Genomic DNA, 57,671 nt, shown 5'->3' on the forward strand with positions numbered 1-57,671 from the left:
AGGGATTTTCAGGCTCAGGAATCGGCGTTATCGTCTCAGCAACCAATACCAATTGGCGGCGGTCGTTGAGGGTTTCTGTGGTCATCCGACCTTCAACGCGAAACCACTGATCTTGGGGATAGGCTTGGCGCGATCGCCCCAATTTCACGGGCAGTCCCACAGGATAGGCATCCGCTGCACAACAGGTAATGACAAAACGGGTGAGCGTGAGATAAGTCTCTGGCAGTTGGGGACTATGAACCGCAAATCCCTCAATGCGAGCGGGCAACCCCCTATAGGCATCGGGTTCGGGATAGACATCAAGGGTGCGAATCCAGTCAATGAGCGTCCGCTCCTCAGGCCGTTGATTGAGGCGAAAGGCCACTGGACTATTGCGGGTCACTGTCAAGCCATCCTCGAGACCGCGATGAATGGCCGTGGCACTATTGAAAGGACGGGGCGTAATCACCAAACCCACGACTGCCGCGAAAATCAGAATACTGAGCGTCCAACGAGCCGGTAAGAGGGCAACATGCTGCACAGGTGTCACTCGCCCCCGCCATAACCGCCACCCTTGCCAACCACTCACAGCAACTAAAAGAAACCCAGCGGCGATCGCCAGCGCAAAATAGTTGGGGTGAATTAGTAACCCCAGTCGCCCCTGCCACCAATATCGAAGAAACAACATTCCCCAGAGGAGAAGTGCCCCAACCGTCCACCACTCTTGCTGTAGCCAGCGACGGCGCATCATCATGCGTTGGACACGCGGAGAATAGCGATTGGAGGAGCTAGAAAACATCGGGCGGTGGAAAATTCGCCATCCCTAAACATTCTAGGGGGAATCCTGCCACTGCGGGCTTAGCTCACGAAAGTTAAAGAGGGTGGCCTTGGGATGGCACTGGGCACAACCATCGAGGGTGACGGGCTGCGGCACCGCAACACGGGGATGGAGGATACGAAAGAAGGGCGATCGCCCGACGCGAAAGGGAATTTGGGCATCGTTGGGCAGGGGTCGCGAATAGGTGCGCAAATAGTTCCACAGGGGAACCAGCTCTGGGCGGGGAATGGGTTCGAGGGTTGCGCCGTAGTGATTGGTATCTTGAATCAGTACCTGCCATGCCGGAGTGGGCAATGTTTCCGGGGGGACTGCGAGGTGACAACTGCCACAGCGCCGCAGATAGATTTGCGCTCCCAACTGGGCATTCAAGGGCAAAACATCGACGGTACCGCTCCAGTCGGGGGTGGCGATCGCTGCTAAGGCTGTACCCACTAGGGCACAGAGCATCAAAAGAACTGCCCCTACCCCCCAGCGCCAGTGTTGTCTAATCTTGGATATACTCAAGCCCTTCATCCAAACAAAACTGTGCCCGCATCAGTTCTCGGCCGAGATAGGCCGCATGGTCAAACATCGTCACCAGTTGGCGATCCTTTTCAAAGAGTTCAATGCACAACTCCTTGGCTGTTCGACCGCTAAGTACTAGATCGGGTTCCCGCGTTACTTTCCCTTTGGTGGGAATGGGTTCTCCCGTATCGGGATCCACCGCTAAGCCCTTCTCATTGATGTCATTGGGATAGTGTTTCATCCAGATCAGTTCTTGCGCAGGGTCAATGTAGATAATGAAATACCCTGCCGGATCGAGATGAATAAATCGCTGCGATAGCTTGTTGTCAAGCGCCGTGCGTTCTGCTTTGCTCAACGCCTATCTTTCCTCTAATGGATCCACTCTATTATTGTACGGCGAACTCGACTGGAATCTGCGGGCCGAGCCTTGAGTTTTGGGACATTCGCGTTATAATGAGAATTGCGCAAAAATTTCGGCTCAGTAGCTCAGTGGTTAGAGCAGGGGACTCATAAGCCCAAGGTCGCAGGTTCAAATCCCGCCTGAGCCACTTCTTATGACGATTCAAACTATACGGTTGCTGCCTCTAGCTCGACTCCTTCTAGCAAGTCATTCACGGGGAAGCGATCGAGGAGGTAGCGTGCCTGCTGGGCGCTTTGGCGGAGTTGGGGACTGGTGTGGGGCGCATGGGGAATCTGGGAAAGAAAATCGAGGGTGCGCCGCAGCAACCGCACAATATCGCCGGCATCGAGATTGGTTTCAGTGCACAATTCATGCCACGGCGTGCCCAAGGCCCACTGCTCTACCAAGCCAATGAGATCCCACTCGTACCAGAGGGGAAAGATGATGTGATGGCGACGCTGCACCTGAAACAGTCGGCGGCGAATCGGACTAAGGGCGGCAAGGCGTTCTTCCACTTCACTGGGAATGGGGTAGTTGCACCAACTGTCGGAACGGGGCGTTTCAGTCACTAGAGCTGCGATCGCTGCCGCCAAGAGGTGGGGGGGCAAGTCATCGAGTTCACCAGAGGCCAAGGCCAGAGCCAACCACAGTTCATTTTCGCCGCGCAGAGCAGCGGCCATTTCCCCAAGGGGGGTGGGGGTTAGGTCGTTGAGGCCACCAAAGTCCTGCAGGGCAGCAATGAGGGCAAGAAATTGCTCCCAGTGGCGTTGGGACTGTTGCTGGAGCTTGTGCTGGCGATCGCGCAGTTCCGTTTGTAGCCGTTCTTCGCGACGAACTAAGCGTAGCAGCGAATGGACATTTTGCGGCAGACTGGCTTGGAGTTGCGTGAGTTTGGCCTCAAGGTCAGCGATTTTAGCGGCTTGGGCCGCCACTTCCGGCGCGGCTAAAACAGGTGGCAGATCCGGGAGGGTACCGAGGTAGTGATTCGCCTCATTGCAGGGATAACTTTCCCCTAGGCGCAGTTTCATTGCCTCTGGGGGCGGGGGGAGATTGCTACAGGGGGGGCGATCGGGATAGACAGCCAAAATGTCATCAATGCCAACGACCCGAAAGCGACCATCAGCCGCAAGGCACAGCCAGTGGGGCAACTGCCCGGAACCAGCAACGGGTTGACAGAGGACGGCGGCTAAGGGGGGATGGTCTCGCAGGGGGGATTTGATATGGAGCCATGTCCCCGGCGGCACCGCCATCATAAAGGGGAGGAGTTCTTGGGCACGTTCCTGCTCCGCCTGCTGTTCGAGGATTTTCAGGAGGCGTTGATCCTGTCGTAGCCGTTCCCGCAGCTTTTGATACTGCGCTAGTTGCTGCCGATCAATGCCTGTGAGGCGTTGTTGCACGGTTTGCAATTCCGTTTCCAGTTGGGCGATCGCCTGCCGTTGGGGCGTGAGTTGCAATGTGGCCAAGTATTGACCAAAACTGCGCTCCACCAATTCCCGCGCTTCTTCAAGGGTGTGGCGTTGGAGCAGGTTCAAGACCATGCCATAGCTGGGGGTAAATTGGCTAATGAGGGGATCCGGGGCGGCGGTGGCCAAAAATGCCGCTTCATGGGCGCCCTCAAAGGGGGTTTGCAGCGTCACCACATGACCCACGGTATCCATACCGCGGCGGCCGGCTCGCCCTGCCATTTGCAAAAATTCAGAGGCCGTCAGGAGGCGATGACCGCTGTCGGTGCGCTTCGAAAGGGTGGAAATGACGGTGGTGCGCGCGGGCATATTGATCCCTGCGGCCAGCGTTTCCGTGGCAAAGACGAGTTTGATCAGGCCTTCTTGAAAGAGGGTTTCCACAAGGGTTTTCACCACGGGTAGCACCCCGGCATGGTGAGCGGCAATCCCTTGGTAGAGGGGGGCAATCATTTGCGGGGCAACAATGTCCTGATGTTGTGCCAAAAAGGCCTCGACCCGCTCCGCTAGTGCTTGCTGTTCTGCCTTGGTGAGGAGATTCATGCCCAGGACCTCTTGAACCGCCTGGTCACAGCCGCGCCGACTAAAGATAAAGTAAATGGCCGGCAGCATCTCCCGCTGTTGCAGTTGGCTGACCACGTAGCGGATGCTCAAAAAGTCCCGCTTGCCGCCGCGTCGCCGCAGTTCGGGCTGGCCGTGGAGCTTCGGGTTGAGGCGTTTGCGTTGGCCGTCCAAGAGGGGGAAGAGTCCCTTGCCGTTGCAAAAGTAAAAGTGCAGCGGTATCGGTCGCCAGTCGGAGTAGATCAGTTCAGCATCCCCATGGACGGATTGAATCCAGTCGGTGAGTTGTTCGCCGTTGGCGATCGTGGCGGAGAGGGCGACTAGTTGAATTTCCTTGGGGCAGTAGATGATCGATTCTTCCCAAACGGTGCCCCGCTGGCGATCGTTCATGTAGTGGCATTCATCGAGCACCACCACTTCAACCCCCGCAAGGGAGGTACCCACTTCGCCAATGGGAGTGCCGTAGAGCATATTGCGGAAAATTTCCGTGGTCATCACCAGAATCGGGGCATCGCGGTTAATCGAGACATCCCCGGTCAAGAGGCCGACCTGCTCTGCACCAAACTGCTGCTGAAAGTCACGCCACTTCTGGTTTGAGAGTGCCTTGAGGGGGGTGGTGTAAAAAACCCGCTGCTGCCGCGTCAGGGCACGGTGAATCGCATACTCACCAATGAGGGTTTTACCTGACCCCGTAGGAGCACAGACCACCACAGAGCGACCGGCACCAAGGGCAGCGATCGCCGCTTCTTGAAAGGCATCCAGTTCAAAGGGGAGTTGGGCAAGGAAGTCTGCTAGGGCCGGCGATCGCTCACTCATGGGGTAGGTGTCGGCTCCTGCTGCACCAGAACTTCACCCCTGAGGAGCCGTGCCGCCGCATCCAGTAATTGCTCCTCGAGATAGGGCTTCGTAAAGTAGCCCCGTGCCCCCAGTTGTGCGGCCATCTTGCGGTGGCGATCGGCGCCCCGTGAGGTCAGCATGGCGATCGGCAGATGGTTGAGTTTGGGATCTTTTTGAATCCGCGAGAGCAACTCCAAGCCATCCATGCGTGGCATCTCAATGTCACAAAAGACTAAGTCACAGGGCAAGCCAGAGCGCAGTTTTTCCCACGCATCTTGACCATCCCGTGCCTGCTCAACGCGGTAGCCTGCCCGCGTAAAGGTCATTGAGAGCAACTCCCGCACTGTAATCGAGTCGTCGATAATCAGCACCAAGGGTTCGGAGGCTTCCTCGGGTTCCGCAACATCCATGGTGTGACCAAAGCCACGCCAGTCGCGATCCATGCGTCCTAGGGACAGGTCAATAATTTCCAGCACGTCGGCGATCGCCATCGCGCGACCATCCCCTTGAACTGTGACTCCCGCTACCCCCACAGGCTTCGGCACCGGTCCAGACAACTGCTTAATCACGATTTCCTGTTCGCCGATGACCTGATCCACCTCCATGGCCACGAGATCATCGCCGCTGCGCAGCACAACAATTGAGACCATGCCATCGTCTTGGCTGCTCCCGCCATAGACATTGCTGCGGCTAATATTGCGGCTGTACTTGAGCAAGTCCCCAAGTTTACGCACTGGCAGCAGGCGATCGTGCCACGAGAGGACACGTTGACCATCTTCTAGGGTTTGGATGCGCTCTTGGGGAATATCCAGCATATCCTCCACACCGTCAATGGGGAAAGCAATGCGGCAGTGGTTATCAATGCAGCAGAGGGCTTTGGTAATGCTCAGCGTCAGCGGCAAGCGGATCGTAAAGGTGGTGCCTTTGCCCACCGTAGAGTCAATGTTAATCGTGCCGCGAATGTCCTCCAGATTTTTGCGCACCACATCCATCCCCACACCGCGACCGGCAAGGGCATCGGCTTGATCTTTGGTGCTAAATCCCGACTGAAAGAGGAAGGCATAGACCTCTTGGCGCGACAGGTTGGGGGCATCCGCCTCCTTCAGGAGACCCTTCTCGATTGCCTTGCGTTTTACCCGTTCTGGGTCAATCCCCGCCCCATCGTCACTGACGGAGATAATCGCTTGACTGCCTTGATAGAAGGCTCGCACGCGAATCAGGCCTTTTTCAGGTTTGCCCAATCGCCGCCGCTCTTCGGGGGGTTCAATGCCGTGATAGACGGCGTTATTGATCAGGTGGGTCATCGGGTCAAAGAGCTTTTCGAGGATGCCCTTGTCAATGAGGGTATCTTCCCCTTCAATCTTCAGTTCCACCTGTTTGCCAATGGTACTGGCAACGCGGCGCACGGCACCCGGCAAGCGGACAGACATTTCACGGAAGGGCACCATTCGTGAGCGGCTCAACCCCTCTTGAACTTGGGTAGTGACTTGACGAAACTGCCGTGCCACCTGCTCCACTTCATCAATCACGTACTGGATGTCATCCGCTGCCTCCCGCACCCGCACGATCCGCTCAATCACCTCCTGAGAGAGGGTGTGGAAACCGGTAAAGCGATCCATTTCCAAGGCATCAAACTCGACCCCCGTGGCGTGGGTTCCCCGTTCCCCTTGGCCATTGGCTGCCCGTGCTGTCGTTACGCCCAACAGTGAACTCTCAAGGAGCGATCGCTCGTAGAGGTCTTGCATTTGTTGGCTGACATCCCCAAGTTGTTGGACTTGGTAGAGCAAGTTATCAAGAAACTGCCGCAGGCGTTCTTGGGTGTCTTCGAGGCTATTGCGGTTGACCACCAACTCCCCAACGAGGTTACTCAAGGTATCGAGGTGGCGTACGGGTACCCGCATGGTTTGCTCCACCAAGGCGCTACCTTTTGGCCCTGCCCCGGCTCGGCGAGGAGTGGCCGCCTTCGCACTACTCCCTGCGGGTTGGGGAATTAATTTCTCTAAATCGGCAAAACTATCATCCGCAGTCGAGGGGGCTGTTGTGGCCGGCGGTGGGGTGGGTGCCGTAGGGGTGGCTTGACCCAAGAGTTGCTCGAGATCCTCAAAGGCCGGTGGCGCCACCGTCTCTAAAAGCTGATCCAATTCGTTGAACGTGGCAGCCTCAGCTGGGGTTGTACTCGTTGCACTTTGCTCAATCAACCCCTCCAATTCCTCTAGGACGCTTTCGGGGGTGGCAGGCACAGTGGCATCATTCATCAGTGCCTCCAGTTCAGCCATGCTGGCAGCTTCAGGGGAGGGAATGGATTCCTCCACCACCGCTTCGGGTTCCGTCATGCCTGCAGCTTCAGGAGAGGTGAAGGAGGCTTCCATGAGGGATTCTCGCTCGGCAATGCTAGCAGTCTCAGGAGCGGGTACAATCTCCTCCACTAGGGGTTCGGGTTCAGCAATATTTGCCGCTGTCACTTCAGGCATACTTGGCTCAGCGATCGCCGGTGCCTCGGATAGCGTTTCTGCCCAAGGATCATCAGGGCTTGGCGGGGCAATAAATTCCGCGAGGGCTTCTTCCGCCGCATTATCCACAACCAAGTTTTCTAGGACATCGTTGAGACCCGGCACCTCTTCGAGGAACTCAGCCACATCCTCAGCAACATCACTGAGAGCAGGGATCTCAAAGTCCTCTTCTAAGGGAAGCAGATCGGGAGCCTCAGTGGTTTCCACCTCACCCAAAAAGTCTTCTAGGGAAGCAACTGCCTCATCAAGAGCGGCCATCTCTGAGGGGGCTTCCTCGGCGAATTGTTCAAGAAATGCATCCAGACCAAGTTCGGCGGGTTCTGCGGCTGCACTCTCCTCAAGAGGACGGTCAAGTGTCAAGGGCGCCTCAAGGGCCTCAGCCATACTTTCGGCGATCGCTGGCGGCGTGAGGTCATCGAGGGAGGCTTCCTCCACCTCCGCAGAGACCAGCTCACCCGAGAGTTCTTCAATTTCATCGAGAATGGCATCAAGGCGGGGTTCTGCCTCAGGCAACTCCTCAGCAGCGGTTATGTTCAAAAAGTCGGAAATCTCCTCATCAAAGGCCGCTTCATCCCCCAGCTCTAAACTGGCCAAATCCCCCTCAAGGGTGTCCTCCAGCCAGGCCGTCGGCAGCGCTGTGGCATCACTAAAAATGTCACTCAATTCTTGGAAATCAGTCCCACTCTCCTCACCAAAAACAGTGACACCATCGCCACCGCTGCTCATTGGCTCCATTGGCTCGGAAATCTCTTCTTCAGGCACCCTCACCTCTAGCGGAGCAACCTCAGAGGCCATTTCAAGGGGTTGCAGTGGTTCCTCAAGGGTGACGGGAGCTGATTCTAAGACCACAGGCTCTGGCGCTTCTGGAACAACAGCCGGCGCTTCCTCAATCACAGGGGGCTGAAGCGCCACTAAACTGTCACTGGGACGAATCGCACTGCCTTGACCATTGAGCACCAAGTCGCGAGCCGCCATAATCTCTTTGATCACCACGGGTGCCAAGGCCGTGAGGGGCTGAGCTGTGTTACTCACCGCCTGTTGGGCGATCGCCAGCAGTTCAACCCACTGGGGCAGCGCAAAGGTTTCCCCCAATTGACCCAAATTAGAACAGGCCTCCGCCAATTCTTGCCGCACTTGGGGCGAATCGGGTTGCTTAAAGAGTTGCAACATTGCCCGCAAGCGATCGGGCACCTCCGTTTGAAAGACTAAGCGGTAGCTGGAGTCAGCAACGGGTTGCACCGGCGGCTTAACGGGTTCGGCCACAGGGGGAGAAGGCGCAGCTACAGGGGGCGCCACCTCTGCTCCTTGGGTCAGGTGGCTCAAGTGGGCTTGCAGTTGATTGAAGACTGGCTCCACCCGATTCAGCGTTGCCGTTGCTGTCTCCTCCGTCAAACCAAAGGGGCCTTGCAATTCATCGAGGAGTTCCCGCAGCGCATCAAAGGCTTGCAAAAAGAGTTGCTCTAGGGTTTCATCCACCGTTACGGGGTGTTCCCGCAGAATTTTGAAGTAGTCCTCCAGCTTGTGGGCGGTGTGCTGAATGCTATGGAGTCCGAGCATAGCCGCTCCCCCTTTGACGGAGTGGGCTGCCCGAAACATTTCACTCATCGCCTCGGGGTCATTGACCACCTGCTGGAGATTCATCAAACTGTCTTCAATGGTGGTCAGGTGTTCCTGCGCCTCCTCAATGAAGTAGCCAAGAATGCGCTTTTGTTGATCGCTTTGCATAGCCCCCTCCCGGATTGCTTAGGCTTGATCTTCAGTATTTTCAACGCGGAACCGTTCCACCGATGCCTGCAAGTTGCGCGCCACACTCACTAGACCTTGCAACGAGTCAGACACCCGCTGTGCCTCCTGAGAGGTGGCCTGCGCTGTCAACTCAATGGATTGCATCACCTGCGCCATGGCTCGCGCCGATTCTGTTTGCTCGACCGTAGCGTTGGTAATCGAGCGCACAAGGGTATCAATTTGCGACGACACTTGGATGATGTCCTCAAGGGAGTGCTTGGCCTGTTCAGCCCGCTTCGTCCCCTCAATCACCTGCTGTGTCCCTTCTTCCATGGCGGTCATCACCGCACCGGTCTCGCTTTGAATTTGCAACACGATCTGCTCAATTTCTTTCGAGGCTTTGGCTGCGCGGTCTGCCAGTTGGCGTACCTCATCGGCGACCACCGCAAACCCCCGACCTGCTTCCCCAGCTCGTGCGGCCTCAATACTGGCGTTCAAGGCCAACAGGTTCGTGCGGTTGGCGATCGACGAGATCACACCGACAATCTTGGCAATCTCTTGGGAAGATTCCGCTAGGCGCTTCACCTTGCGGGTGGTCTCGGCCACCGTTTCCCGAATTTGCAAAATACCCGCCACTGTGCGTTCCACCGCCTCACCACCACGGAGGGCTGTTTCTGAAGCATTGCGTGCCACCTCATTAGCTTCTTGGGCACTTTCGGCCACCCGCTGAATCGCATTGGTCATCATCTGCACCGAGTTCAGGGTGACGGCTAGCTCCTCCGCTTGCCGCAGAGCATCTGCTGAGAGACTACGGGCAAAAGTTTCGTTTTCTGCCGCACCGCGACTCACCTGCTGGGCGGCAATTTTCACCTGTTGCACAATCGTCCGCAGGTTGTGAATTGTCAGGTTAAAGGAGTCGGCCACTGCGCCGAGCACGTCCGCTGTCACTTCCGCTTGTACGGTCAGGTCACCGCGGGCAGCCCCCTCCACATCATCGAGGAGTCGGATCACTTGGCGCTGTAAATCATCCCGCTGCCGTTCGTTTTCCTCTGCTTTTTTCTGGGCATCAGCAGTAATTTGCTGGATGGTATCCGTCATTTGGTTAAAGCTTTGTGCCAAGAGTCCCAGTTCATCGTTACTGGTGACCGGCACCCGCGCCGTCATATCACCGGCAATCACGGCATTACACTGTGCCTGCAAATCCGTACAGAAGCGCTTGATGCGGCTGACACTGCGCTGCCCCATGGCATAGACGGCCACCCCGGCGGTGAGACCAGCAGCAGTACCACTCACTAAAGGCGCAGGGCCGGAGGCACTAAAGCCTAAACTAACGGCACCCGCAGCCAAGGCGGAAAGGACACCACTGGTTACGGCTGAGGTAATGTTTTGCTGGCCAAAGGAACTCGTGGCCGTTGAGGTTGCTGGGACTGTTCTAGCCACAGGACTAGGACTACGGGAAGGTGTTGGCGCAGTAGCTGCTGGTGCTGCAACGGGTACTTGCTCGGTAAAGGCTGACAGATCCTGACTTGCTGCAGGGGGTGGGGTTTCAGCGCGGCTAGCAGTGCTTTGACTCAGGTCGAGGCTAAAATCGGCCAAGTCCTCAAGACTTTGCTGGCTGAGATCAAATTCATCCGGTAAAACTGCAAAGGTCTCGGTGCCGGCATCGGCCATCACGGTGGCATCTGAGCCAACAGCCCCCATACCATGCACTTGAGGATTGGCAATGGTCATTTCATCATCAAATCCCGCACCGGAGAGATCTGCATTGCCAAAGGAGAGATCCTCTAGGTTAAAGTCGGCAATGGATTCAAAGGGTTCAGCACCACCAGAGCTCGCTTCCCCTTGCGCGATCGCTGGTGCCTCTGGCTCCCTAACGGTTTCACCTGCGGGAAACTCAGACATGGCGATCGTTTGCTCATCCTCAAAGGTAGCGGGGTCAAAGGCCTCAGGAGACAGGGGTTCTGCCACAATATCTGGGGCTTCAAAAGCCTCAAGGGAAACCGAAAAGTCGCCAAAGAGATCGTCTTCCTCCTCGGCTGCATCAGAGGAACTTAATTCCGGCTGCGGCAACAATTCAATGGCATCTGCCGCCTCATTGGTCAACAAATCACTGATACCAGCGGCAGAGGTAGAGACTTCAGGAACATTGGTCTCAATGGATTCCGTCAGATTTGGCAAGAGGCTCTCTTCAGGAATGCTGGCTGCTGGGGCTTCCTCAATATCGCCAAAGAGACTTTCTGCCGACATATTTGCCGCTAGGGATTCCTCAAGACCGGGAAAAAGGCTCTCTTCAGAAGCGTTGGCTTCTCCCGATTCTGTAAGCCCCCCAAAGAGACTCTCTTCAGATACGGCTACTTCAGCAGCAAAGGGATCATCAAATGTTTCGAGGGCGGGGGGCGTCATTTCTTGAAACGGAGCCGCAGTACTTTCTGATGTCTCACCATCAAAAATAGGTCTGGCTGGTTCGGACGGGGTCAAAGGAGAACTTCCCATGAGCATTGTGACATCATCATCACTGATGGACTCTGTACCTAGGGGCTGCACGGATTCGCCGATGGGAATTTCTGGAATGTCCGCGACTGGCTCCTCCAAAGAATTGGCCGAAAAGGCAAAGGGATCCTGAACCGCCGCATCTTCGTCGAAGGGATTAAAGGCACCCTGTTCTAAACTGGCGCCAAATTCTTCCTCAATGCCGCCCACCTCAAGATCGTCAAAGGGGTTACTTGTCCCTAAATCGCTACCAAAGTCATCAAAGTGATCAAGACTCAATTCCTCTGAAGGGTTTGCGGCTTGGGGTTCCACAATGGGTGGCGTGGTTTGCAAAAAGGTATTGTCCCCCTGCAGTTGGGTGTGATCTCCTTGCAGGGGGGGGTGGTGTTCGCCGCCGTTTTTGGCAGGTTCAGCAGCGGGAATCAAATCCTTAATCTTGGCAAGGCTCTCGTTGGCCAAGTTGATCAATTCTGGATCCGTTGTGGCATTGAGAACCGCATGGTACTGCTCTTGAGCCTCGCTGTAGCGTTGTTGACAGCAGTAAATGTGCCCCCGCAGCAGCCGCAGGTTTGGATCGCCCGGTCGGGTGCCCACCAACTGGTCAGTGATTTTGGCTGCTTCTTCATAGTTGCCTTGCACATAAGCGGCAACCGCTTTTTGATATTCTTGGGTGTGTTGGGTGCTGCTGGATGCCATGGGCTTACTCCCAGAATGGACGATGACGAGGGGCAGAGAATTCTTAGGGACTACATCAAGGAAGCTTTAATTACTAAAGTATGCGCCAATCCTTGGGAAAGATAGCACGGGGGTGTTAATTTTCCTAAAGTGACTGGTGTTGATGGGTTCCATCGTGACACTTGCGGGCGAGTGTCATTGAGATTCTACTTTTTCTAGTTTAGAGTCCCCAACGAGCACTGCGTAAAATGGCGAGGGGATCCAAGAGCTTAACAATGTCCTGTTGCTCGGCATCAAAAACCCATTCGCCACGGACAAAGGGAGCCATCTGATCGCTGACATGGGTCGCGGGCTTAATGGTGTCATTGTTGAGCCACTCCATGCCTCGGACTTGATGAACTGCTAGCCCTACCATTAACTCATCATCTTCAATGGCAATAATCGATAGCTCAGAGCGATCGGTATTCAAGGGGGTGTCATCGCCAAGAAACTTACCGGTATCCGCGACCCAAATCACCTGCCCCCGCAAGTTCAAAATCCCCAGTAGCAGATTGGAGGTATTGGGCACTGGCGTAATGCGATCAGGAGTCACGGCCACAACTTCGCGTACCCCAATAGCCGGTAGGGCTAGGGTATCACCGCTAGGGATGGTAAAGAGGATATGTAAATCCCCCTCTGGGGTTCTGAGGTCATCGATATTGCCACTTTCGATGGGGGCATTGGTTGCGAGTAAGTCTGAGCTACTAAACATTTTTTTAGCCTCGCAAGAGTTGCTTGATGGTGCCAACCAGTTCTTTGGGGTCAAAGGGCTTCGTAATATACGCATCAGCCCCCTGTTTCATGCCCCAATAGCGATCAAACTCCTCACCTTTGGAGCTACAGATCACCACGGGAATGGATTGGGTGCGGGGGTCGGACTTAATTTGGCGACAGACTTCATACCCATTCATGCGGGGCATGACAATGTCGAGGACAACCACATCGGGCGTGCTCTGCTGCAATTGCTCCATTGCCTCGACACCATCGGTGGCAACGGTTACTTCAAAGCCTGTTTTCGCCAGCAATTCGCTGATCATTTCCCGCTGGGGTGGACTATCTTCGACAACTAAGACTTTACTCATAGGGGGTTACACGTAGAATTCAGGGTTTGCTTTATATTCTAAAAGCCTAAGAGGTTGACAGGTTGATGATAGCTAACCTGCTAACGGGGCGTCTCAAGGCCTGATTTTGGTTCTAGCACGTCGCCAAAGGACTCGTCTGTTAAGGAGGTCACAGGTGGCGCTGCACCAATGTAATGGTGCGTAATTGTTAACAATTCTTGAGTTGAAAAGGGCTTGCTGAGGTAATCAGTGGCACCGGCCACTTTGGCGCGCAGGCGATCGCTCCAACCAACGAGGCTAGTCAGCATAATAATCGGCGTATAACGGAAGCGAGGGGTGTGCCGTAGAAGGGTGCAAAATTCGTAGCCATCCAATTCGGGCATGGCAATATCGAGGAAAATCAGGTCGGGGTTGAGTTGGAAAATGAGACTCAAGGCCGTTAAGGGGTGGGCGATCGCCGTGGCTTCATAACCTGCGGCTTGCAGGGTGGATTCAACCACTTGACGGACAGTGGCGGCATCATCCACACACACGACCCGGGGCGATCGCCGCCAAGAGAGGGGGGGAAATGTACGGGTGTGGCCATTGGTTCCCCAAGAACTGACTTGTAAGTACCCTTGATGGAGATAGGGCAGCAGGAGTTTGCCCACCGTCACGCCATCTCGTCCCAGTTGCCGACTCAGACGGCGCAAGGTGATCCGCTCGCGCACGAAGGGTTCCAGTTGGCGAAACCACTGATCCGCTGGATCGTTGCCTGTGGGTTTAATATCCGTCAGTTCGAGGGATTGATCAAGGGAACGCAACTCTGGATGCAGTTTTTTCCATTCCCGCAGATGACTCAGGCTGTCATTGAGCAGCATTGTCAGGGAGAGATTGTGCCATTGGGGGGTGAGGGGACTCGCACTATAAAACTTGAACCAAGCGCGATTGAGGCTAACAACGTCAAAGAGACTCTCCCGCAGCAGCGCCCGCCACACGCTATGGATTTGATTGAGCTTGCAGTGATCGAGGAGCCACCACAGGCATTCGTATTCCACCCAACTGGCACCGGCTTTGCTTTCGATAAAGCTATCGGGACTCGGCCAAGGAATGCCCTGCCCATAGAGCAGATCCTGCAACCGCTCTAAACTGTGGCTGTGGCGATCGGCAATATACACTAGGTGGCCATGACTCAAAAAGAGAAGCCACGTATGACCGGCATCATCTTCGAGGTAGAGTTCCCCGGTGCGCTGGCCAAGGGCAAGGGTTTGGCACAGCGTGTAAATATCCGTATCGTTGAGGCATCCTTCCATGGCGCTATTATAGCGATCGCCAGCGGGCTGACCGCGACACCGGATAGTTCAGTCTCAGTTAGCGCTGGGTATAGCTAGAGAGCAATTGCACCAGTTGCTTCACAAGGGCTTCCTGATCGCGATTGATCTGGGGAAAGTTAAAGTCATCGCGAATATGAACCTCAAAGCCCGGCACCACCTCAATGCGCTTCCAAGATTCTGGTTGCGGTGAATGGCTCGGGGGCGGTACCTCGCGGCGGCTGACACTGGGACTGACGCGCATGGGTTCCCCATAGCGATGCTCAGAGCGGTCTTGTACCTGTTGCAAAAAGGCCAAAGCTGGGTTGATCGGGGGTGGATTCAATTGCAGATGAACCCCTTGCTCAAGGAGTGCCCGCAGTTCTGGGGTGCTCATGCGATACACCAGCTTGTAAATGGCACCTGCGGTATAGCCCTCCATCAACAGCCGCCGCACCACCAGCAATTGCACCAGGTGGCGATAGCCGTAGCGCCCTTCGCGGCCAATGCGAGCGGGACGGTCAATCAATTTGCAGGAGGTGTAATGGCGCACCAGACGCGGGTTGACCTCTTCCAAAACACGGTTTTTGGAATCCTCCTGGGGGAGGTGCTGGGGTAAGAGTTCGTTGGCGATTTCCACCAACTCATCTAATGACCATTGATCCTGAACGTGGATGAAATCTTGAATTGTTGCCATGATGAGCAAACACAGCCTTTTTTGAACGAAAAAAACAAAGAAGTCAGTTAGAGAGGGATTTTCCTGTCCCAGATAGAGCGCAAGGGCGCCTCTAGAGCAGGAGTGAAACTATATTATCGTATTTTTTTGGTTCTGTATCATTTTGGGTCTAATTTAGTCTTACAATTATCAAGGAAAAGTAAACACCTGAATATTACAAGGCTACAGAGAATTCAACGCAACGTGAAGCTGCATTGTGACACCAAAACAATTTATTTGATTCTAGCATACAGCGTTTGGTGTTGAGTGAACTTGTCCCAAAAATTACTGGGATTTTTGTGTTGTCAAGCAATTTGTTGCAGAGTTGTTACAAATTCAGGATAGGAGACGGCTGCCGCACTGGCGTTGTGAATGTGGCTGGTTCCTGTGGCATTGAGGGCAGCGATCGCCAGACTCATGGCCATGCGATGATCGCCGTAGGTTTCCACATGGGTGCCTTGCAAGGGTACGCCCCCCTGAATATCGAGGCCATCACTGAGTTCAGTGACCTTAGCGCCCATTTTTTGCAATTCTGTGGCCACGGCCTTGAGGCGATCGCTTTCCTTCACCCGCAGTTCTGCTGCATCCCGAATTTCGGTGATCCCCTCGGCAAAGGCAGCAGCCACAGCCAAAATCGGAATCTCATCAATCAAGCGGGGAATCAATTCACCGCCAATACGGGTTCCCTTCAGCCTCGCCGATCGCACCCGCAGATCTGCAACGGGTTCGCCTGTGACGAGCCGCTCATTTTCAAGGGTAATCTCGGCCCCCATTGCCCAAAGCACGTCGAGAATGCCGGTGCGGGTGGGGTTAACTCCCACATTGGTCAGTACTAGTTCTGAATCAGGGGTAATGGAGGCTGCCACCAACCAAAAGGCGGCTGAACTGATGTCGCCGGGCACAATCACCTTCTGACCCTTTAAGACCGCAGGTCCTTCAAGACTCACCGTACAGGTGGCCTCATCCACGCTCAAACAGGCACCAAAGGCCTGAAGCATACGTTCACTGTGATCCCGTGAGCGGTGGGGTTCGCGAATAATGGTGGTGCCTTCGGTGTGGAGGGCGGCGAGCAATAGCGCTGATTTCACCTGAGCGGAGGCAATGGGACTGTAGTAGGTGATTGGCTCTAAGGGCTGCCCCAAAACGGCCAAGGGGGCACGGCTGTGGTGTTGACGCCCCCAAATCTGGGCACCCATCTGCATCAAGGGTGTGACGACCCGTGCCATGGGGCGCGATCGCAATGAGGCATCCCCAGTCATCGTAAAAAAGCGACCTGTTTGCGCTGCCAATACCCCCAACAACAACCGCATCGTTGTACCAGAGTTGCCGGCATTCAGGACATCCACGGGTTCTTGGAGATGGCCAATTCCCAAGCCTTGAACTGTGACTGCTGTGGCATTGAGATCTGAAATCTCGGCACCAAGGGCGCGAAAACAGGCGGCGGTGCTACAGGTATCTTCACCCACGAGCAGGCCTTCAATATGGGTAGTGCCCTCTGCCATTGCCCCCAACATCAGGGCACGGTGGGAAATGGATTTATCCCCCGGTACCTGGAGGGTGCCCTGCAGGGGATGGCCATCGGCCTGAATTTGCCAAGTGTCGTCGGATGTAATCTGAATCACCGCCATGGGACATCTGGATAAAACCGCGTTCTCGATTGTCCCACGTCTGTTGCGCTATCGACCCATCGAGCGTTTGAGTTCCTCAAGGGCAGTTTGCAATTCCAAGCGGCGAAACTCGGCTTCAATTGGGTCATTCAGGTCACTGCTCATGCGCGGTGGTGGTGGGGGCGGTGGTGGGGGCGCACTAGCACTAGGCACACGGTTCATGACTTCCCGGCGGCGATCGCGAATCTTTTGCAGCAGCTGCTGGGTAACGGGAATTTGATTGAGGGCGTCGAGGCGTTGCGTCCACAATTGTTCCCCCCGTTGGCGCAATTCGGCCTCCCGTTGTCGTGCCAATTCGGCCAGATCAGGACGCTGAGCGGCCATAGCGGTGTGGGTACGATCGCGCCAGCGGCGAATCTCGGAAACAAGGCCTAAAATTTGCTGTTCGCAGGTATTGACTTCCTGTTGCAGCCGCAGTAGCCGCTCTTGGGTTTCCCGTTCTTGATCCTCTAGCTCAAGGAGCAGTAGATTGAGTTCAAGCTGCGGATTGGCACGAATAAAGTCCTCGAGTTTTTGCTCTAGGAATGCATTCAAGTCGCGGAAAAAGCTCATGAGTGCCCCTTTTTTTAAAAACTTTGGCCAACAGTGAGGGAGCGCACTTCCCCTTGACGCCGTAGCACCGCCCGCTGATTTTGAATCTGTACCAGTTGCCAGCCGTCGTTGCCAATTGTATCGCCCACACTCAAGCGCAGTGTTTGGCCATTGCTTTGAAAAAGAGCCACTGAGCGATCGCCCAGTTCGAGGATGCCAACTAAGGTATGTTGGGGGGGCGCCGGTGTAGGGGCAGGGGGTACCGGTGTGGCTGCCGGCGTAGGAGCTGTCACCGTTGGTAAATTGGGCAGGGTCACCGTTGGCGCGCTGGGGGCTTGGTAGACGGGAACGTAAATGCGTTCAACCGTCGGGGTGGGGGTTGAGGGGGTGCGAACCGAATTGCTGGCGATCGCCGGCGGCGAAGGGGTTGGGGGGGCGGCTTGTTGGCTGAGCAGCTGCAGGGAGGTTTGCAGATACTCAGCGAAGGCAATGTCCGCAGGGCTGGTGGTTGTGGTCACCGTAGCGTCAGGGGCAACTGCAACTGGTTGGCGATTCAGACTGATCCAAAGGCCAACTCCTAGGACAAAGGAGGCAATGCCAACCCCCATCAAAAAGCGATCGCCCCAAGAAAAGGCCTGCTCTGGTTCCGATCGGTGCAGCCAGCGAGAAGGTTCCGCCGGTGGTGGGGGCGGAGGAGGAGTTGTCGCTTCAAAGGGGACGAGGAGGGAAGGTTCCGGTTCTAAAACCGCTGCTAGGGATTCTGGCTCATTGAGGTCGGCCTCCACAGCGGCAAAGACTTCATCCAGCAAGCGGTTGGCTTGGACATCTGTCAGACAGGTTTCCATGGTATAGGGGTCTGTCCTCTGCGGATCATCGCTCCGTGTCATCACCCATGCCTCACAATAATCACCAAAAACGCCCAACCTTGCCTATTTCTTTTACGATGGATGACTAAATTCTATGCAATCCCTCTCCTATTGGCCACCACTGCCGCTGCACTCTGGCGTGATCCACACGGTCTTTACTGCCTATGTCCAACGCTGGGGGTGCCTCTACCCTTGGCAACCGCAAACCAGCCATGTTTTCCATGGGGCGGCGGGCGTGCCCCTGTACGGTGAGGGGTATCGGCTTGGCCAAGCACGCGGAACCATCATTGCCACCTACGGCATTACGGGTGATCTCAAGAATCAATGGTACTTGCATACCCTTGCCCATTGGGCGATCGCCCGCCGCTTTGATGTGGTGCTCTTCGACTGGCGTGCCCATGGCCGCAGTGCTGAACTTTCTCCGGCGTTGACCAGTGATGGGCTTTACGAAGGCCAAGACTTTGTCGCGATCGCCCAACAGTGCCAAGAACTGGGCTATAGGCCGCCCTACTGGTTTGTTGGCTATTCCTTGGGGGGGCAGTTAGCCCTTTGGGGGGCGTGGTATGCCCAACAGCAAGGGACAAAAGAGATTGGGGGGGCGGCTGTGATTTGCCCCAACCTTGACTCCAACCGCTCCCTTGCCCACCTCGGCACGACTTTTTGGGGACGGCAATTTGAACGCGCCATCAGCCGTCAACTCCAACACTTGGCTCGCCACCTGCATCGCCTTCATCCTCAAATCTTTGATCTCAACACCGTTGCCCAGATTGACACCATTGCCGGTTTTGATGCCGCCCTCGTCATTGACCGCCTTGGCTTTGGCAGTGTGGCCGAGTATTACGCTGCCAGTAGTCCCTTGCCGCTGCTGCCGCAACTGACAATACCCCTATGGATTCTCTATGCCGCCGATGATCCCCTATTTGATCCCAGTCTGGTGCCAGAACTCCTAGCCATTGCCGAGGCCAACCCTGCCCTCACCCTGCTGATGACAGAGCAAGGGGGTCACGTGGGCTTTACCAGCGATCGCAAGTGTCAACGCCTCTGGGGCGATCCCGACTACTGCTGGGGGATTCATCGGCTCTTGGATTGGCTAGGGCAGCAACCTAGATAACCTACGAAAGTATAAAGGCGGCACCCGGATTCGAACCGGGGGATAAAGGTTTTGCAGACCTCTGCCTTACCACTTGGCTATGCCGCCCTATTTGGCAATTTCCCATTATAGCCGATAGCGCTCTTGCCATCGTTGATTGTTTTAGCTTACTGACCAGATTGCTCAAGGTAACGCTGGATGGCTTCACGGGTCACTGCCGCCAGAGACATGCCCTTGGCCGCTGCTAATTCCTTAAGCTGCTGGTATTGATCGGCACGCACATCCACGCGGTAGCGCTTTGTCGCGGTAGCTGGAATATAGGTAGCGGCAAATTCCCGCAAGGCAGCCAAGCCGACGCGGTGGCAAAAGTCCCCAAAGGATTCGCCCTTGTGCCGGCGATCGCGATAAAAAACTAGCAATGGCTCTAGGGCTGTTTCCAGTTCGGCAATCGGTAACCGCTCAATATAGACCTCTGCTAAGCGGGTTTGATCGGGACTCCCCCCCACCCAAGTCTGATAGGCGCCGGGGACAATGCCAACAAAGCCCAATTCCGCCAAGTAGGGGCGGGCACAGCCATTGGGGCACCCCGTCATCCGAATCACAAAGTGCTCTTCTTGGAGTCCCAGCCGATCCATGAGGCGACGAATCCGCTCCAGTACCCCCGGAATTGCCCGTTCAGACTCGGTAATGGCCAAGCCACAGGTAGGCAACGCCGGGCAGGCCATGCTATAGCGTTCGAGGGGATCAATGGCATTGACATCACGCACCCCGTGCTGCTCAAGGATGTGCTGAATTGCATCCTGTTGATCGGGAGAAACATCACACAGGAGCAGATTTTGGTGAGGCGTGACCCGCAGGGGGAGCTGAAAGTCTTGGACGATTTTCTTGAGGGCCGACTTGAGTTTGAAGTTCCCCTGATCAAGGATGCGGCCATTGGCAATGGAGAGGCCATAGAAGAATTTGCCATCTCCTTGGGGGTGCCAGCCCAAAAAGTCCTGATAGCGCCACGGCGGCAGCGGGCGAAAGGGTTCGAGGGGTTTGCCAAAGTATTCTTCCACCTTGGCCTTGAATTTTTCGACTCCCCAATCGTGGATCAGGTATTTCAAACGGGCGTGGCGCCGATTATAGCGATCGCCATAGTCCCGCTGGGTGGCCACGATCGCCTTCACCGCCTCATAGACATCTGCCGCTCGGACAAAGCCAATTTCATCAGCCATGCGGGCAAAGGTTTCTTCTTTGTTGTGGGTGCGCCCCAAACCACCACCGGCATAGATATTGAAGCCCTCAAGATGGCCTTGGGCATCTATAATCACCACCAGTGTCAAATCTTGGGAGAAGAGATCTACGGAGTTATCCCCCGGCACCGTGACACAGCACTTAAATTTGCGGGGCATATAGTGATCGCCGTAGATTGGCTCTTCGTTATTGGGAAAGATCGTGCCATTGCCATTGCGCTGCCGTGCCGCCTTGACATCGGGGTGCTCTTCGGCGGAGATCACCTTTTCACCATCGAGCCAAATCTCGTAGTAGGCACCGGTTTGTGGGGTCAGCAGATCGGCAATGCGGTGGGCATACTCATAGGCAAGGGCATATTCCGGGCGATCGCGAAAGGGGGCGGGTGGCGCCATGACATTGCGGTTCAAATCACCGCAGGCGCCCAATGTGGATCCCATGCTGCGAATAATGGCTGCGATCGCTGCTTTCAGATTCTTCTTGAGAATGCCGTGCAACTGGAATCCTTGCCGCGTTGTTGCCCGCAGGGTGTGGTTGCCATACTCATCCGCCAAGCGATCCAAGGTTAAATAGAGCTGCGGCGGAATATACCCTCCTGGACTGCGGGTACGCAGCATGAACTGGTAGTCTTTCTCCTGACCCTTGACGCGGTTATCGCGGTTGTCCTGCTGATAGGAGCCGTGGAACTTGAGGATCTGCACCCCCTCTTCGCTAAAACGATTCGTTGGTTCTAGCAGTTCTGTGGCTAGGGGTTCCCGCAGATGTTGGCTTTGTTCCTTGAGAGCCTCAATTTTTGAGCGTTTCAGGGCAGCATCAGCAGAGGGGGGCGAAGCAACCATAGTGTTCTTTTTTCCAGCAGGTGAAAGTAACTAAAATGACGACAGCCAAAAGTCCCTAATCTTGATCGGGAAAGTGAGCTATCTCATTTTAGCGAACCTGTGGAACGATTAACAGGAGGGTTCTTCCTTGGAGGCACAGTCCTTTTGCCAGCAGCGTTCGAGGTAAGCATCGTAATACTGCCGCCAGAACCGTTTGGGATTGAGGGTAAAGCCCGGACTAAATAGCCGTTGGTTCAAATACTGCCAGAGGGGAAAGGCGAGGACACGACGCGTAGCCATAAGCACACCGTGAGCGTGAGCGATTCAAAAACTTCAACTTACCTTGATCATAGACGAGGGTTCTGGGGGGCAAGGGTCTCTGCCAAGTTTCTTAACGCGCGAGAAACCGTCCGAGGGGCGAAAAATGTTAAAATCTGTAAAGTTTTCTGGGATCACCGATGCGGGTTGTCATTGTTGGTGCAGGATTAGCCGGCTTAGCCGCCGCAGTGGATTTGGTGGATGCCGGTCACAGTGTTGAAATCTATGAATCCCGTCCCTTTGTGGGGGGCAAAGTCAGCAGTTGGCAAGATACCGATGGAAACCACATTGAGATGGGGCTGCATGTCTTCTTTTACAACTACGCCAATCTCTTCGAACTGATGACCAAGGTGGGGGCGATCGCCAACCTACTACCTAAGGAACATACCCACACCTTTATTAATCGCGGTGGTCAGGTGGGAGAACTGGATTTTCGCTTTCCCTTGGGTGCCCCCTTCAACGGTCTCAAGGCCTTCTTCACCACCAGTCAACTCTCTGCTGCCGATAAATTCTTTAATGCCATTGCCCTTGGCACCAGTCCTGTGGTGCGGGGTCTGGTGGACTATGAGGGGGCAATGCGCCAAATTCGCGCCTTAGATCGGGTCAGTTTTGCGGAGTGGTTTCGCCGCCATGGGGGCTCAGAAAACAGTCTCAAGCGCCTTTGGAATCCCATTTCCTATGCCCTTGGCTTCATTGATACCGAGCAGATGTCCGCTCGCTGTATGCTGACGATCTTTATGATGTTTGCCGCCAAAACCACTGCCTCACGGCTGAATATGCTCAAGGGGTCACCGGCAGAGTACCTGCTCAAGCCGATCGTGAACTACCTTGAAGCGCGGGGGGCTAAGATTCATCTGCGGCGACGGGTGAAGGAAATTCGCTTTCGCGGCGAGGATCCGAGCACTTGGCAGGTGGAAGGGTTGGTGATTCCCCTAGGCGAAAAACTAGAAACAGTTACAGCGGATGCCTATCTATGTGCCTGTGATGTGCCGGGGATTCAGCGCCTGATTCCGGCGGCGTGGCGATCGCACCCAACCTTTGACAACATCTTTAAGCTCGAGGCCGTGCCTGTGGCCACGGTACAACTGCGATTTGATGGCTGGGTTACGGAACTGCAAGACCCCAGTAAGCAAAAACAGGTGGCGGCAACGGGTATTGATAACCTGCTCTACACTGCCGATGCTGACTTTTCCTGCTTTGCGGATCTGGCCCTCACTAGTCCAGCGGACTACTATCGCGAAGGTCAAGGCTCCTTACTGCAAGTGGTGCTTACTCCCGGTGATCCCTTCATCAAAGCCAGCAATGAAGAAATTGCCCAACATGTGCTGCGCCAAGTCCATGAACTTTTCCCCTCGTCGCGCCATCTGAACATGACATGGTACAGTGTCGTCAAATTAGCGCAGTCCCTCTATCGCGAAGCCCCCGGCATGGATCCCTATCGTCCGCCCCAAAAAACACCCGTTCCTAACTTTTACTTGGCGGGCAGCTATACGCAGCAGGACTACATTGACAGCATGGAGGGCGCGACAATGTCCGGACGACAAGCCGCCCAAGCGATTTTGGCAGGAGGTCATGGATGAGTTGGTTAGAGCATACGGTTCAGATTGAAGTGGCAGCCGATGTCGATCGCGTCTGGGCACTGTGGTCGGATCTGGAGAAAATGCCCCTGTGGATGAAGTGGATTGAATCTGTGGTCATCACTGAAGAAGACCCTACCCTATCGCGCTGGACATTGACCACGGGCAACTGGCACTTTAGCTGGCGATCGCGCATTTGCCGCCAAGTGAAGCACCAAATGATTCAGTGGGAGTCCGTGGATGGGCTGCCCAATCGGGGTGCAATTCGCTTTTACGATCGCCATGGCAGCACCATTGTGAAGCTGTCGGTGTCCTATGCCATTCCGGGAATTTTGGGACAAATGATGGATCGCCTTTTCCTTGGCCGCGTAGTTGAAAGTACATTGCAAGCAGATCTCGAACGCTTTCGTGAATATGCCCAACAAATGCAGCCCACACAGGTTTCCTGAGGTTGACTCAAAGTTGGGATAGACCAAAAGAGATCGCGATCGCCAGCAGGGCTGCACCGGGAAACGTGAGTACCCATGCCATGAAAATTTGCGCCCACACTTGCCAGTTCACTTCCCCTTGATGGCGATAGCCAGCACCCGTAATCGCACCCACCACGACTTGTGTCGTACTGACGGGAAAGCCCACCAGACTTGCGGCTCCCACAGTCAAGGCGGCACTGAGATTCGCTAAGCAGCCACTCACAGGGTCAAGGGGTGTAATTTTCTCCCCCGTAGTGCGGATAATGCGTTCGCCGCCGCCATAGGTACCGATCGCGATCGCCAAGGCACAGGCAGCCATCACCCAGAAGGGCACACCCGCCTCCGGTGACAGTTGTCCCCAACTCACAAGGGCAAGGGTGATCACCCCCATTGTTTTCTGGGCATCGTTGGCACCGTGGGCAACGGCCATCAATGTTCCGGAGAGAATCTGCAACCGTTGCCAGTGCTCTGGGGGGAGTTCTCCTTGCCATTGCAACCACTTTTCGACTAGGGTCATCAAACCAAGGCCGATGGCGATCGCCACCAAGGGGGACACGACCATGGGAATCACCACCGCCTCAACAATCCCCTGCCAATAGATGATTTGTGGTGACACTTGAAAGAGGGCTGCCCCCACCAAGCCACCAATGAGGGCATGGGAAGAACTACTGGGTAAACCCCAATACCAAGTGAGCAAATTCCAGCCCATCGCGCCGAGGAGTGCGGCACTAATCACGCCAAACCAATGGGCACCCAAGGCACTGCTGTTGAGAATGCCGGCTTCAATTGTTAGCGCCACCCGCGTACTCAAGAAGGCACCACCAAAATTAGCCGCAGCAGCAAGGATGAGCGCCGATCGCAGGGAAAGGGCACGGGTGGCCACCACCGTTGCAATGGCATTGGCGGCATCATGGAAGCCATTGGTGACATCAAAAAGGAGGGCGATCGCAATCAACCCCCCCTTGAAATCAATGGCCATGCCCTAGGCAGAGGCACTCACTTGATCTTTGTCCTTGGCGAGGAATTTCTCCAGTTCGGCAAGGGCGTCGGCATCTACCTTCGTTTGCATGGGGCAGAACTTCGGCCCGCACATGGAGCAAAACTCAGCCGTTTTATAGATATCTGCCGGTAGGGTTTCGTCGTGGTATTCCCGTGCCCGATCCGGATCGAGAGCCAGTTCAAATTGGCGGTTCCAGTCAAAGTTATACCGTGCCCGCGACAGTTCATCATCGCGATCGCGCGCCCCCGGACGATGACGGGCAATATCCGCTGCGTGAGCCGCAATTTTGTAGGCAATCAAGCCATTGCGCACATCTTCAGCATTGGGTAAGCCAAGGTGCTCTTTGGGGGTTACATAGCAAAGCATGGCCGTGCCGTACCAACCCGCCATCGCCGCGCCAATGGCACTGGTAATGTGGTCATAGCCGGGGGCAATATCCGTGACCAAGGGCCCAAGGACATAGAAAGGAGCTTCAGAGCATTCTTCCATCTGCTTGCGCACATTGAATTCAATTTGATCCATGGGCACGTGGCCGGGGCCTTCCACCATCACTTGGACATCGTGTTCCCAAGCCTTGCGGGTGAGTTGACCGAGGGTTTTCAATTCCGCCAATTGAGCTTCATCAGAGGCATCATGGAGACACCCTGGCCGCAGCGAGTCCCCGAGGGAGAAGGAAACATCGTATTTTTTGAAGATCTCAATAATGTCGCGGAAGTGGGTGTAGAGGGGATTTTGCTTGTGGTGATACAGCATCCACTTGGCGAGAATGCCGCCGCCGCGCGACACAATCCCAGTGATGCGGTTTTTCACCAAAGGCAGATATTCAATGAGAATCCCCGCATGGATCGTCATGTAGTCCACCCCCTGCTGGGCGTGCTTTTCAATCACATGCAGAAAGTCATCGGGGGTAAGCCGCTCAACGCTACCGTGGACGCTTTCAAGGGCTTGATAGACGGGCACCGTTCCAATGGGCACGGGTGAGGCATTAATAATGGCGGTGCGAATGGCATCCAAATCCCCCCCACCCGTGGACAGATCCATCACCGTGTCGGCGCCGTATTTAATCGCTAGCCGTAGCTTTTCGAGTTCCTCCTCTAGACTGGAGGAGTTGGGAGAGGCACCAATGTTGGCATTGACTTTGCACTTGGCAGCAATCCCGATCGCCATCGGCTCGAGGTTGGGGTGATTGATATTGGCGGGAATAATCATCCGCCCACGGGCAACTTCATCGCGAATCAATTCCGCAGGCAGGTTTTCCCGCCGCGCCACATAGTGCATTTCTTCGGTGATAATCCCTTGGCGGGCATAATGCATTTGGGTAACATTGTCATGCCCTTTGCGGGCAGCAATCCATTCGCTACGCACCATTGATAGAATCCTCTCTAGACAGCTTCCCTGCGCCAGCATGATCTGGTTCAGGTTCTAAGGGTTTGCTCTCAGCCTGCTCTGACCGCAGACACCCCTAGCATGTCGTTCATTCTATCACTTTGCTTTTGGGGGGTGGGGATCAGTCTAATCAGTCTAAAACGTCAATGCGCACAGGGCCGACACCGACACCAATGAGGCCAATGGCAGCCGCCGCGCCCCGCGAGAGGTCAATTTCCCGTCCCCCCGTAAAAGGCCCGCGATCGTTAATGCGGACCACTACTGAGCGGCCATTCTGGAGATTTGTCACCCGTACCCGTGTCCCAAAGGGCAGTGTGCGATGAGCCGCCGTCAGGGCGTCCTGATCAAATCGCTCGCCATTGGCAGTGCGGGCACCATGGAAGCCGGGGCCATACCACGAGGCAATACCCGTCAACTGCATCCGAATCGGTCCCATGGCCACAACGGTATTTGGTCTACCCTCTACGCTGGTTAGGGCAGGGGCATTCCCCAGTTGGCGGCGGATCAGGTTAGCAATGCGCAGGGCATTTTCATCATTGCGTTGTGAACCATTGGGAAGTGTGACTTGATGGTTCAGAGTCAGGAGAGGTTCTTTGTCGGCGTAGATGCGGTATTGCTGTTGTTGGGCATCCCAACCCACGCGCACAAGGTTGGCATCAAAGCCCTGTTCGTGGAGCTGATTGAGGCGAGCGGTAAGAATGGTTGCCTGTTGGGCTGCTTCTGAGAGGGTGGTTTGCTCTGGCATTGCGGCGCCGTTGGCGGCAGCGACTTTGACGCCCTCTGTAGCTGCTACCCGTTGACCCAAGAAGGTGAGTACGGGAATCCCCCGCAAATAGACGGTTACGGCTTCGCGGCCTTGCTGTTGGTGACGATGCAGACTGGCGATCGCCCGCGTTGCTGTTGGGGTCGTGGATTGACGTTCCCCCACTTTGGTGGCAACGACAGCGGAAGAGGGGGCTGAACCTGACTCTATGGCTGGTGTGGTTGTGGTTGCACGGCTACTGGAAAGGATTCCCAACACAGCCAACGTGCTTGTTGTCAGACCCACATAAAGCGTTTTTTTCATAGGCGTCCGTTAAAAAGGGCATCCATACGGCTGGACAGTAGGGCACCAACATCACACAGGGGTTACCCCTACTGGTGCCGTGTTCGCTCTCATCGCGGAACTGTTTCAACCTACCACGAAGGCCTAGAATCAAGCATCAGGGGCATTTTGTTCATGGTAAACATTTTGAAAAAGAATAAAAAAGCGCTGAAGGCGGTGAAACCTACGCAGACTGGCATATTAACGGAATTTACAGTTGACGAAAGAAAATAAGAAAATTTTATAAACTTTTAACAAATCGTTTTTAATTTCTGAAGATTTCTGTGACTCAGATCACCAAAAATAAAAATTTATCTAAAAGAGAAAATTTGCTTTTTGCGACCTTTTCTGTGTGCCATAGGACGATTTCTCACCCAATTTTGTTTCCCGTTTTACCCCTTTTGGGATGCGCCTCTAGCCACTTCATAAAGTGCATTGCCCAAGGAATGGCTCTCTCCTCTAGCGCATAAAACGGGGATATAGTCCGTAGGGAGCCGAACCATGGAAGATAGGGATGACTTGCGGCGTCGTCTTGAAAACTTAGAAGCCGCTGTGGCTGCCCTGCAGCGATCGCTCGAGATTCTGCAAAGAGCCATTCTCCGTGAAGACCTCTCCTCTTCTGGCGTCCCAGAACCCGCAACACCATCAACGCCACCTGAGGAACCGACGGCGATCGCTCCTGCCCCTGCGACTGAATTACAACCCCCAGCGTCTGAATCTCCAGCGGTGCCACCGTTACGCCCAGTGAGGCCTTCCCAAGCTGACTGGCTACAAAATTGGGAACTGTGGCTCAACCGTCTCGGCATCGGCCTGCTGCTGTTGGGGATTGGCTTCCTCTTTCGGTACGCCGTTGAATTGGGCTGGATTACCGATGCAGTTCTTGTGGCCATGGGCTTTGTCATTGGTACGGTGTTGATGGGGTTGGGCTGGCGGTTGCAGCAGCGAGCCATCTTTAGCCAGTTTTTGCAGGGGGGCGGTCTGGCGACCTATTACCTGACGATCTTTGCGGCCTATCAGTTTTTGACCGTCATGCCTTGGGGTGTGGCCTTTTCATTGATGGTGTTAGTGACCCTAGGGGCATTTTTCATCTCGTTGCGCCAAAATCGAGCCATTTTTGCGGTGATTGGCGTGGTTGGCGGCTTAGCAACCCCTTTGCTGCTCTACAACACAGAGATGAGTCGTCCCTTGGCCTTGGCCAGTTATACGTTTTTAATTCTCTTGGGCAGTTGGGCAATTTACGCAGTGAAGGGCTGGCGATCGCTCCTGCTGTCAGCTTTTTGGTTGGGATGGCTGATGTTAACGGTGTCTATTACTGCTCAACGGCTTGATCGGGTCGTGGCATTACAGATCATTCTGGCGTTGACTTGGCTGGGCTTTACGGTATTACCCCCTTGGTATCAGGGACGCGATCGCGACAGGGCAGGGGAGCTGTATCGCCCTCAGGAGACTTCCCCACCGCCCTATGGTCAGACGATCGCCCTCTTTAATCCGCTGATTGCTTTGGGCTTAAGTGCCTTCCTCTGGGATTGGTCGGCAACGCTAACGGGGCGGGTGTTTGTTGTTTTTGGGGTGCTCTACCTTGGCACCAGTCTGTTCTGGCGACACTTGCCGCAATCTTGGCGCTGGGTCTATAGCTTGACGGGACTGGTGCTCATTGCCCTTGGCATTGTTGTTCGTTACTACAGCAATCGCTTTATCCTCGCACCGCTGGCGATCGAGGGGCTGATTTTGCATTATTTGAGCCAACACTATGCCTCGCGCACCCTGCGGGTTATTGCCCATCTTTGGTGGGGACTGCTCGGCCTTGGTTTTGTTGGGCAACTGCTGTTTACTGCCGCCGATCGCCCCCCGCTGTTGAATCTGGCTTTTTTCTCCCATTTGGTGGTGCTTGGCGCCGCAGCAGTCAGTATCCGTTTTTTGCCCCCACCCACCCGCCCCCTCTACTGGATATTGAGCCATGGGGTGACGATGATCTGGATGCAGCACGAACTGGCGCCCTTTGGTACGGGGGCAGCCACCCTTGTCTGGGGACTCTTTGGCGTCGGACTGCTGATCTATGGGTTGCGACGGGACACCTCAGCGGTGCGCACGGTGGCTCTAATCACGCTGATCATTACTTTGGTGCGGCTTTTCTTCGTTGATCTCATCCATCTTGCGCCGGTGTGGCGAGTACTCCTGTTTATGGGGTTTGGTTTGATTTTTTTGCTGCTGAGCTATTTTTTCCGCGCCCTGTGGCGGCGATCGCCCGTGGAATCCTCTAGGATCAGTGAAGAAACCCCAACAAATGAGTCCGAAGAAACCCCATGACCCGCATTGCTGATCTGCGCCGTGATTACCGTCGTCAACGTCTCCTCGAAAGTGAGGCGGCTGAGGATGCGATCGAACAGTTTCGCCTCTGGTTTACGGATGCGGTCAACGCTGAATTACCGGAACCCAATGCGATGACGCTGGCCACCGTTGGCCTCGATGGCATGCCTGCTGCACGACTGGTCTTGCTCAAAGATGTGGACGATCGCGGGTTTGTCTTTTTTACGAACTATCGCAGTCGTAAAGGTCTAGAATTAGCCGCCCATCCCAAGGCTGCCCTTGTCTTTTGGTGGGCAGAGCTAGAACGGCAGGTGCGCATTGAAGGCACTGTTGAGCAAATTAGTGCAGCGGAGTCCGATGCCTACTTCCAGAGTCGTCCTTTGGGTAGCCGTTGGGGGGCATGGGCATCCCAGCAGAGTGAGGTTTTAGAATCCTACGCCGATTTGGAAGCCCGCCTTACGGAAGTGGAAGCCCGCTATGGCGAAAATGTCCCTCGGCCAGAGCATTGGGGGGGCTATCGTGTTCTACCGACCCTGATTGAATTTTGGCAAGGGCGACCCAATCGCCTCCACGATCGCCTGTGCTATCGGCGCCAAGGAGACCACTGGCAGCGGGTGCGCCTCTACCCCTAGGATAGGGATATCTTTAGAGATTGGCTGAGATGCCCATGATTGCCGGTGAACTTATCCCCGCAGAGGGAACCATTGAACTCAATGCTGGCCGGCCAACGGTGACGTTAACGGTGGCCAATACGGGCGATCGCCCAATTCAGGGGGGATCTCACTACCACTTTTACGAAGTCAATCCAGCCCTCCAATTTGATCGTGAACAGGCACGAGGAATGCGCTTAGATATTGCCGCTGGCACCGCCATTCGTTTTGAGCCGGGGGATGAGCGGGTGGTGCAACTGGTGGCCTTTGGTGGCAGTCGCCAAATCTATGGCTTTCGCGGCGAAGTCAACGGTGCGCTCTAGTCGGGATTCCAAGCATCCTGTAGATTAAACAGTATGGATGACAATGATTTTCCCCTTCTCGACACTTCAGAAGATGCACTAGCGGCGCTGCCGAGTGAGGAGAGCGATCGCCCCGATCCCGAAGCCATGTTGCCCCTGCTGACCTCCGCCGATGTGACGGAGCGGATGTTGGCGGCTCGCGCCTTTTGCGAATTGCAGGATGAACGCGCCACACCCTATCTCATCAATCTCCTGCAAGAACCCTGTCCCCTTGTCCGTGTCAGTGCCGCCTATGCCCTTGGCCGTAACCCCAGTTTGGCAGCGGTGGATGCCCTCATTCAGCAATTGGAGCGGGACTGGAATGGCTATGTCCGCAAAGGCATTGTTTGGGCGCTGGGTAACTGTGGCGTCCGCTTTCCCCTGCCAGAAATTTATCGGCGCACCCTTGATCCCTTGATTCGTGCCCTGCAAACGGATATTTCTGCCGTGCGTCTCTGGGCGGCGAGTTCCTTGGGTCAGGTGGCAGAAGCTAGTGAAGAGGCGGCGACGGTTGCCATTCCTGCCCTTGCCCTTGCCTTGGCTCAGGATGCAATTGCCGCTGTGCGCAGTAACTGTGCTTGGGCCTTAGGTCATGCCTGCCGCAAAATTCCCCTTGGGCCTCTTTACACCCAAGCGATTGATCAACTCATTGCCGCTCTCCAAGACAGTGATATGGGGGTTCAAGAAGATGCCAAGGCGGCTCTTTTTAAGTTAGGAGATGCCCGCGGCCTGCAAGCGATCGCAGACCTTCAAGTAGAAGCCTTTAGCTAGGAGAGGCCGACACGATGGCCGAACCATTGGTGGAATTACGCGGTGTCTGCAAAGCCTTTGGCCATCAGCAGGTGCTGAATGATGTGGATTTAGTCATCTATCCCGATGATGCCTTAGTGATTCTGGGGCCTTCGGGAACCGGTAAGTCAACCCTTTTGCGGATTATTGCTGGCTTAGTCGCTCCCGATAAAGGCGAAGTGTATGTTGCAGGAGAGCGCCGTCAAGGATTACGGCAAGAAGGTCTCTGTCGGATGCGGATGAGCATGGTCTTTCAGCAATCTGCCCTTTTTGACTCCCTCACGGTTGCTGAGAATGTCGGCTTTTACCTGTACCAGCATACGCGTTTGCCGGAGGCACGCATTCGCGAAATTGTCAGTGAAAAACTAGCGATGGTCGGCCTCGCTGGCATGGAAGACCTCTACCCAGCGCAGTTGTCTGGGGGGATGCGCAAGCGAGTCAGCTTTGCCCGCGCCATTGTGGATAATCCCGAAGATCCCAATGACAACCCCTACCTGCTGCTTTACGATGAGCCAACGGCAGGGCTAGATCCCATTGCCTCAACAGTGATTGAGGATTTGATTCGCGAATTACGGGAGAAGACGGGGCATGCCTACGTTGTCGTTACCCACCAAAACAGTACCATTGAGCGCACGGGCGATCGCCTGATTCTCCTCTATCAAGGGCGCATTTGCTGGCAGGGCACCCATGCCGAAGCCCGCACGACCGATAATCCCTACCTGCGGCAGTTTCTCAGCGGCGATGTCAATGGCCCCATTCGGATCATTGATCAAGTGGGTACCGCTGCTCTATAAGTTCTATAAATAACGTAATAAATCAAGGAATCAATAATCGTGGCTTTACACATCGCATGGCTTGGCAAAAAATCTCCCCCCTGCGGCAATGTCACCTATAGTCGTGAAATTACCAATGGGCTATTGGATCGCGGGTACCAAGTGAGCTTTCTGCATTTTGCCCAAGAGGATGAACAGGAAGCTGAGAACGAAGGGGAGATGCCAGATGTGACGCTCCCTTGCCTGTATAAATCGCAAGTCTATACCCTGCCCTCCCTGCGAGCCAACAAAGTTCTGGTTGAGTCCCTTAAAAAACTCAAACCCGATATTGTCCACGCCTCATTGACCCTCTCCCCCCTCGATTTCTTTCTGCCCGACATTTGTGAAGAGTTAAACATTCCCTTGGTTGCCACGTTTCATCCTGCCTACAGCGAAAAGTATCGTACCCTAACGACGGGCACCGCCTTGATGACTTACCAACTGTATGCCCCCTTTTTGGCTCGCTATGACCGCGTGATTGTCTTTTCCCAATCGCAAAAGGAACTACTGATTCGTCTTGGGGTTGGTGCTGAGACGCTGCGGGTGATTCCCAATGGCGTCGATACGCGCAAATATACACCGGGACCTTCTACGACCAAAGAGGACTTTAAGGCACGCTACCTCTATATCTATCAAGGCCGGATGGCTATTGAGAAGAATGTTGAAGCGCTGCTGCGCTCTTGGTGTGCAGCGGAAATGCCGGCGGATTGTAAGTTGCTAATGGTGGGTGGCGGTGCCCTGATGCCCTCCTTGATGGCCAATTATGGTCCAGATCAAAATATTCTCTGGCTTGGCTCGATCGTTAATGATCAAGAGCGGCTACAAATTTTACGCGGCTGTGATGTGTTCATTTTGCCCTCGCAAATTGAGGGGTTATCCCTGTCGCTCCTAGAGGCAATGGCCTGTGGCTTGGCCTGCTTGGCTACCGATGTGGGTGCCGATGGTGAAGTGCTCACTGGGGCAGGCATTGTCTTGAATCCCCAGTATGTGAAAACCCAGTTGCAAACGCTGCTGCCCATTTTTTATCAACACCCGGAAATGATTCGCCTCCTTGGGGACAAAGCCCGCAAACGGGTGCTGGAGCACTATAGCCTCAGTCACAACTTGGATCGCCTAGAGGCCTGCTACCAAGAACTAATGGCTTCGTATTCTTTGGCGCGCCCGGCGGCCAAGGTGAAAAGCTAGCTCCCTCTAGTCTGGCAAACGCTCAAAGCGAGCATTGAGACAACACCATTCGTGCCGTCGCCAGACACTGCCCAAGCTCCAGCCCTGCTGTTCCAGTTGCGCCGCTACGCGATCCGCTTGATCCAAAAGAATGCCACTAAAGATGCCCCAGCCCTTGGGTTTCACAATTGCTGGCAAGTGGGGCAGAATCTCGATAATCACGGGTGCCAAAATGTTGCAGACAAGGCCATCCACCAGTTCGAGGACTTGTTCCCAACTCCCTTGCTTGACAATCAACTGGTCGGCTCTGATGCCATTGAGTTCAGCATTGCGTTGAGTCGCAGTCACCGCCAGATCCGAGGTGTCCACGGCATAGGCTTTGTTTGCCCCTAGCAAGAGGCTGGCGATCGCCAGAATGCCGCTACCACAGCCAATATCAGCCATCACCGTGGGTGGCAGCGGCTCAAAGGTTTGATCCAATTGCATCTCTAGAGCCTCAAGGCAAAGCTGCGTGGTTTCATGGGTGCCGGTGCCAAAGGCCATGCCAGGATCCAGTTTGATCACCAAGCGGGTGTTGTCAAGGGGTGGGGTTTCCCAAGCCGGACAAATCAGCAGGCGATCGCCCACCGGTATTGGATGCCAATAGGCTTGCCAACTATGGGCCCAATCCTGTTCATTCACCAACTGCCAGTGGAGTTTTGGCGAGAGGTAGCCCTGCGCCACCACATCTTGCTCAATCCAAACCCCTAGGGCAGCAATGTCCAGTAGGGTCACCTGCTGCTGCGGCACATAGCCTTGGATCAACACCCGCCCCTGCTGTTGCTGGGTTGCCGTACCTTGACAGCCAAAGGATTGAAGGCGCCAATAGACCAGCTCTTCCGCCTCAGCTTGACAAGTGACGGTAATTTCCCACCAACGCTGTACCACAGCCGTGCCTACAGATTCACGATATAGGCATCACGAATACCGGGGACTTTCAAGATTTCCTCCAAGAGGCCTTCGGGTAGGGGATCGTCCAAGCTAATCACCATCACCGCGTTACCGCGTACCATCTTGCGTCCCACCTGCATACTGGCAATGTTGACATTAAAGCTCCCTAACTGGGTGCCAATTTTACCAATAATGCCTGGCATATCGCGGTGTAGCGTCAGCAACATATAACGGGTTGGCGCCACACTAATGGGAAAGTCATCAATACTGGTGATGCGCAATTCACTGTGAGCCAGCAAGGCACCAGACACCGAGCGGGTTTCCGAGGGGCTTTTAGCAATCAACGCTAGGGATCCCGCATAGTCACGCTGTGATTCATCGCGGGTTTCGACCACGCGAATTCCCCGTTCTTTAGCTTCTAACCCAGCATTCACGTAGTTCACCCGTTCCCGCAGCGCTGGTGAGAGTAGCCCCTTCAAAGCAGCAATCACAATCGGTTGACTGTCATTGGTGGCCAATTCCCCTTGCAAACGGACTTCCAGAGACTCGACCCGACCACCCGCCAATTGCCCCACAAGATTACCAAGAGTTTCCGCCAACTGCATGTAGGGCGCCAGTTTCTCAAGAACCTCCGGACGCAGACCCGGAATATTTACCGCCGATCGCGCCGGCAACCCTAGGAGCACATCGCGAATCTGCTCGGCAACATCAATGGCCACATTCACCTGTGCTTCTTCCGTGGAAGCCCCTAGGTGGGGAGTCAAGATGGCTTCCATCCCCAAGGCACGCAGCGGAGACTCCGCCTCAAGGGGTTCAGTTTCAAAGACATCGAGGGCAGCCCCCGCCAGCTTACCCGTCTTGAGCGCCTCCACAAGCGCTGCCTCATCAATAATGCCCCCCCGCGCACAGTTAATGATGCGGGCTGTGGGCTTCATCTTGGCAATGGTTTTGGCGTTAATCAGATGCTGCGTTTCTGGGGTCTTCGGCAAGTGCAGCGTAATAAAGTCGGATTCCGCAAAGAGAACATCCAACTCCACGAGGCGGCAGCCCAGTTGTTCGGCGCGTTCCGTAGATAGATAGGGATCGTAAGCAAGAAGCTTCATGCCCATAGCACGGGCAACGGTGGCCACGTGGGAGCCGATTTTTCCTAGGCCAATAATGCCCAAGGTTTTCTTATAAATCTCTACGCCCGTAAAGCGTTTGCGATCCCATTGACCTGCTTTCACCGCAGCATTCGCATCGGGAATATGACGGGCAAGGGAGAGCATCATCGCCAAGGTGTGCTCCGCAGCAGCAATGGTGTTGCCCTCTGGGGAGTTGACCACCATGATCCCTTTACGGGTGGCCGCAGGCACATCGATGTTATCTACACCAACCCCTGCCCGACCAATAATCTTCAGTTGGTTGGCGGCCTCAATGACCTCCTTTGTGACCTTGGTTCCCGATCGAATCATCAGGGCATCGTACTCGGGAATGATTTTGATCAGTTCTGCCTCTGAGAGGCCAAGTTTGACATCGACTTGTGCCACTTGGGCAAGTAAATCAAGCCCCACCTGTTCAATGGGATCGGAAACCAGAACTTTGGGCATAGGTAAACACTAGGTATAATGCCAGAACAGTTATGCTATCACATTTTATTTCGCTAAGGGTAGGGGTAGAATGCGTTTCAGCAAAACTCTTCCTAATAGGGGGGCGATCGTTCCTCCCTTCCTGTTTTTCTTGGTTGCGCTCAGATTAGAATGGCTCACCCAGAAAGAGTTGCGACAGCAGTAGAACCACACCCGCTGCTGCAGCAATCTCTACACCGGCTGCAACTGTGCGCGCCCACTGCTCATCATCCTCTTTTTCTTTGATGGCCAAGAGCAGGAAAAACTGATCTTCATCACTTAAATTTTGAACAAAGGATTCTGAAAGCATTTCCAAGGGTAGAGTTTTGAAATAGTCAATCTGACGACGAATGTAACTAGATTGCTCCTGTAATCGTCGTTCTTTTTTCTGCGCAGCAGCGGCCTTTGCTGCTTCAGTTTCCTTTTTAATCTCACAAATAATTTTATATTTTCGGGGACTCACTGTTTTTGTCAGCATTGCCCCCAAGGTTCCCCAAAAGCAGAAGAAAGCCCACAGGTATCCCAGAAAGCCCAAAAGACCGCCTACACTCCCTACCAATAGGCCAACCAACAAGAGAATCCCCCCCTGAATAACGTTGCCCCATTTGGTTGCTGGATCGACTGTATCCAAATCGTCAATCTTGAGGCCGTGGCAAGCTAGCTTTTGCCGCTGTTGTTGGTCAATAGCATTGATTGATTGCTGATACTGCCGTTGAATGGCCTGCCGCTCTGTCTCCAGTTTCCGAGCTACGGCTTCCATACGAGCGGGATCGAAAATGGAGCGGGCAGTTCTAACATCTGTTGCTGGTTGGGTAGGTGGGGGCGGGCGATCGCCCTGCTCCATGAGGTAGGCATAGGCTTCGTTGATTTGCTTGAAGTGCTCCTCGACGATTTGCCGCGCCTTTTTGGGGGTCTCAGGAGGCAGTTTATCAGGGTGGCACTCTTGGCAGAGGCGGCGATAGGCTGCTTTGATCTGCTCTTTGGAAGCACCCGGCTGCAAGCCAAGAATGTCGTAGTAGTCGGTCATGGCTCCTTAGGTATTTATTCAAGCTCAAAAGGTCAAGAAGATTTGAAAGGAAATAGTTGCAAACATCTTCCAGACTTATTCAAGTGTTTCAGAAACTCGAGGCGCGGATCTTTATTGACGCCAAAAATCGTAATAACTTGATAGTTCCCTAAGTCAGCCACCCAAACTGGCGAGGGTTTGCCAGTGGAACCACAGAGGTTTTTGTCGTAGTTACCATTCACCTTAAGGTTAGGGTCATGAAGAAGGGCAAGGCCGTAGGGCTTTTCTCCTTTGGAATCACCACTGCAAACGACGATACGGCAGTTTGCATCAATTGCTTCTGCCCATTGGTTGGTAGTAACAGTGCCAATGGATAATGGTTGAGTCGGGTTGATTGGGTGATTACTAAGCTGCCCTAAAGCTTCATAAAACCTTTGCAGTCGCTGTTGAAAAATTTCTTTGAATTCCTTGGCACTGCTGGGGAGTTTCCAAAAGGGATTATTGTTTTTAGGAATCAGATTAGAACCACGCCACCAGGGTGCTTGGTTACGGGTTTTACGAGAGTAGCAAGGGCGACGTGCCCCTTGACCAATGCCACCCAAGTGAAACATGAGCCACATCAAGTTGCTTGCCAGCTCTTTTAGCGTTTCTTTGTGGGCATCAGGAACTTCAGAAGAATAGTCTAATACCAGTGTCCCCTCTTCTTCTCCACAGGGATCGTTTTTACCTTGCTGATTAGGGCGTGCCTCAGGTTGGGTCACCCTCCCATTAATCACCCGTACCCGCAGGTAGCCATGTTTGGGTTGCGGCTGAATTGCGCCAAAAATCATTCCTTCAAGGCTTTGGACTTCTGCTGGGGGCAACACCCCCCGCGCAAAGGCACGAAACCAGTATCGCAGCAGGGACTTAAAGGCTGTAGCTCGCACCTCGGCCTCTGGTTGCCCGCGCATCTGCCACGCTTGATTTCTAACGTTCCATTGCCATGACGTAGACGTACACTTTTGGCAACCGTGGATGAGTTGGCCTTGAACGGTAAAATCCACACTAAAGAAGCCACGCCCCACCTGTTTTAGGGATTCGACTAAAATGCCGTAGCCTGCATTCACTTGCGAACCAATTCCTTGGGTCAGGCCGCGAATCAACCAGTTCTTGACCTGTTTAAGCATTTGAGGAGAGCAATGATTGGTAGGTTTAATACCAATAAGAAATGAAGCTTCTCGCAGGGAAAAGAACACGTTTGGGTTGGCAGCATACTTGAGGTTGCCATTATTCCATGACCAAAGGTTGTTGGCCATGTCCACTGCTAGTCCCCCGTTCTTTTGTTCAGGCAAGGGGTAGGCGTCGAGGAAAATAATTTTGCCAGCTTTTTCGCTAGAGTCCCTGCTGTCGAGATAACCAAAGTAACGCTGGCCGACGAGTTTGTCTGCTTCAGCCCAAGGTACACCTTCGTTTTGCATCACCTCCCGAATGGCTTGGGCACGAGCAACACCTCGTAAGGTACTGGAGGGAATATAGGGAATGCCTAGGTTATCAAAGGCAGGCAGAAGGATACTTTCAGGACCACGGTGGCCACCAACACGGATGCGCCATGGGCAGGTGACTGCAAAACAATTGTTTTTGCCGGCAATTTGGCGAGTGCGCTCTGTTAAGACCTGCAAACGTTGGCGATAGTCACCCTGCTCTGCCATTGTCATTAGTTCCACTTTCGTACCATCTTTGGCGGGGCTAGCGGGCGATCGCATCCAGCGCAGATACTCGACAAACCCTGCACTTCGATGGGGGGTGGGATTTGGATCAAGGGGATGTTCGAGCCATGGGGAAGGACGGGGTGGAGTGTTCCCGCCCTTTTGGGAACCACCACTATTGCCTCTGCCACCTTTACCACTACCGCTATTGCCAGCGTTTCCTGAGTTGGGACGCTGTGTTGCTTTATGCACTTGAGGTCGCTGTAATGCAGGGTTATTTGTCATGTTGTACTCCTCCTAGTCTGCATTGCCGATGTCAACGTAAAGGGCGGTTGTCCAGAAGCTAAATTCACGGGCAATTTGTAACCCTAAGCCGGTTAAGCCAAGGTAGGATTCTGTGTCAAGGTTCTTGAGGGTCTCCAAGCCTTTGTCATCCGCCAAATTCTGAACATGCGCTGTTTCTTCAAGGGCACGGAAAAAAGCTTTGACAACCTCTTTCTTCCCCTCTTGACTGAGAGCGGCTTCCTCCGCTTTTAGGCGCATCAGTCCCCAAGTGGCCAAGTAGGTGTAGAGTTCAACGGCTTGGCTTTTTTGCTCCCGCAGCCGAGTGTCGTCTTTTGTATCATTCCGCAGTTTACTCAAGGCTTCATAGACTGGCTGTGCCATTGTGCGTGGATCAAAGGCCATAGCTAACTCCCAAGGGTTACAAGTTGGACAAAGCCGCGACCAAGGCTTTCTTGACCACCAATTTGGAGAATTGGGTGGCTATCGAAAACATCCCGCAGATCGCTTTCCACTTTTTCTGCGGCGCCATTGAGTTGGGCAACCGTCCCCCACGGGAAGTACATCAATGTATCGGGGGGAATGGCTTCCTCGTAGCGAAAACCGCCTTCAACGGTTTTATGCTGATCGAGTTTCACCTTGACCTGTCGCCACAGGCTGGTTTCAATGAGGGTTTTGCAGTGCTGATCGGGTAGAACCAAGACCTGTTGAATTTGGGTTTGCTCGCGGATCGGAATCCACTCTTGCCATTCCTCCCAAGACTTGAGCTGATCGCCTTTGAGGATCGCGTCCTTGAGATAAACAGGTTTGCTGGTGTCTAAACTGGTGCTGTAGGCAGCGACTGTTCCTGAGGACTGACCAGTGAGGCGTTGCCAACGATGCAGCAGCATGGGGCAGCTAATCCAGATCACGCCATGGCTGAGGGAGGGAACCGGTACCCACAGGAGTGAACCATCGCCGACCCACACTTGCCCTTGGGTAAGGTTGGTGTTTTCGCCGCCCATGACATCTTCAATGGTGTTGCCCCAAAGGCGGTTGCGGTCTTTGTCGGGGGTACTGGCACGCAAGCGACCCCGAATCGTGCTGGAGGGAATGTAGGGCAACTCTGTGTGGGACTCCCGCGCAATGCCGAGAAGGTTGCCCTCTTGGGTGGTGCCACCCGTGTGGAGGGGGGAGAGAAGGTAGAGGTAGGCAAGGTTAAACATTGTTGATCATCCAGTCTCTTTGAGGTCAACGTGTATCGGTGCTCACCTAATTTATCCATTCGTATTCGGGTGGTTATGCAGTGCCCCAGAGCAATTGGCCGTAGTGAAGTTTTTCAAAGGTGGTGCGAGCTTTGGGGGCTACACCGCCGAGGAGTTGTTGGGGCTGGGGAGAGGGAGGCTGAGCAAAGCGATAGATAGTTCCCGGCCTAACATAGGCACGCTGTGCGGAATAGCCCAATTGGGGTTGCCCATTGCGACGGGTAAAGGTACTGAGACCACCGGCTAAAAGGGGGCGATCGCCCACCACACCAATCAGATGCTCTTGCCAATCATGGGGATACAGTCCATAAACGGGTGCGTCAGCCACCACGGGCGCCAAGCCGGGAGTCAGCACGTAGGCTAGGGTTTCTTGACCGGTGCCTTGAAACCGCTCTAGGTCTGCAAAGGGAGGTTTCTTTAGGGCATGCACCTGGGCCTGATGCCCCTCACCCCCAATGCGCACGACTCCCTCTCGATTGGCAACACTGATGCCGGCCACAAAGCCCCAGCCCGGATGCATCCGGTTGGCCACTTCCGTAAAGTAGCCGGCTTCGTCCTCCACATTGCGACTTTCGGTTTGCATTTTGATGTGGGGGAGGACTTGGGTTGACCACGGCAAATCATGGAAGTGCTCTTTGGCGTTGAGCTGATCCAGCTTTCCTTGGAGATAGAGGACAAGAGCATCCAAGCGCATCAGGGGAGCCGGTCGGCCTTGGGCTTGCTCATTCTCCCTGAGGGTCGGTTCCACAATAGGGCGTAACTTTCCCGGCAACGGATGGCGGACATCTTTCCAAGCAGGGTCGTCGGTGGCAGTGGGTTGAGTGCGGGCAAAGCCCTTGACTTTACTGAGGTCGGCACGATCATTGATGTCGACTTCCTCGTTGCTTTTGTTGCCAATGCACACCAAATCCTTGGGCGTGTCTACCCAGACTTGGTTTTTGGCATCAATGAGGAAAGGCCCAAGAAACTCCAGATTTTGCGCGTAGGAGTCACACAGAGAGCGTAAGGCTTGAAAGACCGTAATTGGCAGGGGCGGAAAGAGACTTTTTGCCCAAGAGCCTTCTCCCGGTTGAAAGGGTCGGGAGTCACGAAAAAGGAGGACATCTAGGGGATCTAGACGATACCAACTTAATTCAGTCATGATAATCAACCTCATGTGTCTTTCGTTATCCTTGAAGCAGAATAGTTTTGCCCAAATGAGTTTTAGAACTCTCTGCTTTCATCGATCGCCATCCTGATTACTCCTTGGGGGTACAAACCGTTTATCAATGAAGAAGGCCATGAGCCGCAACAGGTTGAGCAGGTCTTGCAGATCCGTTCCTAGCTGACCTTCATGCTGGAGTGCCCAGTCTTCCCATTGATTGCAACACCGACAAAGCTGCTCAATCAGTTCTGAAGGGATGTCTTTTTCGCGGCGATTGGCAATGCTAGCGATCGCCTTCTCAATGACCCGCTCTTTGCTCAACCAACAATGTTGGGGCAACTCTGTCACGAGTCGGTACAGCAGCGGACTCACCTCTTCATTTGCTTGCTCAAGTAGTCGGCCCCAGGTCTCTAGCAGTTCACCCTTCAACACTGCTTCGAGGACATTGCCAGACCCATAGAGCACCCGGAAACAGAGGCCATCTTTGCCGGGGAGTTTTTTCGCCCGTTCCTTTTCGGCTTGCCAGAGGTTTTCTAGAACCGTGGGCAGAGGAACACTCTTGTAGGCAATGACCACGCCCATACTCATTGTTGCCCCTTTGCCCATCGTAAACAGGCGACGCATGTCCAAGACCTTAGCCGCTGTCTTGCCCTGAACCGTTTGCCAGTAGTCGCCGTGGGGTTCAAATTCGCCGGCTGGATCCGTACCGCCACACCATGCTTGACGTAGGAGATGAATCGCCGAGAGGGCATCCTCTAGGGGCAAGACGGCCATGACATCATCGCCACCGCTATAGACCACACGGCCACAGTGACGTTGCTCCACTAAGTAGGGCACCAGACGATTCGAGAAATCTAGCAGGGCACGGTTGAGTCCCACATGGGTGGCAGGTCCCATGCGTTTGGGGGTCTGGTTGAGCAGTGTTTGCCACTCATCAGGGTTTTTGATGTAGCTCTTTCTTTGCTGAATGTCTTGAATAATGTTCGTAGCAACATACTCACGATACTTCTTCAGGTTGCGACCGCGGACGTAGTTGCCCATGCTGTCGCCATCGGCCAAGAGAATACACCACCAGTCAGCAGGGGAGCGATCGCCCCAACCCACTCGTTTTTGTGTCTGATTCACCGCCCTCCGAAGTTCGGCCAGCTCCTGTTTACTGTCAAGACCTAAGGCTTCTGCCAACCACTTGGCCGAGAACATGACACCGTTGTAATTCCCTAGCCCGGCATCTACTTGGGGAATCTGGGTTGGGCGGCAAGTGGTGCTGTTAAAGCGAGCGTGAGCGGCAGTAAATTCTTGCTTCAATTCTTGCCAATACCGCTTGACCTGATCGGGATACTTCACCATAAAGCGAGCGGCAGCGATACTGCTGGCATTGGGAAAGCGCACCAAGTTTTCATAGTCCTCCTCAGGGCACGCAACTCCCAAAGACTCAGCGACACCGCCATGTTTCCATGCCATTCGCTTGGTGACTTCAATCGCATTCAAGCGCTCACTGCCATTAAATAGCCCCGGAAAGGCTTGGCTCATCACATACCAAAACAGGCGCAGGGAACTCGCCGGCAGGCCATGCCCCTCGCGAAAAGGATCACGGTACAGCAAATTCGGGTGCAGGGCACTGTAGGCTCCAGAAATCGAGGAGCGCTCACCCGGCGAAGCGGGAAACTGCCAGTTGCGAGTGTTTTTGACAGCGGAGAGGGCTGACCCAAGGCGCTGTTGCAGCAATGGCCACCATGTACCCACGTTAATCGTGGCATACACCTTTTCCTCAACCTGAGTGGGCAGGGGATCCTCGGCTTTTGCTAACGTGGTTTGGGCGGTTTTCCAAGTTGGGTAGGTAGATGCTCCACGCTGGCAGGTTAGAGGTTGGGTTGGCTCCCCAAGGGGCAAAGCGATCCAGTAGCTTTCCCAAAAGTTTTCCAGTTGGGCTTGCCAAAGGGCATTCCACTCCCAGCGTCCTCCCTGCTGCCAACTGAGAAACTCTTTCTTTAACTCCTCTTGTTCTGCTGCAGGAAACTGTGTATCAATCCACGCTTCAATGTGAGCAATCCAGTGACAATCTTCATAGCCACTCCGTACCTTGGTTTTGATGGCTTGGCGCACATTTTTGCCAAGGTTGAGCCATGTTTCCCGCAAATGGTCTTGAAGCTCTTTGCCAATCGTGTCTTTGTCTTGTTCAGGAATGAGTGCTGTAATCACGTTGGGAAAACCCGCTGTCACCAAGCTGGAGGACGGCTGCCCTTGTGCCTCAACTGGTTTGGGGATACCAAATTCCGCAAAGTAGGGTTCAAAGTCTGGGTATTTTTGCAGCAGAAAGGCATCAATGATCGTTTGGTTGTAGAGATTGGGGGTAATCACAACATCAGGGCCATAGCGTTCAGCAAGGAACCAGCAGGCCTTGGCACTTAGGTAGTGGAGTAGATAGGAACCTGACCAAAAGTCCAGCAGCTTGCGTGAGGATTTAATGAATTCCTGCACGGGGGAAAAGGAAAACATCAACAGCCATGGGTGCTGCGGTTTATCCCCATTGCTGGCGTTTCGGGGAAAGAGGGTACCGGCAAGGGCAGCGGTAATCGAGGTGTGGGCTTCGAGGGGGCAGTCGGGAATGCGCGTGTCTGAGGGTAACAGCAAGACATCTTTGGCATAGACCGCTTGATCTTTGATGCGGCGATCGCCAGCAATGGCTTCGCCATAAAATCGCCAAAACCACCAGAAGACCTTTTCAGCATCGGTTTCTTGGCGAATCTTGCTCCAGATGGACTGCGCCTCAATTTCAGCTAAATTCTCATCGCTGAGACTCGCTGCAAAGGCAAAGTTCAAATCACTTTTGGCACCAGTAATCGGGTGACGAATTTCCACTTGGGTGATATTTGCAGTGGTTGTTGGGGGGGTGCTCATGCCGCGCTGAAAGCTCAGGCGATCGCTGGCCGAGGCAATATGGTCTGCGGTAATACCGCCGTGATGCTTCCACCAATTTTCCAAATCCTGGGCATGTTGATTCAGGCAAGACACCTGTTGCCATGGGCCTTTGAGAGCTTTGTTGCCGTACAACGCCTTGAGGTAGGGGTCGTGGAGGAGGGCAAAGAGTTTGCGTTCGTAGTACATGGATGGCCTTCCTAGAACAATTGACTCCACTGCGAATCGGCGACCGTGCGCCTTGGGCGATCGCAGCTAATGTTTTATCCAGTGTCGTGAGTTGGGATATGCAGTGGAAGCAAAATAAAAATTCTTTTGTAATATTTAACAGTTTTTTCTACTAGCTATAAGAATTGAAACATTTGGGTCTTGCTTCCGAGAGATCTGCCAAGTTGCCTCCAACCCTGATGCTTTCGTTGAATCCCTTAGCGTTTCTCAGGAAGCGGGTTTGAGCATTTTCTAGTATTTCAGGTGAAAATGACAATCCCTACCTAGGGGCGGAGCATTCAGAAGCTCCCCACTGGCCTCAAACCCTGATTTTAAGGGGACTCACTGCAAACTAACCTAGAAGCGATCGCCCGCCTCAAGAACTTTTTCAAGTTCGTCTGCCACCTCAAGAACCACGCGGATACTGGTGTAAAGGGCTTCGGGGTCACAGTCAGCAGCAACCTTCGTACAAAATACAGCGATATACCTATTGTCAGCAAGGGGACGCAACTCCCAAGCGCCAATTTTCTTATTGGCATTTTCAATTAACAGATAATTGGCTATCTCTTGGTCAAGAAAGCCCTCGCAACTGTAGCCCACAGACCAGACATCCCGAATTTCATAGCTTCCCAGCTGCTGGGTTTTGGAGTCAATAAAGGCCTGTTGCGTTCGACCGTTGGATAGCTCAAAGACAACGCGGTAATCACCATCCTCATCCACTTGATAGCGGATTCCCAGGCGATCCAAAACGCGACTGACACGGACATCTGCTTCGACTCGCCGCTGACCAAACATCTTGAGATTCTCACTATAGGGGTGATTTGTGTCATTGATAATACAGGTTAACTGATCAGGTTTTGATCGCCACAGGGAGGGTTTTACGAATGTTCATATGTGCGGCAGGGACGCGGGCATGGTATTGTGGCTAAGTAGCTCAAAATTCCCACTTTCTGCGAGGGGGCTCGCTGATCCAAGTTAGCCAAAGGGATGCCATGTTGTCAAAGGGCTTTGAGGTTGAACTCTACACGGGTAAGCCCACGGGCGAGATTGTGGGACTGTCGGATCGCATTGTGAGGGACTTACCGGGGTTTGTGCGTGAACCCGATAGCCGCAATGTTGAATTTACAACCCCGCCGGTCTTTCTATATGACCAAGCCCTCTGTGACTTGCTGCGCCCCCGCTTTCGGCTGCGCGCTTATTTGCAATCCCTAGGGGATTTAACGCTGGTTCCCGGTAGCACCCTGAGTCTAGGGGACAGTCAACGCTTTTATCGCTCTGACCCCCAGAATCCCTATCACACCTACATCGAGCAAACCTATGGCACAAGGGTTGTCACCGCCAGTGTCCACATCAACATTGGCCTGCGGGATCCAGAAGAGTTGATCCGTGCCTGTCGGCTAGTGCGGCTGGAGGCGTCCCTGTTTCTGGCGCTCAGTGCTGCGTCGCCGTTTCTTGATGGCAAGGTAACGGGCTATCACTCCACCCGTTGGGCAATCTTTCCGAAGACCCCACCGCAAGTGCCCCTATTTACTAGCCATGCCCACTTCATTGAGTGGACAGAGCAGCAACTCCAACGCGGCACGATGCAAAATGTGCGGCACTTGTGGAGTGCTGTGCGCCCCAATGGCAATCGCCGACCCTATGATCTCAACCGCCTTGAACTGCGAATTTGTGATCTAGTTACGGATGCCATTTCCCTACTGGCGATGACCGCTCTTCTAGAGGCGCGGCTCCTGCAATTGCTGGATACCCCTGATCTTGACCCCCTGCGGTGGGGGGATGGCGAGATGTTGGCACAACTAGCCGATGAAAACGAGCAGATTGCTGCAAAAAACAGCCTAGAGGCCGTGCTGACCCACTGGCGCGATCGCCGGCAACTAACGGCAGCCGCTTGGGTAGCCGAACTCTACGAAGAGGTTTGGCCGATCGCCAAGGCACAGGGCTTTAGCTGCTTTCTGGCACCGATTAAGAAAATCCTGCGACAGGGAAACACCGCCCAGCAATGGCTGGCTCACTATGCAGCGGGGCAATCGATCCCTGAGATTATGGCCACCGCCGTACAGGAAATGGCCGCTACGGAACAGGAATTTGCCGATCAACTCTGTCAACCAGTGGCGGCAGTGCGGGGCTAGGCATGGCGCATTTGTTCATTAGCACCGGTGAAGTCTCTGGGGATTTGCAGGGCGCCCTGTTGGTCAAGGCACTCTATCGCCTCGCAGCAGAGCGGGGGATTCCCTTAGAAATTTCTGCCCTTGGGGGCGATCGCATGGCCGCTGCGGGGGCAAAGCTACTCTTTAATACCGGAGGAATTGGCTCCGTGGGGCTACTAGAAGCCCTGCCATTGATCAAGCCAACGATCGCGCTCCAACTCAAGGCTCGCCGCTATTTACGGCAGCATCCCCCTGATTTAGTGGTTTTAATTGACTACATTGGTGGCAATGTCGCCATGGGGCGGTTTATCCGCAAACATTTTTCTATTCCCATGGTTTACTACATCGCTCCCCAAGAGTGGGTCTGGTCTCATAGTTTGAAGGCCACTCGGCAAATTGTTGCCCTCAGCGATCGCCTGATTGCCATTTTTCCAGAAGAAGCCACCTATTACCGCCGTCATGGTGCCAATGTGGTCTGGGTGGGGCATCCCCTCTTGGATCGCATTGCTGCGGCTCCCAGTCGCGAAGTGGCACGCCAAAGTTTGGGCATTGCTGCCGATGAGCTGGCGATCGCCCTGTTGCCCTTGTCCCGCAAACAGGAAATCAAGTCCCTCTTGCCTCTAATTTTGGGGGCTGCCACAAATATCGCCAAAGCCTATCCCCATGCCCGCTTTTGGTTACCCCTTTCGCTGCGGCAGTATCGCCCAGCCATTGAAGCAGTTCTCAAGGAATATCCCATTCGCGTCACATTGGCGGAAGACTCCCTGCAAGTTCTAGCGGCCGCAGATCTGGCGATCGCTAAATCCGGCACGGTGAATTTAGAAACCGCGCTGTTGAATGTGCCTCAAGTCGTGATCTACCGCGTTCATCCCCTCAGTTTGTGGCTTTATCGGCGTTTCCTGAAGTTTGACCTCAAATTTGTCTCTCCCCCCAATTTACTCGTGAATAGAGACATCGTTCCCGAACTCCTGCAGGAACGAGCCACCGTTGCCAACATTACCGCTGCTGCCCTTGCGCTATTGGATCATCCTGAAAAACGCCTAGCCATGCAGGCAGGCTATGCCAAAATGCGAGCTGCGATGGGCACCCCCGGCGTGGTCGATCGCGCCGCCACCGAGATTCTTGATCTGCTGAGCAACAAAAAAGTGCAGGATCCGCTGTCCCGCACTTAGGGAAGTCATGAACTCCTTTAGAGCGTTGCCAAGTTTAATGGGTTACTGCTGGGGTTTCATGGGGCGATTGCCCGGCCGCCGCTGCTGCATTTGAGTGGCCAAGGCTTGTCGTTGCTGGGGTGTGAGAATGCTGCGCATCGCTAGCATGCTTTCAAAGCGCAGGGAAGCCAGTTGATTTTCCAGTTGACGCACTTGCTGATACTTGCTGCGGATTTGCTCCTCCGAGGCATTGCCACTCATCATTTGCCGCAGTTCTGTCTTGGCAGTGCGCAGTTGGTTGCGGGTTTGCTCCATTTGGCCTTGGTATTGTTGCTGCACGGCTTGTAAACGTTGCCGCTGTTCAGGTGTGAGGTTTAGGTTGTCCAGATTGGCTCCCCAGCGAGGTCCGCCATAACCGGGGTCAGCGACGCTCGGGGGAGCGATCGCCAGTAGGGGGCTGAGGCTACCACATATAAGAAGCGTGGCTAAAGATTTTTTCAACATAGCTGTGTTCTCCTTTGTCAAAACTTAACTTGTCAAAACTCAACAAAGAGTAAAAGTAGGGTGGACAGAATTTAGTCGAAGATGGCGGGTTCTGCGTCTTGAAACATTGCTTGCCAATTGGTGGTGATGAAGATAGCCACTGCATCCGGGGACGTCTGCTTTGCCACTTGAGTTGAGGGTTTGAGGAACCACACACTGGTGGCGGTGGCGATCACCCCAGCCCCCAAAAGAGACACGATTTGCCAGCGTCGCTTACTCAGTTGATGTTGATGCAGAGCCGCTTGGACAATGCGCTGCTCCAAATGGGGGTGGGGGGGCGGGGGCGTCCCCGCATAGGTTTGTAAAAATTTAACCAAGGGTGTATCCTCCACAGGTGGGGGTTCACGTTTCATAAAGTGATTCCAGCCTCCGTAAAGTAAGTCCGCAATGTGCCTCGGGCACGAAAGAGGCGGGATTTCACTGTACCCACGGGAATCCGCAGAATTTCAGCAATTTCTTTTTGGGGCAAGCCCTGCAGATCATGCAGGACCAAAACACTGCGGTACTCCAAGGGCAGGGTGGCTAAACCGCGCTGAACTAAATCTTCGTAATGCAATTGTCGTAGATCCAGTCCAGGAGTGAGTGGCTCACTTTGAGACAGGTATTGCTGATGTCGCGATTTGCGCGTTGCCAGTTGGCGGCGATAGTCGCAAGCCACATTCCAGGCAATCCGATAGAGCCATGTTGAAAACTTTGCCTCATGTTTGAGACCCTTTAGCCCCTTCCATGCCCGCAAGAAAACCTCCTGCACTAAATCATCAAGGGCAACCGCACCGCACAACTGAAACAGGAGCGATCGCACCCGTTGCTGATGCCGTTGATAGAGTTCCCGAAACCCATTTGGATGTCCGGAAAGGCACTGCTCAATAATCCGCCGATCGGGATCGATCACTTGGGGTCGGGTCACGATAGCCGTTGATGCCGTTGCCGCTGATAGGGGTAAAGATACACTCATGCGAGGTATCACTCCATTAACGTAATTATCTATTTAGACGGGGCATCGAAAAGAGCGGTTCAAGACCCTTGGCACCACGGTTCGCTAGAATTTGGTAAACAATTGCGGCTACTGGCTGGACTATACTAAACGTCGGATGCTCTGACAGGGAACTGATCGTGAATATCGCTGAAATTTTTAACCGTGGTGGCTTGGCCATGTGGCCACTACTGATTCTCTCGATCTTGACCTTAGGCACCATTTTTGAGCGGCTTTGGTTTTGGAGCATTGTTCTCCGAGGAGAGACGAAACTGGCCGAGCAGATTCTGGATGCCGCTCGCCACGATTGGCAAGAAGCCATTGAATTAGCAGCCAATGCCTGTGACCAACCGATTGGTCGCTTCCTCTATACCCCTTTACAACTGATTGACACCAACCCAGAAATCTTTCGCCTAGCCCTAGAAGCTGCGGCTGATGAGGAGCTGAGTGCCATGCGGCGGGGAGAAAAGGTCTTGGAAGCAACGATTACGATGGCACCTCTACTGGGTTTGTTGGGAACGGTGTTAGGTCTGATTAGTGCCCTCAGTTCTATTCGCTTGGGGGATATTGGCACACCTGCAACCATGGGCGTGGGTCTCGGGATTAGTGAGGCCTTGATTAGTACCGCCTCTGGCCTGGTGGTGGCAATCATTGCCCTTGCCTTTCAGCGGCTCTTTCAAGCGTTTCTCTTGCAGCAGGCACAAATTTTTCGCCGCACCGGCAATGAATTAGAACTCACCTATCGCCAAGCATGGCTAGAGCAGCGGATCAAAGGGGAACCTGAAAAAACATTGTTCTAACTCAAGCTATTTTTGCCCCTTTGACAGTTCTGAAGGGGAAAATCCTACGGGTAGGGGGAACCAAAATCGTTATAATCGCTGTTGAGATTTCATTAGCGAGGCATCATGCGCGTTTACGTGTTGCTCTACAACCCGGGGACTGAAAATGAGGGCATTCACTCTCTGCAACTGGGCGATCGCAACCTGATTCTGATGTTTGAAAGCGAAGACGATGCCAGTCGCTATGCCATGCTTTTAGAGGCACAGGATTTTCATCCCCCCAGCGTTGTCCCCATTGATGCCAAGGAAATTGAAGAATTTTGCGAATCCTCAGGCTACACCTGTCACTTGGTTCCCGAAGGATTTGTGCCGACAAACGATGCTGAGCGTCTTTTCTTGGCACCCCCTGAACGCAATGTCGAAGAAACCGACTGGGAACTAGAAAATCGCGTGCCCCCCGCTGCTGAGAGTGAGTTCTCCGAAAGTGAACTGAATCAGTTGCGCCAACAACTTGAAAAGCTGCTGTAGATGGTGCGGGTCTGTGCCTGTCTAATTGTCAAAAATGAGGCAGCCCATTTGGCACGCTGTCTGGGCAGTGTCCAGCCTTGGGTAGATGAGATCGTTGTGGTAGATACCGGTTCAACGGATGAGACGATCGCGATCGCCCGCCAGTTTACAGAGCGCATTTTTACCTTCCCTTGGCAGGATGATTTTGCCGCTGCCCGCAATTACTCTCTAGAGCAGGCCACGGGCGATTGGATTTTAGTGATTGATGCTGATGAGGTGCTCGTGACCTTGCGGGAGCCGCCTGTGCCCCTCGGCCAACAACTGGAGGGCAGCACTTTCAGTGCTTATCAACTCCTACGACGGGAAATCGGCACGGGGCAGCAATTTTCTGACTTTGCCATTGTGCGACTCTTTCGCAACCTGCCGACGCTGCGCTATCAGGGACGCTTCCATGAGCAGTTGGTTTCGACAGCCGCAGAACCGCTGACCATTGGTACTCTGGAAACGCTGCGTATTGACCACTATGGCTATCAACCCGCACAAATTCAAGCCAAGATGCGCGATCGCAACATCCCGATTTTGGAACGCATCCGCGCTAGTGAAGGTCTGCCTTTGAATCTCCTCTTTGCCTTGGCGGAGATGTACCACGCTGTGAATAACCCCACGGCTGCGGATGACTGCTACCAAGAACTTTTTGAGCGGCTCTTGCCCCATCTCCTCATCAGCCAACTGCCTGAGAATGCCCCTGGCGCCCTGCCCGAAATTCTGAATCAACTGGGGCGGCGTCTGCTGGCTATGGGGGATCACGAAACATTGCAACTCCTCTGTCAGCAAAGTCTGGTGTGGTTTCCCACCTATCCTCCCCTCAATGATTTGGCCGGGCGCTGGCTGATGGCTTTAGGATTCCCCTTGGGAGCAACGGCCTACTTTGAGTATTGCCTTGAACTGGGGCGCACCAATGGCTACAGCAAGCAGATGATTTTTCCCTTGGGCTATGTGCGGGAGATTGCAGCCGAACAACTAGGGCGTGCCTATGAAACCTTGGGCGATCGCGAGCGGGCGGCGGCGGCCTTTGCCCAAGCAACAGCTTTTCGCCAAGAAAGGGGCAATCACCAATAGAAAATAAAAAAAGTGCCGCTGTTAGCAACGGCACCGCAGTTTGGGTTTCGGTGATCCAACCTTAGGCAAATTGCTGCCACTCTTCTTCCAGCAGACTGATGAGATCTTCATTGCCCTGACTCCGAGCCACTTGCAGCCGCCGCTCAAGAGTTTTCAGAATTGCATGGCGATGGGCTTCGGCCAAGGAGTCACGCTTACGCTGGGGAAGTACTGAAGGGGCAGTACTCGTCGTCGGAGCGCTTGTGGTAACTGGTGTACCGTTCGTTTGGTAGGTCACCCCCCGCCAGCAGAGGACATGATTGGGTTGAGGAACCGGTTCAGCCGCTTTGTGCCCTACCCATTGCGCCCCCCGGTAGAGACCCTTGGCGCCCGATTCAACAAGGGGAATGTGCTGCTCAGAAGTTTCGTATTTAACGCCGCGATAGATTACTTGCATAATTAAATCAAGGCTTCTAGGTGAATACTATTGACTCGTTATCAAGCTTTAGGTGGTCTGCGTTAGGAAACAACTTGCTTTTAACTTTCTGTATTCTATTATACGATTTTTCGATCTTCATTGGGTAGAAGCCGGTTTTTTTAACAAATCTTTAGCCCTCCCACAGTCCTCCTATGAACGTGTTGTCACTCCCCGCCAATGCCAGTCACCTTCTAAGGACGTTGCGTCCGGGTCAACGGGAAATTAGTGAATGGCAAGGGGGTCTCTTGGCGGTATCGGCAGTGCCCGGAGCAGGCAAATCCCATGGCATGGCCGTAGGAGCCGCGATCGCCATCGCTCGCGAAAAACTCCATCAGCAGCGGCAACTGGTCGTAGTCACCTATAGTCGTTCGGCAGCGGCCAATATCAAGGTGCGGATTCGCCAGTACCTGCGGGAAATGGGCTTGCCCCGCAATGGTTTTAGTGTGCAGACGCTCCACAGTTTGGCCTTGAAAATTGCCACCAGTCACCCCACAGCGGGTCTGCGTTGGAGTGGCGAGAATTTAATGAGTGAGCATGAGCAGCGACGCCTGTGTGTTACCTGTGTTAAGGAATGGGCGCGATCGCACCCCGACATTCTCGAGCAACTGATCCAAGGCTGCGATACCAGTCCCCTGAGTGACGTTGAACACGATGGTCGCAGAAGTGCGCTTTTGACTGACATCTTGGTGAAGTTGGCACAAACCGTTATTAGCAGTGCCCGCAGTATGGCGTTGACGCCCCATGATCTGCGGCAGTTGTCCCAGCAGTTGCGCTCCCAAAGTGCAGCCGCGGCAGAACCCTACCCCTTTTTAGAAATTGGTGCCGACCTTTTGGAACTGTACCAGCACCATTTAGCGCAGCGAGAGAAAATTGACTATGATGAGATGATTTTGGCAGCGGTACAACTCCTAGAGGGCGATCGCCAGTGCCGCCAAGAATGGCAACAGCGGGTGTATGCCGTCTTTGAGGATGAGGCGCAGGACTCGACCCCCTTGCAATCGCGGTTACTGCGACTTCTCGCCGAGGACAACACCACAGGGCAAGTGAATTTTGTGCGGGTGGGGGATCCCAATCAAGCCATTAACTCCACATTTACGGCGGCAGACCCTCTCTTTTTTAATGAATTCTGTGACCAATGTGCCCAGCAGCAGGCCTTCTATAAAATGACCCAAGCGGGGCGATCCACTGAGTTGGTGATTCGATCGGCCAACTTTTTAGTGAACTGGGTCAATCATGCCCTCAAAGGCCAAGAACTGCCCTTTCGATCCCAAGCAATTCAGCCCGTCTCACCGACGGATCCGCAACCGGGGGCGAACCCACCCCCCTGGGGAGAAGGGGTAGAAATTGCCCGACCAGCAACCGTTTTCGAGACCGTGCGCGAGCTAGCAGCACGTATTTCTGAGGTTTTAGCAGAGTATCCTGAAGCCTCAATTGCGGTACTGGTGCGTACCAACCGCCAAGGGGAATTTGTCGCGGATCTGTTGCGATCGCCCGCTAGCTTCAGCATTAATACCGACCTTGCCGCTCAGGGGATTCCGATTCTCGATGTATCGGGCATTGAACGGCGATCGCAGGTGCCCAAGGAATTGCTGGACATTCTTTATTTTCTCCACTGTCCCTATTCTCCCGAAGCGGTCAAAGCAGCTCTGACTGTTCTTCAGGAGCGCAAACGCATTTCTGTCCAAAATTTGGATCGCTTAGCCGCCCAGCCAGAGGTGTTTCTCTATCCTGGTCCTTTAGACCCCCCTGCCGAGGAACCGGTACTCAAGGCACGGCACTACTGTCAACGTCTCCTCAAAGCCCGCCTAGAGCTATCTCTATTTCCTTTGATCACGTACTGCGCTCAGGAATTGGGCTATGATGCCGCTGAATTGGCCACCAGCGATCGCCTGATCTGCCACTTGGCACAGCAGGAACCAACGCAACTGTGGGAGCGTATCCATCCCCGTTGGCAGGAGTTGGTGGCGACGGATCGCTTTGACGCTGTTGAGATGGAAGACCTCCATAGCCGCTTGGTGCGATTGGGGCAAGTGACGATTATGACGATGCATCGCGCCAAGGGTCTGGATTGGGATGCCGTTTTTGTTCCCTTCTTAGAGGCAAGAACCCTCCCCGGTGAGAGCTGGGTGGCGGCCAATGCCAAGTTCCTCAGTCCAGAGGTGGATTTTACGGATGTGGTGCGATCGCAACTGCGTGCCTACGGCCATCAGCAACCCCTTCCTGACTGGCAAACCGCCTATCAAAAAGCCACAGAGGCCAAAGTTGCCGAGGAATACCGCCTGCTTTACGTGGCCATGACCCGTGCTAAGCGTTTACTGTGGCTCGCCGCCGCTCACCAAGCCCCCTTTAACTGGCAGACCTTTGACTGGCGAGGGTTTTATCAACTGCAAGACAGTGACCCTTGTCCTTTCTTACCTGCCCTAGAGCAGAAGCTAAAGAAACATGCCAAGGCTACTCGCGGCGATCGCTAAGGCTATCACGCCCCGGCAAGCGTTCCATGGCTGCCAAGACGGCCCGTTCTGCTGCCAGAATATCCCGCTCCGCGCCCCCCAAAAAGAGTCGGCCAAAGCTGCCCACGGCTGAAATCTGCAAGATATTAATGAGTGCTGCCTTTTCCGCTTCATTGGCGGCCAGTGCGGCATAGGCGGCAGGTTCCACTTCAAACACATAGAGGGTTTGCCCCGCCAAAATCATATTGCCCCGCCGCGAACGGTTAATTAGTTGGGTGTGGTGGGCATCAATATTGCGAATGACTTGACTCGAAATCACCCGTGGCCGCAAGCAATCCTGTACCCGAGCGCCAATGGCATCTAAAATTGCTTGCCCTGCTGCGCGTACTTCCCCCTGATTGCCCGAATGCACCTCCAATAGTCCGTAGAGTCGCTCGATAAACAAAACTCCCGGCCGCACCACCGCAGACTTCAAGGCAATATCCAAAAGGCGATTGACATCAATCCCCGGTGAAATCTCCACCCAGAGGGAGCAATCCCCCGGCAAAGGCAAAAACCCTTGAGCCACGGTTCCCAAGTAGGCCGCGTGTTGCGGTTGAATCGAGTCGAGATAGACATAACTGCGCAGATCAACGCCCAAGGTGGTGGATTCCTAACGCGCCAGTACCCATGATCGCCGAAAATGCCCTAGGACAATAGCCATTGCAGGCGTGGATCCGTAAAGTCCTCAATGCAGACCTCTGCTCCTGCGGCTTGCAGTGCCGTTTCCGATTGCGTTGTTAACACTCCCCAGCAGAGCATCCCTGCCCGCACCGCTGCCATCACCCCTGCCACGGCATCCTCAAAGACAAGACAATGCTGCGGCAACACCTGCAACCGCTCCGCCACTAGGAGATAGCATTCTGGATCGGGCTTGCCCCGCTGCACATCCTGCTCCATCACCACCGTATCGAAACAGTTGCCCACCCCCTCGCAGGAGAGCACCAATTCCACATTGGCAGCACAGGCCGAGGTGCCTAAGCCCAAGCGATAGCCCTTTTCCTTGGCACTTTTGAGAAAGGGCAATAGCCCCAGCAACAGTTCCAAATGGGGTGCCAGCAGTTCCCGAAAGACAGCCTCTTTGCCCGCGCCCCAGCGTTCGACTTCCGCTTCAGTGACCGATCGCCCTAGGAGTTCTGGCAGGAGTTCGGCATTGCGTTTACCCCCCATTTGCCGCAACTGTTCCAAGTTAATCTGCTGCCGCAGTTCAGGGGTGCGATCGACATAGACCCGCCAAGCTTCAAGGTGGTAGGGCATAGTATGGCAGATGACCCCATCCATATCAAAAATCAGGGCACGCTGCGAGGGTTCAACGGCAACAAACTGGGAAAAATTAGCCATTGGCGAAAAATTTGGGCATCAGCAAGTGTAGTCTATCGTCTTTTGAGACTAAAGAGGCTGGCCAATCGATCAATCGAATTTTGCTGCAGGCTAGTCCCCAAAATCTCAATTAAAATACGGGCAACCACACCTGCAAAAAAATGAGTCAACATCTACAGTAGGAGTACAGCCCTTTATCTAAGCTATAGGGTACGTCAAGGGACGTTGATCCTGTTTAAGAGTGGATTTGACGGTTCTGGGTCTGTTCCATCTTTTGGGAAGAGGGCTGTAAATTGGCATACAAAAACACGCCAAAGTGGACGTGTTAAGATGAGTGTTACCAGCACGCAGGAGCCATTAGGGGAAGGGTCATGTTTGAACGGTTTACAGAAAAAGCCATTAAAGTCATCATGCTGGCACAGGAAGAGGCTCGCCGCCTCGGCCACAACTTTGTCGGTACCGAACAAATTCTCCTCGGATTGATTGGTGAAGGCACCGGTGTGGCTGCGAAGGTGCTACGTTCCATGGGGGTGAACCTCAAGGATGCCCGCATCGAAGTGGAAAAAATTATTGGCCGTGGGTCTGGTTTTGTGGCGGTGGAGATTCCCTTTACCCCCCGTGCCAAGCGAGTGTTGGAACTCTCCCTCGAAGAAGCCCGCCAACTGGGACACAACTATATTGGTACTGAGCACCTTCTTTTGGGTCTGATTCGCGAAGGGGAAGGGGTAGCAGCACGGGTTCTTGAAAATCTCGGCGTTGACCTGTCGAAAGTGCGCACCCAAGTGATTCGCATGCTGGGTGAAACCGCCGAAGTGGCTGCCGGTGCCAGCCAAGGGCGTACCAAAACACCGACGCTGGACGAATTTGGTGCCAACCTCACCCAGATGGCCATTGATGGCAAGCTAGATCCCGTGGTGGGTCGGCAAAAAGAAATTGAGCGGGTGATTCAAATCCTTGGCCGCCGCACTAAAAATAACCCTGTGCTGATCGGTGAACCGGGGGTAGGTAAAACCGCTATTGCTGAAGGCCTTGCCCAACGCATTGCCAATAAAGATGTCCCCGATATTCTGGAAGACAAGCGGGTGGTCACCCTCGATATTGGCCTGTTGGTGGCGGGCACGAAGTACCGCGGTGAGTTTGAAGAGCGGCTGAAGAAGATCATGGATGAGATCCGCCAAGCCGGTAATGTGATCTTGGTGATTGACGAGGTACACACGTTGATTGGGGCTGGGGCCGCTGAGGGTGCCATTGATGCGGCGAATATCCTCAAACCCGCCTTGGCTCGTGGTGAGTTGCAGTGCATTGGTGCCACCACGTTGGATGAGTACCGCAAACACATTGAGCGGGATGCTGCCTTGGAGCGCCGCTTCCAACCGGTGATGGTGGGTGAACCCTCCGTTGAGGAAACCATTGAGATCCTCTACGGCCTGCGGGAACGCTACGAGAAGCACCACAAGCTGAAAATTTCCGATGAAGCCCTTGAGGCGGCAGCGAAGCTGTCTGATCGCTACATTAGCGATCGCTACCTGCCCGACAAAGCCATTGACCTCATTGACGAAGCTGGCTCACGGGTGCGCCTGATTAACTCGCAACTACCGCCTGCGGCCAAGGAATTGGATCGCGAATTGCGGCAAGTGCTCAAAGAAAAAGATGATGCTGTGCGTGCCCAAAACTTTGACAAAGCGGGTGAATTGCGCGATCGCGAGATGGAACTGAAAGCGCAAATCCGTGCCATTGCCCAGCAGAAAAAATCCGAAAGCGCCAATGGTGAAGAGGAAACCCCCGTCGTTACTGAAGAGGACATTGCCCACATTGTTGCCTCTTGGACAGGTGTGCCTGTCAGCAAGCTCACCGAAAGCGAATCGGAAAAACTGCTGCACATGGAGGAGACCCTGCACCAGCGGGTCATTGGCCAAGATGAAGCGGTGAAAGCCATCTCCCGTGCCATTCGCCGTGCCCGTGTCGGTCTAAAAAAC

General features: G+C 54.2%; 49 protein-coding genes, 2 tRNA genes and 1 riboswitch (2 of these 52 cut by a window edge). Of the genes, 17 read left to right on the forward strand and 34 right to left on the reverse strand.

Going from position 1 to position 57,671, the window contains the following annotated elements; genetic code table 11:
* The 3 genes in view from RHK62_RS00305 to RHK62_RS00315 are tightly spaced (at most 37 nt apart) and all read right to left on the reverse strand, a layout consistent with a single transcriptional unit that may run on beyond the window.
* Window positions 1-778: the 5' portion of a TIGR03943 family putative permease subunit gene (locus RHK62_RS00305; RefSeq protein WP_302678543.1), read on the reverse strand. The gene continues 11 nt to the left of window position 1, outside the view; only the first 778 of its 789 coding nucleotides appear in the window; it begins with the start codon at window positions 776-778; its stop codon lies off the left edge, out of view.
* Window positions 779-811: 33 nt separating this feature from the next.
* Window positions 812-1,264 carry a diheme cytochrome c gene (locus tag RHK62_RS00310; protein WP_225901605.1) on the reverse strand — a complete coding sequence of 151 codons (453 nt, stop codon included), beginning with the start codon at window positions 1,262-1,264 and terminating at the stop codon, window positions 812-814.
* Between the two features lie 37 nt (window positions 1,265-1,301).
* Window positions 1,302-1,676 (reverse strand): DUF4346 domain-containing protein, encoded by a 375-nt coding sequence (locus tag RHK62_RS00315; RefSeq protein WP_149817099.1) that lies wholly within the window; start codon window positions 1,674-1,676, stop codon window positions 1,302-1,304.
* A gap of 120 nt (window positions 1,677-1,796) precedes the next feature.
* On the opposite strand from RHK62_RS00315, the gene RHK62_RS00320 reads away from it, so the two are divergent.
* Window positions 1,797-1,869 (forward strand) — tRNA-Met (locus RHK62_RS00320).
* A gap of 19 nt (window positions 1,870-1,888) precedes the next feature.
* Here the strand turns inward: RHK62_RS00320 and RHK62_RS00325 are convergent.
* From RHK62_RS00325 to RHK62_RS00370, 10 genes are all read right to left on the reverse strand, one after another.
* The gene (locus tag RHK62_RS00325) at window positions 1,889-4,558 is read right to left on the reverse strand and encodes a DEAD/DEAH box helicase (RefSeq protein ID WP_310453068.1); all 2,670 of its coding nucleotides are present in this window, start codon (window positions 4,556-4,558) and stop codon (window positions 1,889-1,891) included.
* Entirely contained in the window at window positions 4,555-8,814 is a 4,260-nt protein-coding gene (locus RHK62_RS00330) for a response regulator (RefSeq protein ID WP_310453069.1), read from the reverse strand. Before RHK62_RS00330 ends, RHK62_RS00325 begins: the two co-directional genes overlap by 4 nt.
* Before the next feature lie 18 nt (window positions 8,815-8,832).
* Window positions 8,833-12,000 carry a methyl-accepting chemotaxis protein gene (locus RHK62_RS00335; protein ID WP_225901606.1) on the reverse strand — a complete coding sequence of 1,056 codons (3,168 nt, stop codon included), beginning with the start codon at window positions 11,998-12,000 and terminating at the stop codon, window positions 8,833-8,835.
* Window positions 12,001-12,199: 199 nt separating this feature from the next.
* The gene (locus RHK62_RS00340) at window positions 12,200-12,730 is read right to left on the reverse strand and encodes a chemotaxis protein CheW (protein WP_149817107.1); all 531 of its coding nucleotides are present in this window, start codon (window positions 12,728-12,730) and stop codon (window positions 12,200-12,202) included.
* A gap of 4 nt (window positions 12,731-12,734) precedes the next feature.
* The gene (locus tag RHK62_RS00345; RefSeq protein WP_149817109.1) at window positions 12,735-13,100 is read right to left on the reverse strand and encodes a response regulator transcription factor; all 366 of its coding nucleotides are present in this window, start codon (window positions 13,098-13,100) and stop codon (window positions 12,735-12,737) included.
* A gap of 80 nt (window positions 13,101-13,180) precedes the next feature.
* Complete coding sequence (locus tag RHK62_RS00350; RefSeq protein WP_302676941.1) at window positions 13,181-14,371, reverse strand: response regulator; 1,191 nt, start codon at window positions 14,369-14,371, stop codon at window positions 13,181-13,183.
* Between the two features lie 58 nt (window positions 14,372-14,429).
* Entirely contained in the window at window positions 14,430-15,065 is a 636-nt protein-coding gene (locus tag RHK62_RS00355) for a MerR family transcriptional regulator (RefSeq protein WP_149817113.1), read from the reverse strand.
* A 323-nt stretch (window positions 15,066-15,388) separates the two neighbouring features.
* Complete coding sequence (aroA, locus tag RHK62_RS00360; protein ID WP_310453070.1) at window positions 15,389-16,711, reverse strand: 3-phosphoshikimate 1-carboxyvinyltransferase; 1,323 nt, start codon at window positions 16,709-16,711, stop codon at window positions 15,389-15,391.
* 48 nt (window positions 16,712-16,759) lie between these two features.
* Window positions 16,760-17,302, reverse strand: coding sequence for a hypothetical protein (locus RHK62_RS00365; RefSeq protein WP_310453071.1), 543 nt, complete (start codon window positions 17,300-17,302; stop codon window positions 16,760-16,762).
* Window positions 17,303-17,316: 14 nt separating this feature from the next.
* Entirely contained in the window at window positions 17,317-18,168 is an 852-nt protein-coding gene (locus RHK62_RS00370; protein WP_310453072.1) for a hypothetical protein, read from the reverse strand.
* A 73-nt stretch (window positions 18,169-18,241) separates the two neighbouring features.
* Between RHK62_RS00370 and RHK62_RS00375 the strand changes: the two genes are divergently transcribed.
* On the forward strand, window positions 18,242-19,258 hold the full coding sequence (locus RHK62_RS00375) for a YheT family hydrolase (protein WP_302678549.1): 1,017 nt from the start codon (window positions 18,242-18,244) through the stop codon (window positions 19,256-19,258).
* Between the two features lie 15 nt (window positions 19,259-19,273).
* Here RHK62_RS00375 and RHK62_RS00380 read toward each other — a convergent pair.
* From RHK62_RS00380 to RHK62_RS00390, 3 genes are all read right to left on the reverse strand, one after another.
* Window positions 19,274-19,345: transfer RNA gene (locus tag RHK62_RS00380), tRNA-Cys, on the reverse strand.
* 59 nt (window positions 19,346-19,404) lie between these two features.
* Entirely contained in the window at window positions 19,405-21,309 is a 1,905-nt protein-coding gene (gene sir / locus RHK62_RS00385; protein ID WP_310453073.1) for a sulfite reductase, ferredoxin dependent, read from the reverse strand.
* A gap of 108 nt (window positions 21,310-21,417) precedes the next feature.
* Window positions 21,418-21,588, reverse strand: a complete 171-nt coding sequence (locus RHK62_RS00390; RefSeq protein ID WP_190278128.1) for a hypothetical protein — start codon at window positions 21,586-21,588, stop codon at window positions 21,418-21,420.
* Window positions 21,589-21,746: 158 nt separating this feature from the next.
* Between RHK62_RS00390 and zds the strand changes: the two genes are divergently transcribed.
* The gene (gene zds, locus RHK62_RS00395) at window positions 21,747-23,186 is read left to right on the forward strand and encodes a 9,9'-di-cis-zeta-carotene desaturase (RefSeq protein ID WP_310453074.1); all 1,440 of its coding nucleotides are present in this window, start codon (window positions 21,747-21,749) and stop codon (window positions 23,184-23,186) included.
* Complete coding sequence (locus RHK62_RS00400) at window positions 23,183-23,632, forward strand: SRPBCC family protein (RefSeq protein WP_206200587.1); 450 nt, start codon at window positions 23,183-23,185, stop codon at window positions 23,630-23,632. The genes zds and RHK62_RS00400 overlap by 4 nt, the downstream gene beginning before the upstream one ends.
* A gap of 7 nt (window positions 23,633-23,639) precedes the next feature.
* Here the strand turns inward: RHK62_RS00400 and RHK62_RS00405 are convergent, their stop codons facing one another.
* The 3 genes from RHK62_RS00405 to RHK62_RS00415 all read right to left on the reverse strand — a co-directional run bounded on the left by RHK62_RS00405 (window position 23,640) and on the right by RHK62_RS00415 (window position 27,105).
* Window positions 23,640-24,632, reverse strand: a complete 993-nt coding sequence (locus RHK62_RS00405; protein WP_302676949.1) for an inorganic phosphate transporter — start codon at window positions 24,630-24,632, stop codon at window positions 23,640-23,642.
* A gap of 3 nt (window positions 24,633-24,635) precedes the next feature.
* Entirely contained in the window at window positions 24,636-26,018 is a 1,383-nt protein-coding gene (gene thiC / locus RHK62_RS00410; protein WP_302679175.1) for a phosphomethylpyrimidine synthase, read from the reverse strand.
* A 10-nt stretch (window positions 26,019-26,028) separates the two neighbouring features.
* Window positions 26,029-26,127: riboswitch (TPP riboswitch) on the reverse strand.
* Between the two features lie 42 nt (window positions 26,128-26,169).
* A complete protein-coding gene (locus RHK62_RS00415) occupies window positions 26,170-27,105 on the reverse strand; it encodes a septal ring lytic transglycosylase RlpA family protein (RefSeq protein WP_310453075.1) in 936 nt (311 codons plus the stop codon).
* 519 nt (window positions 27,106-27,624) lie between these two features.
* Here RHK62_RS00415 and RHK62_RS00420 point away from each other — a divergent pair.
* From RHK62_RS00420 to RHK62_RS00445, 6 genes are read left to right on the forward strand one after another with little or no spacing between them, the layout of a single operon-like run.
* On the forward strand, window positions 27,625-29,430 hold the full coding sequence (locus RHK62_RS00420) for a DUF2339 domain-containing protein (protein ID WP_310453076.1): 1,806 nt from the start codon (window positions 27,625-27,627) through the stop codon (window positions 29,428-29,430).
* The gene (gene pdxH, locus RHK62_RS00425) at window positions 29,427-30,062 is read left to right on the forward strand and encodes a pyridoxamine 5'-phosphate oxidase (RefSeq protein ID WP_310453077.1); all 636 of its coding nucleotides are present in this window, start codon (window positions 29,427-29,429) and stop codon (window positions 30,060-30,062) included. The genes RHK62_RS00420 and pdxH overlap by 4 nt, the downstream gene beginning before the upstream one ends.
* Window positions 30,063-30,097: 35 nt before the next feature.
* A complete protein-coding gene (locus RHK62_RS00430; protein ID WP_206201553.1) occupies window positions 30,098-30,403 on the forward strand; it encodes an urease subunit beta in 306 nt (101 codons plus the stop codon).
* A 33-nt stretch (window positions 30,404-30,436) separates the two neighbouring features.
* Complete coding sequence (locus tag RHK62_RS00435; RefSeq protein ID WP_206200591.1) at window positions 30,437-31,192, forward strand: HEAT repeat domain-containing protein; 756 nt, start codon at window positions 30,437-30,439, stop codon at window positions 31,190-31,192.
* A 14-nt stretch (window positions 31,193-31,206) separates the two neighbouring features.
* On the forward strand, window positions 31,207-32,004 hold the full coding sequence (locus RHK62_RS00440; RefSeq protein ID WP_302676954.1) for an ABC transporter ATP-binding protein: 798 nt from the start codon (window positions 31,207-31,209) through the stop codon (window positions 32,002-32,004).
* Between the two features lie 39 nt (window positions 32,005-32,043).
* Window positions 32,044-33,207, forward strand: a complete 1,164-nt coding sequence (locus RHK62_RS00445; protein WP_302678555.1) for a glycosyltransferase family 4 protein — start codon at window positions 32,044-32,046, stop codon at window positions 33,205-33,207.
* Window positions 33,208-33,213: 6 nt separating this feature from the next.
* Here RHK62_RS00445 and prmA read toward each other — a convergent pair whose 3' ends face one another.
* From prmA to RHK62_RS00490, 9 genes are all read right to left on the reverse strand, one after another.
* On the reverse strand, window positions 33,214-34,113 hold the full coding sequence (gene prmA / locus RHK62_RS00450) for a 50S ribosomal protein L11 methyltransferase (RefSeq protein WP_206200594.1): 900 nt from the start codon (window positions 34,111-34,113) through the stop codon (window positions 33,214-33,216).
* An 8-nt stretch (window positions 34,114-34,121) separates the two neighbouring features.
* Window positions 34,122-35,705, reverse strand: coding sequence for a phosphoglycerate dehydrogenase (gene serA, locus RHK62_RS00455; protein ID WP_206200595.1), 1,584 nt, complete (start codon window positions 35,703-35,705; stop codon window positions 34,122-34,124).
* Window positions 35,706-35,850: 145 nt separating this feature from the next.
* Window positions 35,851-36,750 (reverse strand): J domain-containing protein, encoded by a 900-nt coding sequence (locus RHK62_RS00460; protein WP_206200596.1) that lies wholly within the window; start codon window positions 36,748-36,750, stop codon window positions 35,851-35,853.
* 32 nt (window positions 36,751-36,782) lie between these two features.
* Window positions 36,783-38,699 (reverse strand): RAMP superfamily CRISPR-associated protein, encoded by a 1,917-nt coding sequence (locus RHK62_RS00465; protein WP_310453078.1) that lies wholly within the window; start codon window positions 38,697-38,699, stop codon window positions 36,783-36,785.
* Window positions 38,700-38,711: 12 nt separating this feature from the next.
* A complete protein-coding gene (locus RHK62_RS00470; protein WP_206200598.1) occupies window positions 38,712-39,101 on the reverse strand; it encodes a hypothetical protein in 390 nt (129 codons plus the stop codon).
* Window positions 39,102-39,103: 2 nt separating this feature from the next.
* Window positions 39,104-39,901, reverse strand: coding sequence for a type III-B CRISPR module RAMP protein Cmr4 (gene cmr4, locus RHK62_RS00475; protein ID WP_310437808.1), 798 nt, complete (start codon window positions 39,899-39,901; stop codon window positions 39,104-39,106).
* Window positions 39,902-39,974: 73 nt separating this feature from the next.
* A complete protein-coding gene (locus RHK62_RS00480; RefSeq protein WP_310453079.1) occupies window positions 39,975-41,081 on the reverse strand; it encodes a type III-B CRISPR module-associated Cmr3 family protein in 1,107 nt (368 codons plus the stop codon).
* A gap of 78 nt (window positions 41,082-41,159) precedes the next feature.
* Window positions 41,160-44,189: a type III-B CRISPR-associated protein Cas10/Cmr2 gene (gene cas10 / locus RHK62_RS00485; protein WP_310453080.1), complete on the reverse strand. Its 3,030-nt coding sequence runs from the start codon at window positions 44,187-44,189 to the stop codon at window positions 41,160-41,162.
* 375 nt (window positions 44,190-44,564) lie between these two features.
* On the reverse strand, window positions 44,565-45,002 hold the full coding sequence (locus tag RHK62_RS00490) for a hypothetical protein (protein ID WP_206200602.1): 438 nt from the start codon (window positions 45,000-45,002) through the stop codon (window positions 44,565-44,567).
* Window positions 45,003-45,199: 197 nt separating this feature from the next.
* Between RHK62_RS00490 and gshA the strand changes: the two genes are divergently transcribed.
* A complete protein-coding gene (gshA, locus tag RHK62_RS00495; RefSeq protein WP_310453081.1) occupies window positions 45,200-46,339 on the forward strand; it encodes a glutamate--cysteine ligase in 1,140 nt (379 codons plus the stop codon).
* Window positions 46,340-46,341: 2 nt separating this feature from the next.
* Window positions 46,342-47,529, forward strand: a complete 1,188-nt coding sequence (lpxB, locus tag RHK62_RS00500) for a lipid-A-disaccharide synthase (protein WP_310453082.1) — start codon at window positions 46,342-46,344, stop codon at window positions 47,527-47,529.
* Window positions 47,530-47,571: 42 nt separating this feature from the next.
* Here the strand turns inward: lpxB and RHK62_RS00505 are convergent, their stop codons facing one another.
* The 3 genes from RHK62_RS00505 to RHK62_RS00515 form a co-directional block, all read right to left on the reverse strand.
* Window positions 47,572-48,012 (reverse strand): Spy/CpxP family protein refolding chaperone, encoded by a 441-nt coding sequence (locus tag RHK62_RS00505; RefSeq protein ID WP_302678562.1) that lies wholly within the window; start codon window positions 48,010-48,012, stop codon window positions 47,572-47,574.
* A gap of 71 nt (window positions 48,013-48,083) precedes the next feature.
* Entirely contained in the window at window positions 48,084-48,404 is a 321-nt protein-coding gene (locus RHK62_RS00510) for a hypothetical protein (RefSeq protein WP_206200606.1), read from the reverse strand.
* A complete protein-coding gene (locus RHK62_RS00515) occupies window positions 48,401-49,006 on the reverse strand; it encodes a sigma-70 family RNA polymerase sigma factor (RefSeq protein ID WP_149817174.1) in 606 nt (201 codons plus the stop codon). Before RHK62_RS00515 ends, RHK62_RS00510 begins: the two co-directional genes overlap by 4 nt.
* Before the next feature lie 158 nt (window positions 49,007-49,164).
* Between RHK62_RS00515 and RHK62_RS00520 the strand changes: the two genes are divergently transcribed.
* The 3 genes from RHK62_RS00520 (at window position 49,165) to RHK62_RS00530 (ending at window position 51,429) form a co-directional block, all read left to right on the forward strand.
* Window positions 49,165-49,824, forward strand: coding sequence for a MotA/TolQ/ExbB proton channel family protein (locus RHK62_RS00520; RefSeq protein ID WP_206200607.1), 660 nt, complete (start codon window positions 49,165-49,167; stop codon window positions 49,822-49,824).
* Between the two features lie 105 nt (window positions 49,825-49,929).
* Window positions 49,930-50,331, forward strand: coding sequence for a DUF3110 domain-containing protein (locus RHK62_RS00525; protein ID WP_206200608.1), 402 nt, complete (start codon window positions 49,930-49,932; stop codon window positions 50,329-50,331).
* Complete coding sequence (locus RHK62_RS00530; protein WP_310437812.1) at window positions 50,332-51,429, forward strand: glycosyltransferase family 2 protein; 1,098 nt, start codon at window positions 50,332-50,334, stop codon at window positions 51,427-51,429. It abuts the gene before it with no gap.
* Window positions 51,430-51,490: 61 nt separating this feature from the next.
* Here the strand turns inward: RHK62_RS00530 and RHK62_RS00535 are convergent, their stop codons facing one another.
* Window positions 51,491-51,865, reverse strand: coding sequence for a DUF4278 domain-containing protein (locus RHK62_RS00535; RefSeq protein ID WP_286626129.1), 375 nt, complete (start codon window positions 51,863-51,865; stop codon window positions 51,491-51,493).
* Between the two features lie 173 nt (window positions 51,866-52,038).
* On the opposite strand from RHK62_RS00535, the gene RHK62_RS00540 reads away from it, so the two are divergent.
* Window positions 52,039-54,357 carry an ATP-dependent helicase gene (locus RHK62_RS00540; RefSeq protein WP_310453083.1) on the forward strand — a complete coding sequence of 773 codons (2,319 nt, stop codon included), beginning with the start codon at window positions 52,039-52,041 and terminating at the stop codon, window positions 54,355-54,357.
* Here the strand turns inward: RHK62_RS00540 and RHK62_RS00545 are convergent.
* Together RHK62_RS00545 and RHK62_RS00550 are read right to left on the reverse strand one after the other, a co-directional pair.
* Window positions 54,338-54,976 carry a hypothetical protein gene (locus RHK62_RS00545; RefSeq protein ID WP_149817184.1) on the reverse strand — a complete coding sequence of 213 codons (639 nt, stop codon included), beginning with the start codon at window positions 54,974-54,976 and terminating at the stop codon, window positions 54,338-54,340. The genes RHK62_RS00540 and RHK62_RS00545 overlap by 20 nt on opposite strands.
* A gap of 47 nt (window positions 54,977-55,023) precedes the next feature.
* The gene (locus RHK62_RS00550) at window positions 55,024-55,716 is read right to left on the reverse strand and encodes an HAD family hydrolase (RefSeq protein ID WP_310453084.1); all 693 of its coding nucleotides are present in this window, start codon (window positions 55,714-55,716) and stop codon (window positions 55,024-55,026) included.
* A 350-nt stretch (window positions 55,717-56,066) separates the two neighbouring features.
* Between RHK62_RS00550 and RHK62_RS00555 the strand changes: the two genes are divergently transcribed.
* Window positions 56,067-57,671, forward strand: partial view of an ATP-dependent Clp protease ATP-binding subunit gene (locus RHK62_RS00555; protein ID WP_149817189.1) — the 5' portion only. It continues 870 nt past the right edge of the window; 1,605 of the gene's 2,475 nt are visible here — the first part of the coding sequence; it begins with the start codon at window positions 56,067-56,069; the stop codon falls past the right edge of the window.

The sequence above is a fragment of the Thermosynechococcus sp. HY213 genome (assembly GCF_031460975.1).
Classification (GTDB): domain Bacteria; phylum Cyanobacteriota; class Cyanobacteriia; order Thermosynechococcales; family Thermosynechococcaceae; genus Thermosynechococcus.

Excerpts from the sequence above, each read along its gene's own strand:
- RHK62_RS00310 (WP_225901605.1), bottom strand. The coding sequence starts at position 1,264 with ATGCTCTGTGCCCTAGTGGGTACAGCCTTAGCAGCGATCGCCACCCCC.
- RHK62_RS00325 (WP_310453068.1), bottom strand. The coding sequence starts at position 4,558 with ATGAGTGAGCGATCGCCGGCCCTAGCAGACTTCCTTGCCCAACTCCCC.
- RHK62_RS00330 (WP_310453069.1), bottom strand. The coding sequence starts at position 8,814 with ATGCAAAGCGATCAACAAAAGCGCATTCTTGGCTACTTCATTGAGGAG.
- RHK62_RS00335 (WP_225901606.1), bottom strand. The coding sequence starts at position 12,000 with ATGGCATCCAGCAGCACCCAACACACCCAAGAATATCAAAAAGCGGTT.
- RHK62_RS00340 (WP_149817107.1), bottom strand. The coding sequence starts at position 12,730 with ATGTTTAGTAGCTCAGACTTACTCGCAACCAATGCCCCCATCGAAAGT.
- RHK62_RS00345 (WP_149817109.1), bottom strand. The coding sequence starts at position 13,100 with ATGAGTAAAGTCTTAGTTGTCGAAGATAGTCCACCCCAGCGGGAAATG.
- RHK62_RS00350 (WP_302676941.1), bottom strand. The coding sequence starts at position 14,371 with ATGGAAGGATGCCTCAACGATACGGATATTTACACGCTGTGCCAAACC.
- RHK62_RS00355 (WP_149817113.1), bottom strand. The coding sequence starts at position 15,065 with ATGGCAACAATTCAAGATTTCATCCACGTTCAGGATCAATGGTCATTA.
- aroA (WP_310453070.1), bottom strand. The coding sequence starts at position 16,711 with ATGGCGGTGATTCAGATTACATCCGACGACACTTGGCAAATTCAGGCC.
- RHK62_RS00365 (WP_310453071.1), bottom strand. The coding sequence starts at position 17,302 with ATGAGCTTTTTCCGCGACTTGAATGCATTCCTAGAGCAAAAACTCGAG.
- RHK62_RS00370 (WP_310453072.1), bottom strand. The coding sequence starts at position 18,168 with ATGACACGGAGCGATGATCCGCAGAGGACAGACCCCTATACCATGGAA.
- RHK62_RS00375 (WP_302678549.1), top strand. The coding sequence starts at position 18,242 with ATGCAATCCCTCTCCTATTGGCCACCACTGCCGCTGCACTCTGGCGTG.
- sir (WP_310453073.1), bottom strand. The coding sequence starts at position 21,309 with ATGGTTGCTTCGCCCCCCTCTGCTGATGCTGCCCTGAAACGCTCAAAA.
- RHK62_RS00390 (WP_190278128.1), bottom strand. The coding sequence starts at position 21,588 with ATGGCTACGCGTCGTGTCCTCGCCTTTCCCCTCTGGCAGTATTTGAAC.
- zds (WP_310453074.1), top strand. The coding sequence starts at position 21,747 with ATGCGGGTTGTCATTGTTGGTGCAGGATTAGCCGGCTTAGCCGCCGCA.
- RHK62_RS00400 (WP_206200587.1), top strand. The coding sequence starts at position 23,183 with ATGAGTTGGTTAGAGCATACGGTTCAGATTGAAGTGGCAGCCGATGTC.
- RHK62_RS00405 (WP_302676949.1), bottom strand. The coding sequence starts at position 24,632 with ATGGCCATTGATTTCAAGGGGGGGTTGATTGCGATCGCCCTCCTTTTT.
- RHK62_RS00415 (WP_310453075.1), bottom strand. The coding sequence starts at position 27,105 with ATGAAAAAAACGCTTTATGTGGGTCTGACAACAAGCACGTTGGCTGTG.
- RHK62_RS00420 (WP_310453076.1), top strand. The coding sequence starts at position 27,625 with ATGGAAGATAGGGATGACTTGCGGCGTCGTCTTGAAAACTTAGAAGCC.
- pdxH (WP_310453077.1), top strand. The coding sequence starts at position 29,427 with ATGACCCGCATTGCTGATCTGCGCCGTGATTACCGTCGTCAACGTCTC.
- RHK62_RS00430 (WP_206201553.1), top strand. The coding sequence starts at position 30,098 with ATGATTGCCGGTGAACTTATCCCCGCAGAGGGAACCATTGAACTCAAT.
- RHK62_RS00435 (WP_206200591.1), top strand. The coding sequence starts at position 30,437 with ATGGATGACAATGATTTTCCCCTTCTCGACACTTCAGAAGATGCACTA.
- RHK62_RS00440 (WP_302676954.1), top strand. The coding sequence starts at position 31,207 with ATGGCCGAACCATTGGTGGAATTACGCGGTGTCTGCAAAGCCTTTGGC.
- serA (WP_206200595.1), bottom strand. The coding sequence starts at position 35,705 with ATGCCCAAAGTTCTGGTTTCCGATCCCATTGAACAGGTGGGGCTTGAT.
- RHK62_RS00460 (WP_206200596.1), bottom strand. The coding sequence starts at position 36,750 with ATGACCGACTACTACGACATTCTTGGCTTGCAGCCGGGTGCTTCCAAA.
- RHK62_RS00465 (WP_310453078.1), bottom strand. The coding sequence starts at position 38,699 with ATGACAAATAACCCTGCATTACAGCGACCTCAAGTGCATAAAGCAACA.
- RHK62_RS00470 (WP_206200598.1), bottom strand. The coding sequence starts at position 39,101 with ATGGCCTTTGATCCACGCACAATGGCACAGCCAGTCTATGAAGCCTTG.
- cmr4 (WP_310437808.1), bottom strand. The coding sequence starts at position 39,901 with ATGTTTAACCTTGCCTACCTCTACCTTCTCTCCCCCCTCCACACGGGT.
- RHK62_RS00480 (WP_310453079.1), bottom strand. The coding sequence starts at position 41,081 with ATGACTGAATTAAGTTGGTATCGTCTAGATCCCCTAGATGTCCTCCTT.
- cas10 (WP_310453080.1), bottom strand. The coding sequence starts at position 44,189 with ATGTACTACGAACGCAAACTCTTTGCCCTCCTCCACGACCCCTACCTC.
- RHK62_RS00490 (WP_206200602.1), bottom strand. The coding sequence starts at position 45,002 with ATGTTTGGTCAGCGGCGAGTCGAAGCAGATGTCCGTGTCAGTCGCGTT.
- gshA (WP_310453081.1), top strand. The coding sequence starts at position 45,200 with ATGTTGTCAAAGGGCTTTGAGGTTGAACTCTACACGGGTAAGCCCACG.
- lpxB (WP_310453082.1), top strand. The coding sequence starts at position 46,342 with ATGGCGCATTTGTTCATTAGCACCGGTGAAGTCTCTGGGGATTTGCAG.
- RHK62_RS00505 (WP_302678562.1), bottom strand. The coding sequence starts at position 48,012 with ATGTTGAAAAAATCTTTAGCCACGCTTCTTATATGTGGTAGCCTCAGC.
- RHK62_RS00510 (WP_206200606.1), bottom strand. The coding sequence starts at position 48,404 with ATGAAACGTGAACCCCCACCTGTGGAGGATACACCCTTGGTTAAATTT.
- RHK62_RS00515 (WP_149817174.1), bottom strand. The coding sequence starts at position 49,006 with ATGAGTGTATCTTTACCCCTATCAGCGGCAACGGCATCAACGGCTATC.
- RHK62_RS00525 (WP_206200608.1), top strand. The coding sequence starts at position 49,930 with ATGCGCGTTTACGTGTTGCTCTACAACCCGGGGACTGAAAATGAGGGC.
- RHK62_RS00530 (WP_310437812.1), top strand. The coding sequence starts at position 50,332 with ATGGTGCGGGTCTGTGCCTGTCTAATTGTCAAAAATGAGGCAGCCCAT.
- RHK62_RS00535 (WP_286626129.1), bottom strand. The coding sequence starts at position 51,865 with ATGCAAGTAATCTATCGCGGCGTTAAATACGAAACTTCTGAGCAGCAC.
- RHK62_RS00540 (WP_310453083.1), top strand. The coding sequence starts at position 52,039 with ATGAACGTGTTGTCACTCCCCGCCAATGCCAGTCACCTTCTAAGGACG.
- RHK62_RS00550 (WP_310453084.1), bottom strand. The coding sequence starts at position 55,716 with ATGGCTAATTTTTCCCAGTTTGTTGCCGTTGAACCCTCGCAGCGTGCC.